The organism is Nonomuraea sp. NPDC050556, assembly GCF_044457355.1.
Lineage (GTDB): Bacteria > Actinomycetota > Actinomycetes > Streptosporangiales > Streptosporangiaceae > Nonomuraea.
Genome location: NZ_JBITGU010000001.1, coordinates 3,110,163 through 3,165,872, shown reverse-complemented (window position 1 = coordinate 3,165,872; position 55,710 = coordinate 3,110,163). Strand labels below are relative to the sequence as shown.

Here is a 55,710-nt window from a genome sequence, read left to right as displayed (position 1 = left end):
GTACGGCCAGCAGCGCGGTCAGCTCGGCGACGCACTCTCCCGCGCGGTCGAGGGCGAGCAGCGCCTCCACCCGCCGTCCGACGGCGACCAGCCGCAGCTCCTCCAGCCGGAGGGCTTCGCCGCTGATGGCGTCGAGCTCGCTCACCCCGGCGAACGCCGGGCCGCGCCACAACCCCAGGGCGGCCTCGGCCAGGGAGAGCGCCTCCTCAGGATCCCTGGCGTCCCTGGCCCGCTCGTTGAGCGACTCGAAGCGGGCGGCGTCGAGCTCGTGCGCGCCGACGGTCAGCAGGTAGCGGTCGCCCGCCTTGGTCAGCCTGTCGGGGCCGAGCAGCTGCCTGAGCTGGTGCACATGCCAGCGGACGGTGCCCGGCGAGGGCACGTCGACGCCCCAGACCGCGTCGGTCAGCCGGTCGTGGGAGACCGGCCGGTTCGCACCGGCGGCCAGGACCGCCAGGAGCGTCCGCTGTTTCCCCTGGACCACCGCGATGCCGTCAACCGTCAAACTGCCCAGAACCCCGATCTCCATGGGGGTGAGCGTGCCAGCTCCGCATATAGGTCGCCTAAGTCACCTTTTATGGCTTTTTGTCGAGTGCGGTAGACTGTGAGCACCGAGGACACTTCGTGCGTTGGCATTCAGGTTGGCGTCGCCCACGGCGATCGATGATTCGCCGCTCCTCTCCGGAGCGCGGGCAGGCCGGAACCTCATGACCGTCCTCGACACCACCACCGTGCACCTGTCAGGTGCGATCGACGCCCTCACCCTCCGCGAGAAGCTGCTGGGCGCGCTGCGCCACAGCACGAGCCGGCTCGTCCTCGACCTGTCAGAAGTGACGTTCTGCGACGCCTCGGGGCTGGCCGTCCTGGTGGACATCCAGCGCCGCGCCAGAGCCCAGGGCGTCACCCTCGCCCTGTGGGCGCCCAGCGCCTGCGTGTCCCGGTTGTTGCGGATCACCGGCCTGGACCGCGGCCTGCCCGTTCTCGTCTGAACGGTTCGACGGATCCTCGAAGCGTTTGGGGATCGGGCGGCGGCGTCCCTAGTGTCGCCGCCATGATTCAGCCGATCGATCCCGCGACCCTTCCCGAGGCGACGGGCACCTACACGCACGGCACCGTGGTGACCGGCGCGAGCCGTACCGTTTTCGTCAGCGGGCAGGTCCCGTGGGCCAGGGAGGGTACGGTGCCCGGGGAGTTCGACGCCCAGTGCCGCCTGACGTGGCGCAACGTCCTCGCGGTGCTGGCCGGGGCGGACATGGGCGTGCGGAACCTGGCCAAGGTCACGACCTACCTCTCCGACCGCAGATACCGGGAGGCCAACGGCCGCATCCGCCAGGAGATCCTCGGCGACCACCGGCCCGCTCTCACCATCGTCATCGCCGACATCTACGCCGAAGAGTGGCTGCTGGAAATCGAGGCCGTCGCCGTCGCGTGAGCGGCTACCCGATGTGCGTGTCCAGGAGGTGGCGGCCCAGCGGGGTCAGCTCGTGCCTGGCCGTACGCGCCAGCCGGGTCGTGACGACCAGCCCGGCACGCCGCAGGTTCGCCACGTGCGTCGAGGCGGTCGCCGGGGTGACGCCCAGGGCCGCGGCGAGGTCGGTGGTGCCGCAGCCGGGGCGGTCGGCGAGCGCGCGCAACGCCGCCGCCCGGCGCTCGCCGACCGCCCCGGCCAGCCGCCCGTCCGGCCAGGCACCGCCGTCCCGCCAGAAGGCCGCGGCGGTGCGCGCCGGATAGAACAGCATGGGCTGCTGCCGGTCGTTGAGCTGCCGGTGCACGCCGTCGGTCAGGAACATGCTCGGCACCAGGACCAGCCCGCGGCCGCCGAGGGGGAAGTCGGGCGCTCCCGGCCCGTCGAACTCCAGCAGCGGATATTCCCAGCGCACATGCTGCGGGCACAGGGTGGCGAGCATGGCGTCCATGCCGTGGCGCGCCGCGATCCCCGCGCGGAAGGCCACGTCCGCCGCGAGCTGGGCGTGCAGCCGCGGCCAGTCGGCTGCCAGCACCGCCTGGTGGAACGCCGTGAAAGCGTGCCTCAGCGCCTGACGGCTGCGCTCGGGATGGTGCAGCAGCGTCTCGACGACCGCCGGTACGGTCGCCAGCACCCCGGCGAACGCGGCCGTGTCCCGCTGCACCGGCGCGGCGGGATCGTCGAGCGCCGCGTGGAGCTCGTCCTCGAACGACATCGGGGCCGTGGAAGGCTGCGGCGTCAGGAAGTCCGGCAGATGCCAGGTGTGCGCCGAGCACAACGTCACCACCGGCCGGGCCGCTGCGGGCAGCGCCGCCCGCCTGGCGTGACGCCACGCGGCCAGGCCGGCCGGCGGCTTCAGCAGGCCGAGACCGCGCGCCGCCTTCAGCGTCTCCTGGAAGGGCAGGACGGCGAACCGGACCCGGCCGAGATCCGGGCCGGAGAACACCAGGCGTGGCATACATCAGAGGGTATCTGGAATATCATCGCCATATGGCGATTAATGGGTGCGTAGGGGACGACATCCCGACCACGGCGGCGTTGTTCCACTCGCTGGCCGACGAGACCCGGCTGAAGATCGTGCAACGCCTGGCCCGCGGCGAGGCGCGGGTGGTGGATCTGACCGAGCAGCTCGGGCTGGCCCAGTCCACCGTCTCCAAGCACCTGGCCTGCCTGCGCGGCTGCGGCCTGGTCGACTACCGGGCGGAGGGCCGCCAGTCGTTCTACGCGCTGACCAGGCCGGAGCTGATGGACCTCCTGGCGTCGGCCGAGCAGCTCCTGGCCGCGACCGGCCGGTCCGCGAGCCTCCGGGCATGACCACGCGTGCCGTACTCCGCCGCCGGATCCGGCTGCTGGTGGCCGCGACCATCACCTACAACGTGATCGAAGCGGTGGTGGCCATCACGGCGGGCACCCTCGCCTCCTCGGCCGCGCTGATCGGCTTCGGCCTGGACTCCGTCGTCGAGGTCGCCTCGGCCACGGCGGTCGCCTGGCAGTTCTCCTCCGCCGACCACGAGAAGCGGGAGAGGGCGGCGCTGCGGGTCATCGCGATCTCGTTCTACGCGCTGGCCGCCTACGTCACCTTCGACGCCGTCCGCGCGCTGCTCGGCGTCGGCGAGGCCGAGCACTCCACGCCCGGCCTGATCCTGGCCGCCGTGTCGCTGGTGGTCATGCCGTTCCTGTCGGGCGCGCAGCGGCGGGCGGGGCGCGAGCTCGGCTCCGCCTCAGCGGTGGCCGACTCCAAGCAGACGCTGCTGTGCACGTGCCTGTCCGCGGTGCTGCTGGTGGGGCTGGCGCTCAACAGCCTGTTCGGCTGGTCGTGGGCCGACCCGCTCGCCGCGCTGGTGATCGCGGCCGTGGCGGTCAAGGAGGGCCGCGAGGCCTGGCGCGGCGACACCTGCTGCGCCGTTCCCGGCGCCGACGAGCCTGGATGTACGGACGACTGCTGCGCCCCCTGATCACCTCCGGGCGGGCCGTAATCGGCCCGTAAGGGTTGCACGCCTCGTCGGCGGTCAAGGCGAATGTCACGATCTGAGGGCTGCAGCGGCACGTGACCTCCCGCCTCCTCCCGGACGGATGGACAGCCATGCGGAGCTACGCCACCGAGTTCATCGGAACCTTCTTCCTGGTCCTCACGATCGGTTGCACGGTCCTCGCCGGGGCCGCGCTCGCCCCGGTGGCCATCGGCGCGGTGCTGATGGTCATGGTGTACGCCGGAGGGCACGTGTCCGGCGCGCACTACAACCCGGCGGTGACGCTGGCCGTACTGCTGCGCGGACGGATCGCCCCGCGCGACGCCGTCGCCTACTGGATCGCCCAGCTGCTCGCCGGCATCCTGGCCGCGCTCACCGCGCAGTACGTGGTGAACCCCACCACCGTGGCCGAGCTCTCCCCGGCCGGCCGTACCATCGGCGCCGCCCTGGTGGCCGAGGCCCTGTTCACCTTCGCGCTGGCCTACGTCGTGCTCAGCGTGGCCACCAGCAAGGACCACCCGGTCAACAGCTTCTACGGCCTGGCCATCGGGTTCACCGTCGCGGCCGGCGCGTTCGCGGTGGGAGGCGTCTCGGGGGCCGCCTTCAACCCGGCGGTGGCCGTCGGCGCGGCGACCATGGGCCTGTTCGCGTGGTCCAAGCTGTGGATCTGGATCGTGGCCGACCTGGCCGGCGGCGCGGTGGCGGCCGGTGCGTTCCTGGCGCTCAACCCCGGCGACCGCGCGCCGCTCGAAACCTCGGCAGTCTGACCGCCCAGGGCCATGGGCGGCATCGCACGCGAGATCGTCGAGCGCGCCGGGATCGACGTGGGCGCCCTGCTCACCCGCGCCCACCTTCAGCCCACCCTGGATCTGTTCACCGCCGACCTCGCGGGCGAGGACCCTCTGCCCACGCTCATCGCCCGCGAACGGAAGGCCGTGGCCACCTTACCGACCCGTACGACTTCACGGTGGGCAAGGACCACCGCACGTGCGACCTGGCCCTCGCCCTGCTCAACGAGGAGACCGAGCACGAGGCGTGGCTGTGCGAGCTCCTCGGGACGGCCCCACCGGCCCGTTTCCGCCGCGGCTTCCGCGGCCGCTCCCCGTACCTGACCCGCCTCACCTGACCCGATGCGCGAACAACAGGGGTCACGTTCCCTTGCGGAGCAGCCGGGTGACCTTCAGCCCGACCTCCCGGCTGAACGGGGCGCCGGGTTCGAGGAGGCCCAGCTCCGTCGCCAGCGCCTTGGCGTTCAGGTCGGCGGCGGCTTCGACCAGGTCGGCGTACCCGGCCACGGCGGTGCGGGTGCGGTGCCAGCCGGTCAGCGCGGCAGCGAGCCCCGCCACAGCGGACGGCCACCAGACCACGCCCAGGGCGACGTACAGCAGGCCCCAGCCGACCAGGCCGCCGGCGCGCTCGAAGGTCTCGCGCGCGGTGACGATCTCCGTACGGGTCGCGTCGGGGACGACCAGCCACAGGCGCGGCCAGGCCGAGCTCAGGTCGATGCCGTGGGTGTGCCAGATCCGGACGTCGACGCCGCGGGCCCGGTCGGCGATCCAGGTCGGGCGGGCGGGGTAGGCGAGCGCGATGCCGTTGCGCACCGCGGCGAGCTCGTCCTGGCGCTCTGGCTCGTCCCTGGTCTTCGCGAGGTGGTCCGCGAGCGCGTCGTCGGCCGCCGTCCAGCGCGCCCGCCGCCGCTCGACGAGGCGCCGGGCGATTGGCCCGCGCCACTGCCGCAGCCAGAGCCGCTGGACCATAGAACCGCACCCGCGGGCGGCCAGAGCCGCCGCTGACGCGCCCAGCATCGCCATGGTGATCGCCACGATCACGGAAGTGGCCCCACCCTTGCCGAGCTCGGCGGTGGCGGCGCCCGCCCTGGAGAGCAGGAGCCGCGCGTCGAGGGCGCGCCCGTGCGGAAGCGCGCAGGCGACCAGGACGGTTCCGGCGAACAGCAGGCCGGGCAGGACCAGCGCCGTCAGCCACTTCTCCGCGATCTTGCCGCCCAGTCCGGAGAGAAACGACTCCACCGGCTAGTCCCTGACAAGAACGGCGTCGGTGATCGCGCACAGCGGGGGATCGCCCTTGCCCGGGACGTTCAGCCACGTGCGCGAGCACAGTCCTGCCGGGCACACGTAGAGGTCAGGGTCGCTGTGCCCGCCGTCCAGCCCGAACACTCCGGCGATGGTCCTGCTGCGTGGCGGCTCCGCCACGCGGAGCCGGTCGGCCAGGGCGGCCCGATCCGCCTCGACGTCCGCGCCTTCCCTGGCGGCCGCCACCAGAGCCTCAAGTGCTGCCACGTCCGGCTCCGACACCGCTCCGGCCCGTAATTGTGCGAATTGCTGGCACAGCCGCCGAATGCTGGACCTTGGTTCAGACACGCTCGTACAGTAAGTCAAATCGGCTGGGGGTGATAGGTGGATCCAAGCTCGGCACGACAGCGCCTCGTCGCCATGATCGAGGCCGGCGAAGCCCCGGATGTGGTGCTCGCCGCGGCGGACGAGATCTTCAAGGAGATCGACTGGGACGTCGGCCTGTTCTCCGACCTCGGGTCCTACGCCAGTGACGAGGGTGCCCTCGACGAGGCGGTCCACTACTTCGAGGCCGCCCTCGACCTCGAGCCCGTGCACCCCCTTCACCACTACGACCTCGGGGTCGTGCTCATGCGCCAGGGACAGTTCGACCGCGCCCGGCGCTCGCTGGAGCAGGCGGTACTGCTCCAGCCCTTCTACACCGCCGCGCTCGTCAACCTCACCTGGGCCTACCTCGCCACCGGGGAGCCGGTGGCCGCCTACTTCGCCTCCTCCCGCGTCCTGGCCTTCTACGCTGACCAGCCGAAGCCGGAGAACGTGGAATACCTGCTCGGCCTCGTCGGCACCTGGCTACGGTCGGAGGAACTGGAGCTGCCACGGCTGCTCATGGCCGCGATGGAGTCCGTGAACGAGGGCGACCTCGCCGACGCGCACGAGCGCATGACGACGTTCGCCGCCGGCCTGGACCCGGGGACCGCGAGCCGGGCGATCTGCGCGGAGTTCGCGGCCACTATCGCCTTCCACCTCGACCGTCACACCGAATACCTCACCGGAGTGCGGCAGCGCCGTGAGACGGTGCCGTGCGCGCAGGCCTTCATCCCTCCCCTGGCCGTGTCCATCATGGAGGCGGGTATGCACAAGGACTCGGACAGGGTCTGCAACGCCCTGGTCCGCGAGATCGACCCTGCCCACGTTCCCGCCGGTCCCGTCATGATCCAGCAGGTCCACAGCGCGACCGGTGTGGGGGCGCCGGTCTACACGCTCTGGGGGACCGACGGCTTCTACGAGGTCACCCCGATCGGCAACGAGATCACCGTCCGAGCTCCGTCCGGTGAGGAGCACCACTTCATCGACTATGACGGCTCCTGCAGCGCGCTCTACACGCCATGACCGGCTTCGACGTGGCGCTGCGCGCAGGGCGGGTGGAAGAGGCGCTGCGCCTCGCCGAGGCCTCGGTCTCCCGCGGCGGGCCCGAGGTCGCCGGAGCGTTCCGCGACCTGGCCCGCGCCAGGATCCGGGCGGGCCGCCTGGCTGACGCGGTGGCTGCCGCCGAGAAGGGCCTCGACCACGACAACGACCGGTACGAGGCGGAGCTCAGGATGGTCCTGGCCGACGCCTACGAACGGCTCGGTGAGTTCGCCCGAGCCGAGGCGCTCTGCGTGGAGGTCTCGGCGTCCATCGTCGAGCTGGGCGGCCTGGACCGGTTCACCACCCTGGTGCACCGCAACGTGGCCACCGCGCGGCTGAACGAACGGCGCGGCCAGTTGCTGCGCGCCGAGTACCTGCTCAAGGCGACGCTGAGCGCCGGACGCCAGGCCACCGATCCCGCCAGCCCCGCGACACCGGCGCGGGCGGCCGCGACGGCCTTCTTCGGGGAGATCGAGCACCTGGTGCACCTGCACCTCGGACGGGTGTCGCGCAAGCTCTCCGACCAGGAACGGGCCCACGCAGAACTGACCACGGCGCTCAACGGCGCGCGGGCCGCCGGTGACGCCGAGGCCATGATGAGCACGCACGTGGAGTTCGCCCTGCTGGCCGGTAGCGCGCCCGAGGCGCTGAACCACCTGCTCGAAGCGCTCTGGTGGCACGAGTCCCCGCAGGCCACCATCCGTGACGATGAGCTCAGGGCCGCGGTGCGCTCCTCGAGGGAGGAGCTCTACCAGCACGCGATCGACCACGCCTACGCCTTCCGGGCGGTCGGGATGGTGTGGCGGTTGAGCGAGCACGCCAGAGCCAGGGTGTTCCTCACCAGGATGGGGGGTGAGCGCGCCGCCGTGGTGGACTCGGGCGGGAAACGCGCCAAGGCCTCACGCGAGGTCGCCTCCGCCGCCCGCAAATACGCCTCCCGCCCCACGCGGCGGCGGCGCGACCACGTGGTCGAGGCGCTGGAGGTCAAGGAGCGGATCGTGCTCGGTGACTCGCCCGGCCTGTTCGACGCCCGGCCCTGGGGAGCGAACACCGGGGTGCTGAAGTTCTTCGTGAGCGGGTCTCGGCTGTACTCGTTCCTGAGCACGGAAGGTGAGGCCCACCTGTTCGACCTCCCGATCCCGCCCAGCGTCCTGGAGAGGAAGGTGGCCCAGCTCCGCGTGCTCCTGGAGGCGCGCGACGACGGTGTCGTCCGGCTGGCGGAGCAGTTGCACCAATGGCTCATCGAGCCGGCGGCCGAGGTCATCGACCGGCTGGAGCGGCTCGTGGTCATCCCGTACGGCGTCCTCGCCTACCTGCCGTTCGCGATGCTCGGCGGTGAGCGTCCGCTGGTGGAGCGGGTCGAACTGTCCTACGCGCCGAGCGCGGCGATCCTGGAGCGACTGCTCGCAAGGGAGCCCGCTCGCCTGCGCAACACGATGATCATGGCGAACCCGCACCCGGACGACGACCGGCTGGCCCTGCCGTACAGCGAGGACGAGACCCGGCGGATCGCCGCGCTGACCGGCGCGGACACGGCGACGGGCCCCGCCGCGACCACCGAGGCCCTCAGCGCCGCTCTCACCAGCCACGACATCGTCCATCTCGCCTGCCACGCGTGGTTCGACCCGCACGAGCCGCGCAACTCCGCTCTGCTCCTCGCCGACCCCGGTGACCCGCGCCGTCCCGGCCGCGTCACGGTCGCCGAGCTCAACGCGCACCGCGCGCGGGCCGGGCTGGTCATCCTCAGCGGATGCCAGACGGGGCTGGCCGACCTCGCGCCAGGCGGCGAGCTGGACGGCCTGGTCCGGGCGTTCCTCACCGCTGGGGTGCCCAGCGTGGTGGCCTCGCTGTGGAGGGTGGATGACCGGGCGACGGCCGAGCTCATGTCGAGCCTGTACGGCGGGCTTTCCGACGGCCTGGATGTCGGGGCGGCGCTCCGCCGGGCCCAGCTCGCGGTGCGGGGCGACGCGGCGCATCCCTACTACTGGGCGGCCTTCTGCCAGTACGGGAGCTGGCTGAGCAGTGTCGTCAGCGGAGGCCGGCGATGAGGAGGGAGACCAGGCGGCGGGCGTCGTAGCGGGGGTCGTTGTCCGCCCCGATGCACAGGTTGCCGATCCCGCGCATCAGCTCGTAGGCGTCCTGCCCCGCCGGGATCTCGCCTGCGGTGGTCGCGGCGTCGAGGAGCTGCGCGCACACCGGGACGAGGCGGTCCAGGAAATAGGCGTGCAGGGTGTCGAACTGGGCGTTGTCCGACCTCAGGGCGGCGGCCAGCCCGTGCTTGGTGACCAGGAAGTCGACGAACTGGTCGGCCCACCGGCCGAGTGCGGCGTGCGGGCTCGGCTCGGACGCCAGCAGGGCGGGTCCCGCCGCGGCGCAGCCCTCGACCTGGTGGCGGTAGACGGCGATGACGAGATCCGCCCGGGTCGGGAAATGTCGGTAGATGGTGCCTGTGCCGACCCCGGCCTTGGCCGCGATGTCACGCACGGGCGCCTCCACCCCCGAGGTCACGAAGATCGCCGCGGCCGCGTCGAGCAGCGTCTCCTCGTTGCGCCGGGCGTCGGCCCGCTTGGGCCTGTTGTCGTTCACCGCGTCGTCCCCCCACCCTTTTGCTAAACGGAACCGTGTCCCGTATCGTCAAGCGGCACAAGGTTCCGTTTATCCATGATGCCAGATCAGAGGGATCCCCATGCTCATTTCCGCCAAGCCGATCATCCTGCCCGCCCCGGGGCGCGGCGAGGACCTCCAGGTCCGCGTGTCCGCCCCCGCGACCGGCACGGACCTGCCCGTCGTCGTCTTCTCGCATGGCTTCGGCTCGTCGATGGACGGCTACGCCCCGCTGGCCGACTACTGGGCCGCCCGCGGCTTCGTGGTCGTCCAGCCCACGCACCTCGACTCCAGGACGCTCGGCATCCCGGCCGACGACCCCCGTACACCACGGATCTGGCGCATCCGCGTCGACGACCTCAAGCGCGTCCTCGACAGCTTGGACCACCTGGACTTGCCGTGGCTCGAAGGCCGCCTGGACCGCGACCGCATCGCCGTCGCCGGGCACTCCTGGGGCGCCCAGACGGCCAGCGTCCTGCTCGGGGCGCGGGTCCTCCCCGACGACGTTCCCGAGGAGGACCTGCGGGTCAAGGCGGGCGTGCTGCTCGCGATCCCCGGCCTGGGCGACGACCTGACGCCCTTCGCGGCCGAGCACCTGCCCTTCATGCGGCCGTCCTTCGCCGCCATGACCACCCCGGCGCTCGTCGTCGCCGGTGACCGGGACCAGTCCGCGCTGTCCACCCGGGGCCCGGACTGGTTCACCGACGCCTACCATCACAGCCCGGGGAGCAAGAGCCTGCTCACGGTGTTCGGCGGGGAGCACTCGCTCGGCGGCATCCCCGGCTACGAGGTCGCGGAGACGACGGACGAGAGCCCCGACCGCGTCGCCCTGATCCAGCGCGTCACCCTGGCGTACCTGCGTGGCTGGGGCGAGGTTGATCCCTCCCCGCAGGGCACGTTGCAGAGCAAGTAATACGGTGACGCAATGACGGTTCTCGACGCGCGGGCGCTCAACCGCGCCACCCTGGCCAGACAGCTCCTCCTCGACCGCGCCGACCTGCCGGTCCTCGACGCCGTCGCGCACCTGTGCGGCCTGCAGGCCCAGGAGCCGCAGGAGCCGTTCGTCGGGCTGTGGTCCCGGCTGCGCGCGTTCGACCCGGCGGCGCTGGACGAGCTGCTGACCGGGCGGCGCGTCGTGCGTACTCACCTCATGCGCCGCACCGTCCACCTGATGTCCGCCGACGACGTCCTGGCCTGGCGCGCCCGCCACGACGCGATGCTGCGCCAGCGGGTGGTCGGCACCTACCGCCGCGAGCTCGACGGGATCGACCTCGACGAGGTAGCGGCGGCGGGCAGGGAGGTGATGGCCGACGGCGTGCCCCGCTCGATGACCGAGCTCGCGCGCACGCTCACCGACCGCTGGCCGGGGCCGGGACCGAGGCCGCTGGGGGAGCTGCTGGTCGCCGCGCTCATCCCGATGGTGCAGCTGCCGCCGCGCGGGTTGTGGCGCGTCAAGGGAGGGGTGCGCAACGTCCCGCTCGCGGCGTGGCTGGGGCGCGAGATCGACCCGCCGTCCGGGAACGGCGCCGACCCGGTGGGCCAGGCGCTGGTCCGGCGCTACTTGGCCGCGTACGGCCCGGCCGCGACGGCCGACCTGCGCGCCTGGTCCGGTCTGGCGGGCCTGCCCGCGGCGGTCGCCGCGGTGCGCGACGAGCTGGTCAGCTTCCGCGACGAGCGCGGCAGGGAGCTGCTCGACCTCCCCGACGCCCCGCGCCCCGACCCGGAGACCCCCGCCCCGGTGCGGTTCCTGCCCGCCTTCGACAACGCGATCCTCGGCTACCACGACCGCGGCCGGATCATCGACGACACCCACCGGCTCCTGTCCGTCGCGGGGACCCGCGTGGCCCTGGTCGACGGCCGCGTCTCCGCGACCTGGACCGTCGAGGCGGGTACGGTGACCGTCACCCCGCTGCGCGCCTTCTCCCAGGCCGAGCGCGCCGCCGTGGAAGAGGAGAGGCAACGTCTGGCGGAATTCCTGTCCATGTAATGTGGCGAGCATGGGGATCATCTCGCGGGCCTTCCAGGGCAGGCGGCGCGACCGGGACGAGCGGCTCCCGCCGGGCCAATACCTGACCGAGGACTTCCCCGTGCTCTCCGCCGGGCCCACGCCGCGGGTGGAGCAGGACCGGTGGGAGTTCGCGGTCGACACCGAGACCGGGCAGACGCACCGCTGGTCGTGGGCGGAGCTGATGGCTCTGCCGCACGAGAGTCCGACCGTCGACATCCACTGCGTCACCACCTGGTCCAAGCTGGACACCACCTGGCAGGGCGTCTCGCTCGACGTGCTGCTGGCCGACGTGGAGACCGCGGCGGAGTACGCGCTGGTCTACTCCTACGGCGGCTACACCACGAACCTGCCGCTGGAGGACCTCCTCGACGGCAAGGCGTGGATCGCCTACCGCTACGACGGCGAGGACCTGGAGCCGAGGCACGGCGGCCCGGCCCGGCTGATCGTCCCGCACCTGTACTTCTGGAAGTCGGCCAAGTGGGTGCGCGGCATCCGGCTGCTCGACCAGGACTGGCCGGGTTTCTGGGAGACCGCCGGATACCACAACTACGGCGACCCGTGGCGCGAGCAGCGCTACGAGGGCGACTAGTGGTGGCCAGGCTGGCGTGGCGTCCTGCGCGGCTGGTCAAGACGCGCCAGGAGACGCCGACCGCCCGCACGCTCGTGTTCGACGTGCCCGACTGGCCGGGGCACCTGGCGGGCCAGCACGTCGACGTGCGGCTGACCGCCGAGGACGGCTATGCCGCCCAGCGCAGCTACTCCCTGGCGAGCGCCGAGGGCGTGGAGCTGACGGTGCAGATCGTGCCGGACGGGGAGGTCTCGCCGTACCTCGCCGAGGTCCTGGAGGTCGGCGACGAGGTCGAGCTGCGCGGCCCGGTGGGCGGCTGGTTCGTCTGGCGTCCGGCCAATCCCGCCCCGGTGGTGCTGGTGGCAGGCGGGTCGGGGATCGTGCCGCTCATGGCGATGGTCAGGGCCCGCCGTACGGCAGGCCTGGACACGCCCTTCCACCTGGTGTACTCCCTGCGCGACCCGGGGCAGCTCTACTACGCCGACGAGCTGGAGCGGGCCGGGGTGGCTCTCACCCTCGTGTACACCCGCACCGGCCCCGCCCGGCGCATCACCGCCGCCGACCTGCCCGGCGGGCCCGCCGACTGCTACGTGTGCGGCCCGACCGGCTTCGTCGAGGCCGCGGCCGACCTGCTGACCGGGCTCGGCCACGACCCGGCGCGCATCAGGACAGAACGCTTCGGACCCACGGGAGACTGACATGCTGGACGGCAACGCGCTGGCCGGGCCCTTGGGCGAGATCTTCGCCGTCGACGTCACCGCCGCCGTCGGCCGCTGCGCCGGCTGCGGGCTGGCGGGCCCCTTGGCCGCGCTCAAGGTGTACGGCCCGGCGCCCGGTTTCGTGGGCCGCTGCCCCGGCTGCGACGAGGTGGTGCTGCGGCTGGTGCGCGGCCCCGAGGAGGTCTGGCTCGACCTGCGCGGTTCGATCTCCCTCCGCATCCCTTTGGCCGAATGAGCTCCGACGTCTCCCTGGCTCGGACCACGCCCGACCGCGATCTCGACCTGAGCACGCTCGCCACCATCACCCTGGGGTTCGTCGCCCGCGGCCGCCGGTGGTCGACGCCGACGACCTCATCGATACGAGTGGGGAGGACGCTCAGGAGAGCGCCCGCTGGCAGTCAAGGCGGCCGCTGTCGCGGCCGCCTTGGCGCCGATGTTGCGGTGAGGTCACCAGTTGGCGGGCAGGCCCGGCATTCCCGGCGGTAGGGGGCGGTCGGTGGGGCGGATGATGTAGGCGATGCCGCCGCTGCTGGAGCTGCGCAGCCACACCTTCTCGAAGTCCGCGCGCGGGTAGACCCGGCGGACGTCGTTGTTGGTGGGCGCGTTCGCCGGATCGTTGACGATGACGTCGCCGGTCGCGGTGAAGCCGACCACCACGAAGATGTGGCCGTCGGTCCCGTAACCGGCCCCCGGCAGCTCACCCTTCTTGAAGGACTGCGAGGTGATCACCGGAATGCCCGCCTTGATGAACCGCTCCAGCTCCGTGGCCGAGCGCAGCCGGGTGATGAACCCGTCCAGCCCGTACCGGCCCGCGTAGGCGGTGTTGAACGGCCAGTTGCCCGCGCCGTCGTAGGCGTAGTCGAAGACGTACCTGGCGGTGTAGTCGACCTCGGGATTGGGATCGGACGGATCCACCCAGGCCAGGTCGGCGGCGCTCGGCCACTTGTTCCAGTAGCCCAGCACCATGGTCGTCGACGTGGGGCTGCACCAGGCCTCCCCGCCGCCGTCCCACTCCGGGTAGTGGCCCTGGTGGATGCCCTGCGACCGCCGCGGGACGGCCAGCTCGACGCCCCACGCCTCGCCGCCCGCGCTGACCGGCACGGTCTTGCGCTCGGGTACGGCTGACGCCATCGCGCCCAGCGTGCGCACGGTGGGTCCTGCCACGCCCGGCTTGCGCAGGAGCGTCACGCGGAGCTGGTAGGAGTCGACGGGCTTGCCCGCAGCGGCCACGAAGGTGTCGACGGCCACGCTCCCGTCCACGTCGCCCTGGGCGGGGACGGAGGTCCGCTGGATGTCGCCGTCCCCGTAGGCCCAGCGGCCCATGACGTACCACTTGGTCAGCGGTCCCGTGCCGCGCAGCTCGACCTCGATCCACGTGCCGGGTGGCGTGTCGGCGGTCCAGGAGGCGATCAGCTCGGTGGCGGCCAGCCCGGCGGGGGTGTCGGCGCTGGTCCAGCGGGCGTACTCCCAGGTGGCTCCGCCGTACTCGCGCGTGCCTGCCGGGGTCGAGAAGGACAGGGTCGCGCCCGCCGTGACGCCCTCGGCGGTGCCTCCGGCGAAGTCGGCGCGGTGGTAGCCGACCTGCGTGGGCGCGGACGGTGGCGGCTTGACCTCGGCTTCTGCCGGGATCGGCGGCACGAGTAACAGAGCGGCGGACAGTAACAGCACAAATCTGTGCATTGGCCTCACCTCGGGCTGAAACCTAGAGTGCCAGAGGCGGCGGCGCATCGGACGGGTTACGTATCCCTCATGCCGAACCCATAGGGTTTGTTCATGACTGGTACGGCTCGCCCCATCACCCTTGTCGGAACCCCGGTGCTGCACACCCCGTGCCGCCCCGTCGAGCACTTCGACGACGACCTGGCCCTGCTGGTCGAGGACATGTTCGCGAGCATGTACGCGGCCAGAGGCGTGGGCCTGGCGGCCAACCAGATCGGCGTGGACCTGCGCGTCTTCGTCTACGACTGCCCGGACGCCGACGACGTCATGCGGAAGGGCGTGATCGTCAACCCGCGCCTGGAGCTGCCCGCCGTGGGGGAGCGCAAGCTCGACACCGGCGACGAGGGCTGCCTGTCGGTGCCCGGCCCGCGCGCCGTCGTCGGCCGCCCCGACCTGGCCACCTGCCACGGCTTCGACGTGACGGGCGCGCCGGTCACCGTGCACGGGACGGGGACCCTGGCCCGCTGCCTCCAGCACGAGACCGACCACCTGGACGGCATGCTCTACATCGACCGCCTGTCGGCGGCGGCGCGCAAGGCCGTCCTGGCGGAGTACCACGACCGCCAGAACGAGCCCGCGCAGTCCTGACCTAGGTGCCGCTGCGCCTGGACCGGAGCGCCAGCCCCACCCCGGCCAGCAGCAGCACCCCGCCGGTCACCCACACCCAGACCGGGATGCCCCGGCTCTCGGACGACGAGGCTGAGGTGGCCGACGCGGCCGGGGCGGAGGAACCGGGCGAGGCCGCGCCCATGACGGTGAACGGGATCTCGCCCTCGATCGGGTGGCCGTCGGAGGACACCACCCGCCAGGCGATCACGTAGGCGCCCGGCGGCAGCTTCTCGCCGACCTCGGTGATCACCTTGGGGCCGTCGGCGCGCGGCTCACCGAGCGCGATCTTCCTGCCCGCCGTGTCGTGCAACACGACGAAGGGGAACCGGACGCGGGCGGAGTACTCGAGGGTGATCTCCTTCACGGCGTCCACCCTGGCGTCCTTGGCGGGTGAGCTGCTCTTGAGACTGTCGTGGGCGAGGGCGGGCGAGGCGGACATCAGCAGGATGCCGCCGCAGACGGCCGCCAGCAGGAAACGTCGGACATGGTGCATCGTGGACTCCCAGCTGAGTAAGAACCGAAAAGAAACTTCGGTCTCACGGGAGGTCCGCGCAGACGCAGGCGCGCCTGCCGATCCCAGGGGGAGCAGGAGTCGGGCGTCCTGGCAGGTACGGCGTGCCGTACCCGCACCACGAGCTCGTCACCCAGGAGCCAGGCCAGGACGGTGAGCGGCGCGGCCCCCCACAGCCGCAGCAGCAGCCAGAGCGCGCTCTCGCCCCGATGCAGCCACCAGCCGGTCAGTAGGGCCGCGGTCAGGTGCACCAGCACCATGCCCACCTTGAGATGCCCGTGTGCCGAGTAGACGGCCGAGGCGGGAGCGGCCCACGCGAACAGCGCGTGCAGGCAGGCCTGGGCGGCGGTCGTCAGCGCCAGGATCGTCCCCCGGCCGAGCTCGCGCCCGTTGAGCCCGTAGGCCATCCCCAGCGCCCCGGCGCCCGCCGCGAAGATCACCCCAGCGGGTACGGCGGAGCCACCGGCGAACAGGTGCCCACCCGCGGTGACCAGCACGCACGCCACCGCGAACACGGCGGCCCGCAGGAGACGCAGAGCGGGGGACACAACCGTCATCATGCCACGTTTGCCCGATCTCCCCCGCCCGTGCTATTAATTCACCAACTGGTTGGTGAATTAATTGTGGGAGCCATGGAAACCAAAAGAAGAGGACGCCCGCCCATGGGGCCGGAACGCCGGGAGGCCCTCGTCCAGGCCGCCTACGACCGGATCACCCGGCACGGCTTCGACGGCCTGCGCCTGCGAGACGTGGCGACGGACGTGGGCATCGACCACTCCACGATCCACCACCACTTCCCGGCCAAGCAGGACCTGATCACCGCGGTGGTGGACCACGCCACCGGCCAGTTCAGGTCCACCACCCCCGCCGAGGGCGAGGCGGCCGACCGCCTCAGGGCCCACCTCGGCGCGCTGGCGGAGATGATCGAGCAGCGCCCGGAGCTGCACTCGGTGCTGCGCGAGCTCGACGTCCGCGCCACCCGCGACCCCGCCCTGCGCGCGGTCATCGACGAGCGGGAGCGGGGCTGGCGGGCCGCGCTCACCGAGGTGTTCCGTCAGGAGGACGCCTGGGCCGCCGGGCTGACCCCGGCGGCGGGAGCGGACCTGGTGATCGCCACCGTCAAGGGCGCGAGCCTGCGACCGGAGACCGCGCGGGCGGTCCTGCGGCAACTCGAGGAGCTGATCATCAGATGATCGACGTCATCGTGGCCGGAGGCGGCATCGGCGGGCTCTGCCTGGCCCAGGGGCTGCGCCGTTCCGGGGTGAACGTCGTGGTCTACGAGCGGGACGGCTCTCCCGACGCGCGGCTCCAGGGATACCGGCTCAACATCGAGCCGGTGGGGAGCGCGGCCCTCCACGCGTGCCTGCCCGCCGAGCTGTGGGAGAGGCTGATGGTCACCGGCGGCGATCCGGGGCCGGGGATGGGGGTGCTCACCGAGCAGCTCGGCGAGCTGATGATCGAACGCGGCGCTGAGGCGGCCGACCCCGCACACGGCACCCACGCGCTCGACAGGACCACGCTCCGCGACGTCCTGCTGACCGGGCTGGACGTGCGGTTCGGCAAGGAGTTCGTCCGCTACTCGCACACGGACGACGGGAAGGTGGTCGCGCACTTCGCCGACGGGGACACCGCGGTCGGCGACGTGCTGGTGGGGGCGGACGGAGTCAGGTCCCGCGTGCGCGGCCAGTTGCTGCCGCAGGTGAGGACCTCGGCCGCGCCCGGCGTGGGCATCGGCGGCAGGTTGCCGCTCACCGAGGAGACCGGGCGGTGGCTGGATCCGCGGCTCGCCGCACGCAAGAACCTCGTCCTGCCGAAACGCGACTTCCTGTTCACCGCCGTCTACCGCCCCAGGAACAGGAAGGACCAGGGGTACGTCCTGTGGGCGTTCGTCGCCAACCGCCGCCACTACGCGGGGGAGCCGCACGCGTTCGTGGAGCGGCGCATGGCGGGCTGGCACCCGGTCCTGCGCAGGCTCGTGCGCGAGTCCGAGGTGGTCGAGCGGTTCGACTTCACCACGACGGCGAAGGTGAAGCCGTGGCCCAGCACCAACGTCACGCTGCTGGGCGACGCGATCCACGCGATGCCTCCCGTGGGCGGCATGGGGGGAAACGCCGCCCTGCACGACGCCCGCCTCCTGTGCCGCGCCCTGGCCGACATCGACCAGGGCAGGGCCGAGCTCGTGCCGGCGATCGCCGCCTACGAGGCCGAGATGCTCAAGACGGGCTTCGCCGCCGTGGGGGAGTCGATGCGTTACCTCTGGCTGGCCGTACTGCCGAGCCGGATCGTCCGCACGGTCGCCAGGGGCTTCTTCCGCCTCTGCGGCCTGGTGCCGCCCCTGCGCAGGGCGGTCTTCCAGGACGAGTGATCAGAGGGTGTAGCCCTTGGCGACCGAGATCCCCGTGTCGGCGAGGAACAGCCAGTCCGGCGGGGCGACGAAGCCGGGGAGGGCGGACAGCGCGAGGGGATCCCGGTCCACGTCGGTGACCCGCACCAGGAGCTTGGGCTCCTTGACGGTCAGCGTCACCTCCACCCCGGCCGTTCCCGGTGCGTGGAAGACGAAGCCAGCGGGGCCTGGCGTCAGGGAGCGGCCCTCGACGGTCAGGGAGAGAAGGCCGTCCGCTCGCAGGCCGACCAGGTTCGCGCCGCGTTCCGAGCGGATGCGGACGCGCAGGGTCCGCACGCCCTGCGCGGTCGTGTCCGCGAGCACCCGCAGCGAGGGCGCGGCCAGCGCGGCGGGCTTCGCAGCGCCGTTCGCGCCGCCGTACTGGCTTGCCCACGGGTCTGGGGACTTCGAGGTCAGCCAGACGGCCTGGCCGGTGTCCGCGTCGAGGCTGTAGGACAGGGTGGTCCGACGCGGGTGCGCCCGGTCGACCGGCTCGGTCAGCACGCCCGCCGCCACCAGCGCGATCGAGACGGCAAGCGCGGTCAGCGGGACCAGCGGGGTGCGCCTGCGCGGCCAGACCTCCTCGATCAGCGGCAGCAGCAGCCCGCAGAACAGGATCGTCAGCGGCACGGGTGCGTATCCCGCGTACTTCAGGCCCGTCGGCAGCGTGTTCCACGCGCTGGGCAGCAGGATCAGCGCGGCGGGCACGAGCCCGGCGGTCAGAACGGGGATGCGCCAGCGCGGCGCGCAACGGAGGGCCGCCAGCCCGCCCAGTGACGCCCCCAACGCGGGCCAGGACGCCAGGTGCGACGCGCCGGGCGAGACGATCCCGAGGGCGAACCCGATCAGCGCCACCCAGATCACCATGCCCAGCGCCAGCTCCGCCGCGCCGACCTTCCGCCGCAGCAGGCCGTACCAGGAGAGCACGATCGTCACGGCCAGCATGAGGACGGCCAGCCACAACAGCTCCGGCTGGTACGGCGTCGACGTGGCGGTTCCGCTGAACGCGGGACGCAGCGCCTTGATCAGGTCCCAGAAGTAGACGCCCGCGCCCACGCCGAGCCCGATCGGAACCAGCGCGAGCCCGGTGCCCGCCAGGGTGGCAGCGCCGCGACGGCGGGACAGGAAGACCAGGGCCAGCGCCGCCAGTAGGCCGAGCGCGCCCAGCGCGGTGGCCGCCCAGGCCGGGTAGCGGACCAGCAGGCCGGGCGGGACGTTGAAGTAGACCAGGTCGCCGCCGCCGGACAGCCGCGCCAGGTCGGCGGCGCCGAACGCGCGCACGAGCTCCAGCGTGTTGTCGCCCATCTGCTGCAGCGCGGCCCGGTCGACGTGCGCCGGGTCGTCCAGGATGCTGTGGTACAGCGTGCCGCCGTTGGCGTAGGCGGAGTCGAGCACGGGCATCCCGCCGGGCTTGAAGGCGGTGAAGTCGGTGTCGTTGTTGAGCAGCTTCATCAGCTCGGCGTACACCGAGTCGGCCACGGGCATGGGCGCGGCTGAGCCGAACGTGGAGATCAGGCCGGAGTTCGGCTCCGTGCTGCGGAACATCAGCACCGGCCCCTTGGAACCCCGCGCCTCGTTGTTGAGCACGACGCTCGGCCCCTTGGCCAGCGGGTGGCTGTGGACGAACGCCTCGGAGCCCAGAAGCCCGGCCTCCTCGGCGTCGGTGATGAGGAACACGACGTCGTTGCGCAGCCGGGTGCCGCCGGTGACCAGCGCCCTGGCCGTTTCGATGGCGCTGGCCGTACCGGCTCCGTCGTCGTTGGCGCCCGGCCCCTCGGGGACCGAGTCGTAGTGGGCGGTGACGAAGACACGGCCGGTGGGGGCGGTGCCGGGGATCACGGTGACGATGTTGAAGACGCGTCCCGCGGTGACGGGGTCGCCCTTGCCGTCGATCGGGGAGACGCCGACCGCCTCGTGCACCTCCGGCTTCAGGCCGAGCTGTCTTAACTCGCCGACGAGGTACTCGCGTACCCGGGTGTGCTCGGCGGTGCCGACCGGATGGGGTTTGACGGCGAAGCGCTCGACCTGGGCGAAGGCGCGCTGCGCGCTGAACTCGCTGTGCGGGGTGCCGGTCGGGGTGGTGTCCCAGATCGCGCCGACGGCGATCAGCAGAAGCAGGCACAAGGCGGTGAGTCTCATCGCCGGAGTATTGCAGAAGAAATGCTGCAGCGAAAATTCTGCAATGTCGGCCCGAAGGTTGTAGGCTCGTCGGCGTGGGGAACAGAATCCGGCAGCTCAGTGATCCAGGTGCGCTCAAGGCGCTCGGCCATCCGCTGCGGCAGCGGATCCTGCAGCACCTCGGCATCCACGGCCCGGCCACGTCCACGACGCTCGGCCGGGCGCTCGGCGAGAACACCGGGACGCTCAGCTACCACCTGCGCCAGCTCGAGAGCAACGGGTTCATCGAGGAGATCCCCGAGCGGTCCACCGGGCGTGAGCGCTGGTGGCGGCAGATCAGCCGCGACCTGCGGTGGCCCTCGGCCGACCAGCTCGACGAGGAGTCGCAGCAGCTCCTCGACGAGATCACCGAGTTCAAGGTCGAGGAGGAGTTGCAGCTCGCGCGGCGCTTCTTCCGCGACCATCGGCGCTACGGCGAGTGGGCGAAGGCCTCCCGCGGGCTCACCCACCTGACCAAGGAGGAGCTCGGCGAGTTCTTCGAGGCGTACATGGAGCTGCTGTCCAGGTTCGGCCGCACGCCGGAGGACGCCTCGCCCGGGGCTCAGCCGGTGTTCGTGCGGTTCTTCACGATGCCCGCGTCCGAGCAGCCGCCAGCAGGCGCTGGGCCAGTGCCTGACAGCGGTCCCTGAGCTCCGGCGGGTCGAGCACCTCGAAGTCGTGGCCCAGCAGGAGCACGTGCAGGAGCACGAAGTCGAGGCTCGCGGCCCCGCTGATCACCTCGCAGTCCGCGCCGCGCTGCCGTACGACGGCCGCCGACGCGGGGATCTGCGCGCGCACCGTGTCCGCAGGGGCGCGCACGAGGAAGCGGGCCTGGTGCGGGTAGACCCGGCTCGCCACGCTCTCCTGCACGTAGGCTGCCGCGTCCGGCGCGGCGCGCGGCAGGAAGTGCCAGGTCCGCGCGGACACCGAGGTCATCCTGTCGACGCGGAAGCTCCGCCAGTCGTCGCGATCGAGGTCGAAGGCCAGGAGGTACCACCGCCGATCCGAGGCCACCAGCCGGTACGGCTCGGCCCGGCGCCGCCGTACCCCGCCTCCTGACGGGTAGTCGAAACCCGCCTCGACCTCGTCCCTGCAGGCCCTGGCGAGCGTCATGAGCACCTCGGGGTCGACCGGAGTGCGGCCACCGCCGAAGGACTCCACCGAGTCCGACAGCGCCCGCGCCTCGTGCCGCAACCGGGCGGGCAGCACCTGGTCGAGCTTGGTCAGCGCGCGCAGCGCCGCGTCACCGGCTCCCGCGACCGCGCCGCCGGCCCCGGCGAGCAGCGAGACCACGGTCGCGATGGCCTCCTCGTCGTCGAGCAGCAGCGGCGGCAGGTCCTGACCTGGGCCGAGCTGGTAGCCGCCGCCGACCCCCTGGCTGGCGTGCACCCGGTAGCCGAGCGCGCGCAGCCGTTCGACGTCGCGCCGCACCGTGCGCGGCGTGACGCCGAGCCGGTCGGCGAGCTCGGGCCCGGTCCACACCTGGCGCTGCTGCAACAGCCCGAGGAGGGTGAGCACGCGCTCCGTCGTACCCCGCTCGTCGTCCACGTCCGCAGAATAGCGGACCGATCCTGTCCGCTAGAGGTGGCAGGGTGGCCGCATGGACGAACTCGACTGGAACCAGACGCTGCGCGAGCAGTGGGAGGCCCACTGGAACATGCAGGTCAGGGCCAGGCTCGACGGCCTGACCGACGAGGAGTACTTCTGGTCGCCGGTGCGGGACGCCTGGAACGTACGGCCCGCTCCGGGTGGCTTCACGATCGACTACGTCTATCCCCCACCGGTGCCCGCGCCGTTCACCACGATCGCCTGGCGGCTCGGCCACGTCATCGTCGGGGTGCTGGCCGCGCGCAACGCGGCGCACTTCGGGGCGCCCGCCGCCTCCTACGACACCTGGCCGTACGCCGGAGGCGCGGCAGCGGCCCTTGACCAGCTCGACACGCAGCTCGACGTCTGGCTGGCCGGGGTGCGCGGCGCCGATCTCGGAGCCCTTGTCGGGGAGAAGGAGCCCTACCCGGAGGCGTCCATGGCCGACCTGATCCTGCACATCAACCGCGAGCTGATCCACCACCTGTCCGAGGTCTGCCTGCTGCGCGACCTCTACACGCACACGAGAACGGGAGCCGTCCGATGAGCCGTGAGATCCAGATCACCTTCGACGCCCGCGACCCGCAGGCCCTGTCGATCTTCTGGCGCGAGGTCCTGGGTTACGTCCACCCCGGCCCGCCCGGGGTCGACCTGCCCGAGGGCGCCGACCCGCTGGCGGCGTGGGCGGAATTCCTGGAGCGGGCCGGCGTCCCGGTGGAGGAGCGCAACACCCGCTCGGCCCTCGAAGACCCGGCAGGGGAGGGGCCGCGGCTGTTCTTCCAGCAGGTGCCTGAGGACAAGGCCGGGAAGAACCGCGTCCACCTCGACGTCCGCGCTGCCCCCGGGCTGCAGGGGGAGGAGCGGATGGCGGCGCTGGAGGCCGAGTGCGACCGGCTCGTCGGGCTGGGCGGCAAGCGAGTGCAGCGGTTCGAGCCTGAGGCTCCGCTGAGCTACGGCTTCATCGTGATGACCGACCCTGAGGGCAACGAGTTCTGCCTGGACTAGCCGTCGGAGGTCGGGTACCCGGTGCCGGGCAGCGGGGCCGTGTCGCTGTCCCGGCTGCGGGTGTGGGGCTCCGAGCCCTCGGGGGCGTCGCCGCGCGTCTCCATGAACTCCTTGAACCGGCGCATGTCGCCCTCGACGCGCAGGCGGACGAGCTGGAGCCAGTCGCCGGCGGTCTCGACGAAGCCCTCGGGGTCGTACTCCATCTGGAGCGTCACGCGGGTGGTGGCGGCGTTGACGGGGTGGAAGGTGACGGCTCCCGCGTGGTGCGGGCGGTCGAGGGTGCGCCAGGCGACGCGCCGGTCGGGGGTCTGCTCGGTGATCTCGGTGGTGAACTCGCGCTTGACACCGGCGATCTCCGCCAGCCAGGTCGCGCGTGTGGCGGTCTGCTGCTCGACCGACTCCACCCCTTCCATGAACTCGGGGAACGTCTCGAACCGCGTCCACTGGTGATAGGTGGCGCTGATCGGGACCTGGACGTCTACGGAGTACTCGATGGTGCTCATGACCACGACCCCTGCCCCTGGCCTGCGACGGCTAACCGTGGTCAGTGGCGGTCCTGGCGGGGGAGGAGGACTTCGCGGAGGATCAGGTGGAGCGCCGCGGCGACCGGGATCGCCAGCAGCGCGCCGACGACGCCCAGCAACGCGCCCCCGATGAGCGCCGCCACGATGGTCGCGGCGGCGGGCACGTTGACGGTGGACTTCATCACCCTCGGCGCGATCAGGTAGTTCTCGATCTGCTGGTACACCACGAAGAAGATCAGCGTGGCGATCGCGACCGGCATCGACACGAACAGCGAGACCATGATGGCCACCGCCGCCCCGATGCCCGCGCCGATCATCGGGATCAGGTCCGTGATGGCCACGATGATGGCCAGCGGCAGCGCGTACGGCACGCCCGCGATCGCCAGGAAGATGAACGTCGTCACCCCGGCGATGAGCGAGATGAACAGGTTCCCCGCCACATACCCGCCCACCTGGTTGAAGATCTCGTCGCCGAGCAGCTGCACCCGCTCGCGGCGCGATCGGGGGATGAGCCGGTAGGTGGTACGGGTGACCGTACGCAGGGAGGCCAGGAAATACAGGGTGAGGATGAGCACGGTCAGCGCGGTGAACACCGCGCTGACCACGATGCCGGCCGCGCCGAGCAGCCCGCCGAACACCTGCTTGCCGAGGTCCCCGCTGGTCAGATACGTCTGCAGGTGTTCGAGCAGCCCGAAGCGCCGGTCCAGGTCGCGCACCTGCGGGTTGTTCTGCAGCTGCTGGATGTAGCCGGGCAGCTGCTCGACGAACTGCCCGGCCTGCTCCGACACCGCCGGGACGATGGCCAGGCCGAACCCGGCGAACAGCAGGATCACCCCGGCGAACACCGTCGAGATGGCCGCCCAGCGGGGTAACCCATGCCCCTGCAGCCAGCGCACGGCCGGGTCCAGGCCGATGGCCAGGAACAGCGACACGATGATCAGGACCAGCATCGAGGCGGTCGCCGTGAGCGCCTGGACGAGCAGCCAGGCGGTCAGCACCCCGAGCGCGGCGGTGAAGCCGAAGATGAACGGGCTGCTGCCGAACGGGCGTCCCGGCTTCCCGAACGGCAGCGCCGGTGTGGGCTCCTCCGCGGGGGCTTGGGCGGGGATGTGATCGGTGGTCATGAGGGCTCCCTGAACATGAGAAGCCCTCACTGCCCCAACCGGGCGGTATCTACCTATCGGGTGAGTTTTGCCCCCGCCCAGTCGGCGTGGTCGCTGTTGATGCCGTCGCCCGCGTCGGTCACCTTCAGCACGAGCGTCGTCACCCCGGCCACGCTGACGTCGACGTGCTGCGCGGCGCTCGACGGCGTCATCACCGCCGGGCTCCCGTACAGCTTGACGCCGTCGCCCCAGACCTCGAAGCGGATGGTCGCGTTCGCCCCGACCTCGTCGTCGACGCCCACGTCCGACTGGAACCGCTGGTAGGTGCCGCCGAGCGTGTAGGTGATGCTGCTCGTCGCGTGCGTGCCGACGCCCTTGGCGTACGCGGTGCCGTTCAGGGTGAGGGTGTGCCCGTCCACGCTGGCGTCCTCGTGGACGGTGCCGTACCCGATCGTCGGGGTGCCGGTCCAGTTCAGGTCGCTGAGGAACACCGCGCCGCCGCCTCCGGAGGTGGTGACGGTCACCGCGTTGCTGGCGGCCGACACGTTGCCCGCCGCGTCCCGCGCCTTCACCGTGAAGGTGTACGGCGTGCCGGCCGCCAGCCCGGTCGCCGTGAAGCTCGTGCCCGTCGCGGAACCGGCCAGGACCGTCCCCCGGTAGACGTCGTAGCCGGTCACCCCGACGTTGTCGGTCGACGCCGTCCAGCTCAGCGTCGCACTGTTCGACGTCGAACCGTTCGACGTGAGGTTGGCAGGGGCCGTCGGTGCCTGGGTGTCGCCGACGAGCTTGGCGTTGGCCCAGTCGGCGTGGTCGCTGTTGATGCCGTCGCCCGCGTCGGTCACCTTCAGCACCAGCGAGGTCACCCCGGCGATGCCGACGTCGACGGACTGCGTCGCGCTCGACGGCGTCATCGCCGCCGGGCTCTCGTACAGCTTGACGCCGTCGCCCCAGACCTGGAACCTGACCGTCGCGTTCGCGGTGACCTCGTCGTCGACGCCGACGTCCGACTGGAACCGGTCGTAGGCGCCGTTCAGTGTGTAGGTGACGGTGCTGTTGGCGTGCGTGCCGATGCCCTTGGCGTACGTGGTCCCGGCGAGTTTGATGGGGTTCGCTCCCACGCTCCGGTCCTTGCGCACGGTGCCGAAGTCGGTCGTGGCTCCGGCCCAGGTGAGGTCGCTCAGCGCGGCCGTCTGCCCGGTTCCGCTGATGGCGGTGGTGACGGTGACCGGGTTACTGGCGGGTGAGACGTTCTCGGCGGCGTCGCTCGCCTTCACGGTGAAGGTGTACGTCGACGACGCGTCGAGTCCGGTCGCCGTGAAGCTCGTGCCCGTCGTCGAACCGGCCAGCGTGGCGCCGCGGTAGACGCTGTAGCCGGTCACGCCGACGTTGTCGGTCGACGCCGTCCAGCTCAGCGTCGCACTGTTCGACGTCGAACCGTTCGAGGTGAGGTTGGCCGGTGCCGTCGGCGCCTGGGTGTCGCCGCCCGTGGCGCCCGCGGTGGCGGTCACGGTGGCGCCGGTCGCCACCGGCACGGTCACGTACGACACGGTCCTGCCGTACAAGGACCTGGTCTGCGGCGTCTGCGGGGTGCCGTTCACGCTGATCGAGGCGAGGGTCCCGTAGAACTGCGCCTCCCAGGTGAGGGCGCCGCCGGAGTTGTTGGTCAGCGTGGAACCCGTCGTGCCGGTGTGCTTGAGCTTCAGGTCGTTGCCGCCGACCTTAAGGTGGTCGATCTCCACCCAGGGCACTTCTGACGTCAGCCGGGGGACGGTGGCCACCTTGTGGTTCGGGGCGTCCGGTTGCACGCCCATCATCCCGTCGACGGTGCTGCTGACGGCCATGAACGAGATTTCCGGGTAGTCGTTCCTATCGGTCATGAGCTTCTTCAGCCACGCCCAGCCCTCAGTGGGGCGGTTGTACTGGTAGTACATCTCCGGCAGGTAAGAGGTCGCCTCGACGTTCAGGTTGTCGTCGTTGGCGGCGATGAAGTCGAGGTAGGCGCCGGTTCTGGGGCCGTGGTCGCCGAGTCCCGTCAGCATCATCAGGAAGCTGGCCTCGTGGCCCCAGCTGCTGTAGCCGGTGCCCGCGGCGTCCTTTCCGCGGATGTAGCGGTTGTTGGCAGCGTCCCACCAGCTCGCCTCGAAGTGGTCGCGCACCCGCTGGGCGCGACCGGCCCATTTCGCGCTGCCGGCGTTGTCGCCCTTCGCCTTGAGAATCTCGGCGTACGCCACCATCGACTGGTACTGGTAACCGAGCGCGTCTGCCGCCGCGACGAGATTCTCGTTGGGGAACTCGAAGAACGTCGCCGTGTACTCCCCGTTCTGCTTCTTCGCCACCGGCTGCTCGGCCGACGGATTCGCGTCGTTCCACGTGACCTCGTGACCGGTCAGGAAGGAACCCATGGTCGAGTCGTAGTAAGCGGAAAGGGCCGGATCGTTGAGCCAGGTGGAATCGCCCGTCCACAGATACTGCTTGTACGCCTTGGCCATCACGTTGAACGGCGACGGCAGTTCACGGAAACCGGTGCCGTCGACGTAATACATGGCCCCGGCGGAACTGTGCGCCCACAGCGGCCAGCCGTTCTGGCCGGGGTCGTCGGCGTCCGCGGCGAACGTCCTCATCATGCTGAGCGTCTCGGCGTCCAGGCCGAGGACGTGCGCGCCATCCGACTGGTGGGCGATGTCCCGGTTGTAGAAGGCCTCGCGCTGGACGTAGGAACCCCAGTAGCCGGGGACCGTCGTCGTGTGCGTGGCGTCCTTGAGACGCCACCATTCCGTCTCGTGCCCCATCATCGGGTTCCCGGGATAGAACGCCATGCCGAGCGCGCGATTCCTGCCCCACGCGAAACCGTCGTTCAGCGTCGCGTTCGGCGAATCGAGGGTGAGCGTGCTCGCCGGTGGGCCGACGTATTCCTGGATCGTCAACCGGTCGACGCGCGGCACGTCGCCTGAGGAAACGGCGGTCAGCTTGACGGTGTCACCCGCATTGAGCGTGACCCTGCTGGAGGTGTGCGTGTCGATGTTCACCGGATCGGTGAAGTCGCCGCCGTTCCGCCGGGAAATCGCCCACGAATCCACGGTGGTGGAGTTCACCGCGATCGAATAGGTCACTCCGCCCGCGGTCTTTCCGTTGTAGCGGGTGATGATGTCGTAGGTTCCCGACGCCCCGGTGAAGGACTTGGCGGCGGTGCTCGTCTGCCCGGAAACGCCCTGGGCATAGGTGACGGTCTCGACCGCCGCGCCGTTGAAGGTGTGGGTGACGGTCGTGGTCGTGAAGTTGGTCAGCGCCATGTTCTCGGCTTCGACGACGTACGGCCCGGCCGCCTGCGCGGGCACGCCGGGAAGGGCGAGCGCGGCGAGGGCCGACGTTAAGAGGACAATCAGCGCACGACTCGATCGACGCATGAGCGATCGATTCCTTTCAGCCTCTGGGGGGTACCCGGCCGGGGTACCTCCGGCCGTGCGCAACGTTGGAAGACGTTGGACTGTGTTGCCTATTGAGTACTTCTGCTGGATCACTGTCAAGACCCATTGTGTGATCGAGCGAAAACTTTCATTGAACTCTTGCAATTCAACGGGTAACGTCCCAGGGGTGCCATCATGATCCAGTGAGAACAGAGACCCCGTGGGGCCCGTGGGAACCCGCTTCACTGACCGAAGTCGTCGCGCTGTTACAGGGACTGGAGGCGTCCTGGTGGGTCAGCGGCGGATACGCGATCGAGCTGGCCGTCGGCCGCTCCTTCCGGGAGCACGGCGACGTCGACATCTCGGTCCTGCGCCGTGACCAGCTCGCGATGCGCCGCCACCTCGCGGGATGGGACGTGCAGCTGGTCGACTCCGGCGAGTTCCGGCTGTGGGAGATCGACGAGGTGCTGCCGGAACACGTGCACGACATCTGGATCCGCGAGACCCCCGACGGCCCGTGGCGATTCCAGCTCATGGTGGACGAGGCCGACGGCGCCGAGTGGATCTACCGCCGCGACGCCCGCATCCGCCGCCCGCTCGCGTCCCTGGGCATCGCCGAGGACGGCTTCGTGCGCCTGTCGCCGGAGGTCCAGCTCCTCTTCAAGTCCAAGGCCCGCCGCCCCAAGGACGAGCAGGACTTCGCCGAGGTGCTACCCGTCCTGACCGGGCAGCAACGCCTGTGGCTCGACCAGATGCTCGCGATCGAGTTCGGCACGCACCCCTGGCGCGACCGCCTGCGCGGCTGACAGGTCAGCCGGGCCTTCGTGCCGCTCGGCAGCTCGACCACGGCGGGCACGGTGGGGCGGCGACCGGCGAGCCGTTCGGCATCCCGTTCGCCCTGGTGCCGCTGCTGCTGCTGACCCGGCGCGCCGACATCATGGGCTCGTTCGTGAACAACCGCCTGACGAACGCCGCGGCGGGCGGCATCGCCACGATGATCATCGCCCTGAACGTGTACCTGCTCTACGTCACCTTCCTCACCTGAACCCTCGTCAGGGCTTGCCCAACCTCACGGCCCGCGGCTCGGGGCGGGCCGTCCCCCGTCAAGAGTGCACCGTAGGGAAACTTTCGTTTATTGGTTGCCCTTGTCTTGCCTGAAACATGTCATTAGTCTCGCGGCATTGTTGAAGCGCTTCGACGACCTCGTCCCCGCCTCCGTGCGCGGCGGGCGAGCCCCACCCCGACGATCCGTGAAAGCACCTGGGAGCACGATGTTCTTCGGCGGCGACTACAACCCCGAGCAGTGGGACGAGACGGTCTGGAAGGAAGACGACGCGCTCATGCGCCTCGCCAGGGTCAACCTGGCGACCGTCGGCGTCTTCTCCTGGTCGCTGCTGGAACCCGAGGAGGGCCGCTACGACTTCGCCTGGCTCGACGCCCACCTCGACCGGCTCCACGCCAACGGCGTCGCGGCGGACCTGGCCACCCCCACCGCCTCCCCGCCCCCGTGGTTCACCCTGGCCCACCCCGACGCCATGCCCGTCAAGGAGGACGGCGTCCGTCACATCCACGGCAGCCGCGACACCTACTGCCTGGCCGCCCCCGCCTACCGGAGCGCCGCGCGGGACATCGCCACGGCCCTGGCGGAGCGGTACGGCAGGCACCCGGCCGTCGCCATGTGGCACGTGCACAACGAGTACGCCACGCTCTGCTGGTGCGACCACACCGCTGAGGCGTTCCGCGAATGGCTCCAGGAGCGCCACGGGTCGCTGGAGGTGCTCAACGAGGCGTGGGGCACGGCGTTCTGGAGCCAGCGCTACGGCCGCTGGGAGCAGGTGCTGCCGCCGCGCGCCACCAACTGGCACCGCAACCCGGGCCAGCACCTGGACTTCAGGCGGTTCTGGTCCGACCTGGTCCTGACCGCCTTCCGCGAGCAGCGCGACGCGATCCGCGCGCACAGCGACCGCCCGGTGACGACCAACATGATGCTCCCCGGCTACCAGAACCTGGACCTGTGGGCGCTGGGCCGCGAGGTGGACGTGGTGGCCATCGACCACTACCCGGACGCCCCCGGCCTCGACGCGGCGGCCGACACCGCGTTCGCCGCCGACCGGGCCCGCTCCTTCGCGGGCGGGCGGCCCTGGCTGCTGATGGAGCAGGGCGCCAGCACCGTCTACGACGGCGACAGGATCCTGGGCAAGGAGCCCGGCGAGATCCTGCGCCACACGATCGGCCACATCGCCCGCGGCTCCGAGGGCGCGCTGTTCTTCCAGTGGCGGCAGTCGCGCGCCGGGTCCGAGACGTGGCACTCGGCGATGCTGCCGCACGCGGGGGCGGACAGCCGGATCTTCCGCGAGGTCCGGGCAGTCGGTGAGGCGGTGGAGCGGCTCGGCGAGGTGGCTGGGTCGACGGTCACCGCGCAGGTGGCCGTGTTGCACGACTCGGACGCCTGGTGGGCGCTGGAGGTCGACGGGCTGCCCTCGAAGGAGCTCGACTACCTCGGTTCGCTCCGCCGTACCCACCGCGCGCTGTGGGACGCCGGGATCACGGCCGACTTCGCCCATCCGTCGCACGACCTCAGCCCCTACCGGCTCGTGGTGGCTCCCGCGCTGTTCCTGCTCTCCGACGCCGGGGCGGAGAACCTGCGCGGGTACGTCGCGGGCGGCGGAACGCTGCTCGTCCAGCACTTCACCGGCGTCGTCGACGACCGCCTCCACGCCAGGCTCGGCGGCTACCCCGCCCTGCCGCTGCGCGAGGCGCTGGGCATCCGCGTCGAGGAACCCAGGCCGCTGCGGTACGGCGAGCGGATCGTCCTGTCGGACGGTGTCCAGGCCACGGTGTGGAGCGAGTCGCTCCAGCTCAGGGGCGCAGAGGCCGTCGCCACCTACACCCACGGCATGCTCGCGGGGAAACCCGCGCTCACCCGGCACCGCTTCGGCGCGGGCGAGGGCTGGTACCTGTCGACGCGGCTCGACGACCCCGGCTACGCCGCCCTGATCACCCGGCTGGCCGGGGGCACGTCCAGGGTGGCCGGTGTCGAGACCGTCACCCGTGGCGCCTGGAGGTTCGTCCTCAACCACACGACCGCCGCCGTCCGCCTGCCCGAGCCCGCCTTCGACCTGCTGACCGGAGACCTGGCCGAGGAACTGCCCGCCGGTGGCTGCGCCGTACTGAGGAAGGAACCATGATCACCTGGGGTCAGTGTTCCCTCGTCCACTACTCCGCCTCCCATGAAAGGACCGCAAGGGGTGCCTAACCCTGTAATTTCCGGATTCCATCCTGATCCCAGCGTCTGCCGCGTCGGCGACGACTACTACCTCGCCTGCTCCAGCTTCGAGTACTTCCCCGGCGTCCCCCTCTTCCACAGCCGCGACCTCGTGCGATGGACGCAGATCGGCAACGCCCTGGAACGCCCCAGCCAGCTGCCCATGACCACGGACACCCACTCCTCCGGCGGGGTCTACGCGCCCACCATCCGCCACCACGACGGACGTTTCTGGCTCATCGTCACCGTCGTGGCCGCAGGGGAAAACGTCCTGTTCACCGCCACCGACCCGGCCGGTCCCTGGTCAGACCCGATCCCCTTACCCGGCGTCCACGGCATCGACCCCGACCTGGCCTGGGACGACGACGGCACCTGCTGGTGCACGACCGCCGGAGGCGCGCAGGTGCGCCTCGACCCGCTCTCCGGCCGGACGTACGGCGAGCCGCACCAGGTCTGGTCGGGGACGGAGGGCGCGCTGGCGCCGGAAGCGCCCCACCTCTACAGGATCGGCGACCACTGGTACCTGATGATCGCCGAGGGCGGCACCGAGCGGGGCCACGCCGTCTCGATCGCCCGCGGACCCGCGCCGGACGGCCCGTTCGAGCCGTGCCCGGCCAACCCGATCCTGACCCACCGCGGCACCCACCACCCGGTCCAGAACACCGGCCACGCCGACCTCGTCCAGGCCTCCGACGGGAGCTGGTGGATGGTCTTTCTCGGGGTACGGCCGGGCGGAGGCACACCCGGCTGGCACGTCCTGGGCCGCGAGACCTTCCTGGCCCCGGTCACCTGGGCGGACGGCTGGCCGGTCGTCGGCGAGATCGTCGACGGCACCCCGCCCGGCTCCTTCGGCGACGACTTCGACCTGGCCGGGCTGCGGCACAGCTGGATCTCGCTGCGCAGCCGCGCGGCGGACCTGTGCACCACCGAGGAACGGCCTGGCTGGCTGACGCTCCGCGCCCGCGGCGCCTCCCTGGACGAGCGCGACGCTACCTTCGCCGGCCACCGCGCGCAGAACCCGAGGTGGCGCGCCAGGACCCTGATCGACCCGGCGCAGGGGCGCGGCGGCCTGGCGGTCCGCCTCGACGAGCGGCACCACTACGAGATCGAGGCGGCGGAGGGCCGGGTCCAGGTCATCGCCAGGATCGGCCCGGTGCGGACCGTGGTGGCGGAACACGCGCCGCCCGAGGGCCCGCTGGTGCTGACCGTCGAGAACAGCGAACGCCAGGATCCCGGCGACCCGTGCGACGGGCCGGACAGGCTCTTCTTCGGCGTCGAAGGTGTCGGCGTGCTGGCCGGGCTCGACGGGCGCTACCTGTCCACCGAGGTGGCAGGCGGTTTCACCGGCCGGGTGATCGGTATGTACGCCGCGGCGGGCAGCGTGCACTTCGACTGGTTCACCTACGAGGTCCTCAAGGAAGGAACGCCATAAAACCGTCCAGCAGCCTAGGGAAAGTTTCTCTTCCACTTGCTCTATAGTTTCCTCGTGACCGAGGAGCAGGGCGCGCACGACGAGGGGCCGGGCTCCGTCACCATCGCCTACATTGCCGAGTCGGCGGGCGTCTCGGTCCCCACCGTGTCCAAGGTGCTCAACGGCCGCTCCGGGGTCTCGGCCGCGACCCGCGCCAAGATCGAGAAGCTGATCGACCAGTACGGCTACCGCAAGCCGGGAAACAACAGGAACAGCGTCGTCGAGCTGGTGTTCCGCGAGCTCGAGAACATGTGGGGCATCGAGATCATCCGCGGCGTCGAGCGGGCGGCGCGCAAGAACCGGGTCGGGGTCATGGTGTCGGCGTTCGCCCTCCACGACTCCACCGCCACGACCATCGACGACACGGTCGGCCGCCGCCCCAGCTGCGTCCTGTCCGTCGCCCAGCTCTCCGCCTCGGAACGCGAGAAGCTGAAGGCCAAGGGCATCCCGTTCGTCGTCTTCGACCCGATCGACGACCTGCCGGACGACGTCCCCTTCGTGGGCGCCACGAACTGGCGTGGCGGCCAGGCGGCGACCCGGCACCTGCTCGACCTGGGACACCGCCGCATCGCCATGATCAGCGGCCCGGACCACCCCTTCTGCCGCGCCCGGGTCGCCGGCTACCTGTCCGCGCTGGCCGAGGCCGACGTCCCGGCCGAGCCTGATCTCCTGGTCCGCGCCCCCCTCACCCGCGAGGGCGGCTGCGCGGCGGCGCGCGACCTCCTGTCCGGGGCCGACCGGCCGACGGCGATCTTCACCGCGAACGACCTGCAGGCGCTCGGCGTCTACCAGGCCGCTCGCGAGCTCGGGCTGTCCATCCCCGGCGACCTGAGCGTGGTCGGCTACGACGACCTTCCGGTCGTCGCCTGGGTCGACCCGCCGCTGACCACGGTTCACCAGCCGCTGAGCGAGATGGCGGACGCCGCCACCGAGCTGGCCCTGGCCATGGGTCGCGGCGAGCCGGTTCCCCAGGTCGGCCTGGAGATCGCCACCACGCTCACGGTCCGTGAGAGTACGGCCCCGCCCAAGGGCTGACCGTCAGACGCGGGTCCATCGTTGGTTGACGGCGCCGTTGCACGTCCAGATCTGCAGGTTGACGCCGTTGGCCGTGGCGTTGCCCGGCACGTCCAGGCACTTGTTCGCGCCCAGGGCGGTGATGCTGCCGTCGGCGTTGAAGCGCCACTTCTGGTTGTTCTGCCCGTTGCAGTCCCAGATGATCACGCTGGTGCCGTCGGCGGTGCCGTTGTTGTTCGCGTCCAGGCACTTGTTCCCGTAGACGCGCAGCTCACCGGCAGCCGTGGAGGTCCACTGCTGGTTGCTCTGCTGGTGGCAGTCCCAGATCGCCACCCGCGTCCCGTTGGTCTGGGACGCCCCGGTGACGTCGAGGCATCGTCCCGACCCCACGCCCTGGATCCGGGACGCGGGGTTGGGCGTTCCGCCGCTGACCCGGAACACCACGGTGCCGTGGGACGGCACGCTCGCCGAGATGGCCCCGGTGGTCGAGGTGACGGCGTTCGTCCAGGCCTCACGCAGGCTGAACGAGGTGCCGGACAGGCCGATCGCCGAGGCGGTGGTGCTGATCGTCGTCGTGCTGCCGCCCTGGTTGAACAGCGCGACGGCGACGTCGCCGCCGCTCAGCCGCTTGGCCAGGATGCGGCGGGTGCCGTCATTGCCGATCTGGGTGGCCTGGAGGCCGAGCGGGTCCTGGTTGACGGCGATCAGGTTCTGGTTCTTCATGATCGTTGCGGTCGCGGAGTCCATGTTCCGCATGTCGTTGCCCGCGATCAGCGGTGCGGCCATGATCGCCCAGAGGGCGAAGTGGCTGCGCATCTCGGTGTCCGTCATGCCGCCGCGGCCGACCACCATCATGTCGGGGTCGTTGAACTGCCCCGGCTTGGCGTAGCCCGACAGGGGCGCGTTGACGTTGACGATGTTCTGGATGCCCATCGGGTAGCCGTTGGTCTGGCCGGAGTTCCAGACGTTGGTGATGTCCTCGGTCGTGCGCCAGATGTTGGCGACGTCACCCCAGTTCCGCTGGGGGCCGGTCTTCTCGTGGATGCTGTTGGAGTTGATGCTGTAGAGGATCGGCCGCCCGGTGGCCGCCAGGGCGTCGCGCATCTTCGCGAAGGCGCGCACCTGGTCGTCGATGGTCCCGGTGGGTGAGCACCAGTCGTACTTGAGATAGTCGACGCCCCAGGCGGCGAACTGCCGCGCGTCCTGGGCCTCGTGGTTGAGACTGCCGGTCGCGCCGGGATAGGAGTTGAAGTACTGGGCGCACGTGCGGTCCAGGGGCGCCTGGTAGAGGCCGAACTTCAGGCCCCGCGCGTGCAGGTAGTCGCCGAGGGCCTTCATGCCGCTCGGGAATCGCGACGGGTTGGCCTGGAGGTTTCCCGCGGAGTCCCGCGCCGGGTTGAACCAGCAGTCGTCGACGACGACGTACTGGTACCCGAGGGCGGCCATGCCGGAGCTGACCATCGCGTCGGCGGTCTGGCGGATCAGCGCCTCGCTGATGTTGCAGCCGAAGGTGTTCCAGGTGTTCCATCCCATCGGCGGGGTGCGGCCCACGCCGTTCTCCAGCGCCTGGGCCTGGGTGGCGGGGAGCAGGGCCACGGTCAGGGCCGCTAGTGCCACCAGTCTTGCGAGCATCTTGTCGCTCCTCGGAGAAGGGGGCCGGGCTCGGCGAAGCACCGAGCCCGGCCCGAGGTCATGGCGCTAGCGCTGGAGGGTCAGCAGGCCCGGCCGGTAGGGCAGAAGGCCGTAGTCGCCGCCGGAGTTGGTCGCGCGGCCCTGGTAGAGCAGTTGCAGGTTGCAGGGGTCGACGGTGAAGCTCTGATCGGCGCTGGTGCGGAGCAGCTCGCCGTGGCTGATGTCGTTGGTCCACGTCGCGCCGCTGTTGGCCTTGCCCGCGAACGGGTTGCTCTCGCTCGCCGCCTGCGGCGTCCACGAACCCCCCAGGCTGGTGGCGGTGAAGGAGCGGAAGTAGCGTCCCTGCGAGCCGATCGCCTCGACGAGCATGAGGTAGCGGTTCTGGTCCTTGAGCTTGTAGACCTGGACCGCCTCGAACAGGTTGTTCGTGCTGTCGCTCATGATGGTCGTGTACGACGAGCCGAAGTTGCCGGGGAAGTTCCCGATCGGCATGCTGGCCCGGTAGATCTTGCCGTTGTCCCCGGCGAAGAACAGGTACATGTTCGTACCGTCACCGATGACCGTCTGGTCGATCGGGCCGGTTCCCGAGCCCGAGATGCTGCCCGTGAAGAGCGCCTGCGGTGCTGACCAGCCGTTGGGGTTGGTGGGGTCGTTCGAGGTGCGGTAGGAGAAGGCGGTCGCGCCCCACTGGTAGGTGAGCACCCAGATGCTCTTCGGCGCGAAGTAGAAGAGCGTGGGCGCGACGGTGCCGGAGGACATCCCGGTCTGCGTGGCCGTGGCCATCTCCGACCAGTTGGTGAACGGGCTGAAGTTCATCGACCCCCAGTTCGACCCGAAGTCGTGCGTGGTGGCGTAGACGAGGTGCTTGCCGTTGTAGGGCGCGACGGTGAAGTCCTTGAGCGAGACCCATCCCGACTTCGGCTGCGCCAGTGCGCCCGTCGACGACCAGCGGTACGTCGACGGAAGCTCGCACGGACCGGGCGGGTCGCCGCCGCCGACCTTGACGAGCTGCCACTGCTGGTTGGCGCCGCCCCAGTCGTCGTACTGGACGATGGTGGCGTTGTCGGCGGTGGAGGCGCCCTGTACTTCGAGGGCTTTGTTGCTGTGGCGGGAGATGAACCGGACGTGGCCGTCGGGGCTGTCGGTGAGTTTCCATTGCTGGTTGTTGCCGTTGAGGTCGGCCCACTGGACGATGGGGCCGCCGTTGGCGGTGGAGAAGTTGTAGACGTCGAGGACCTTGCCGGACAGGCGGGACTTGATGCGGTAGTAGCCGCCGCCGGAGTCGACGAACTGCCACTGCTGGTTGCTCTGGTCGTGTCTGGTCCACTGGGTGATGCGGGCGCCGTCGTTGATGGCCTTGTTGTAGACGTCCAGGGCCTTGCCGCTGTTGCGGTTGACCAGGACGTACCAGGCATTGGTGTCGACGGTGGCCGCGTTCGCCACCTGGGGGGCCACGAACAGGCCCACCAGGAGCGTGGCCAGGGCCGCCAGGACGGCCCAGGGTTGTTGGGTTCTCACTTGTGCTCCGATCTCATCAGGGGGTGGTCAGGTCGAAGCGGCGCACGGTCACCGCGCCGCCGAGAGCCTGGGTGGCGTAGTTGAAGATCCCGAAGCGGTAGCCCATGAAGAACTGCCAGGCGTTGTTCAACGTGAAGGCCGGGCCGAGACCGGCGAAGGTCGTCCCGTCGGTGCTGTAGGAGAAGCGGGCCTGCCTGCCGGAACCCGGACGGATGTCGGCGTTGACCCTGAGCCAGATCCGGCCGCCGGCGACGGCCGAGCCCGCCTGTTCCGAGCCGGTCCCGGTGGTCTGCCACGAGCCGTTCATGGTCAGCCCGTTCGTCATCACGACGCGGTAGGAGCCGCCGTCGCGCCTGACGCCGATCCAGGCCGACTGGTCACGCAGCATCGCCAGCCCGGCGCGGTCGCCGTCGGCCATCTGGGAGTAGTCGAGCTCGATCGTCGCGGTCGACGACGGGCCCTGGACGCGGTGGGTCAGGGTGTTGCGGGCGTTGTAGAGGTCGCCGGTGACCGTCGCGGTCTGCAGGCGCAGGCCGTTGCCGGTGGAGAAGCGGCTGGTGTCGGGGTTGTGGTTCCACTCCCACCGGTGGCCGAGGCCGCCCGAGGTGAAGGTGTCCTGACCGATCATCGAGGCCACCGTACGGCTGGTCTGGATGTTCGGCCGCGGGTAGTTCACCCCCCAGCCGCCGTTGACCGTCTGGACGGCGGGCCAGTCGTTGGTCCAGGTGATCGGGGCGAGCGCCGGGACCCTGCCACCGGGGTAGGCGTCGACGAAGGACATGTAGTACCAGTCGCCGGCCTGGGTCTGGACGAGCCCGCCCTGGTGCGGAACGCCGCCGCCGGGGATCGGGCCGGGCAGGTCCAGCAGGACCTGGCGCATCTCGTACGGGCCCCACGGGGAGGTGGACCTGAGCACGTACTGGCCGTTGGCCGGGCGGGTGAGCCAGATGTAGTAGTAGCCGCCCCGCTTGTAGAAGCGGCTGCCCTCCAGCGTGCCGACGTTCGACGGGGTCTGGAAGACCTGCTGGGCGCGGACCTGGCTGAGTCCGTCGGCCGAGAGCTGGGCGACGCTGATGGTGCTGTTGCCGTAGGCGACGTACATGGTGTCGTTGGTGTCGACCAGCAGGCCGGCGTCGTAGTAGCAGTTGTTGATCTGCGAGCGCTTCGTCCACGTCCCGTCCACGGCGGACGCGGTGTAGACGTAGGTGCGGTTGAACTCCACGCAGCCGAGCCAGTAGTACGTGCTGGTGCTCGGCCGGTAGTTCAGGGCCGAGGCCCAGATGCCCTTCACGTACGCCCTGCCGCCGGTCAGGTCGTAGGCGCCGGAGCCGAAGTCGAGCCTGGGGACCGAGTGTCCCGCGTACTCCCAGTCGACGAGGTTGTAGGAGCGCAGGATCGGCGCGCCAGGCGAGTAGTGCATGGTCGAGGCGGAGTAGTAGTAGGCGTCGCCGACCCGGATGATGTCGCCGTCGGCGAAGTCCTGCCAGACGATCGGGTTGGTGTAGCTGCTGCCGCCGCCGACCTTGACGAGTTGCCACTGCTGGTTGGTACCGCCCAGGTCGTCGTACTGGACGATGGTGGCGTTGTCGGCGGTGGAGGCGCCCTGTACTTCGAGGGCTTTGTTGCTGTGGCGGGAGATGAACCGGACGTGGCCGTCGGGGCTGTCGGTGAGTTTCCATTGCTGGTTGTTGCCGTTGAGGTCGGCCCACTGGACGATGGGGCCGCCGTTGGCGGTGGAGAAGTTGTAGACGTCGAGGACCTTGCCGGACAGGCGGGACTTGATGCGGTAGTAGCCGCCGCCGGAGTCGACGAACTGCCACTGCTGGTTGCTCTGGTCGTGTCTGGTCCACTGGGTGATGCGGGCGCCGTCGTTGGTGGCCTTGTTGTAGACGTCCAGGGCCTTGCCGCTGTTGCGGTTGACCAGGACGTACCAGGCATTGGTGTCGACGGTGGCCGCTTCCGCAGGCCCGGCGCTGAGGAAGGCGGCCACGAGGAGTAAGAGCGAGAGGAGGGCGGGAGCGCGTACCGACATGAGGGAGGCTCCTTGAAGCGGATTGTTAGCGTTAACATTCTCTGGGAACGGTGATCGCCACAGCGATCACCGTCCCGTGAGCCGCGTTCCTAGCTTCGGTTCCAGGTCCACTTCTGGTTGTTACCGCCCCAGCAGGAGTAGATCTGGAGCTGGGTGCCGTTGCCCGTGCCGTTGCCTGCGGCGTCGAGGCACAGGCCCGACTGGACCCCGACGATGGAGCCGTCCGCGTTCAGGCGCCACTTCTGGTTGTCGCCGCCCCAGCAGGAGTAGATCTGCACCTTGACGCCGTTGCCGGTGCCCGCGGCGTCCAGGCACTTGTTGCCGTAGACGCGGATCTCCTGTGCGGCCGTGTAGGCCCACTGCTGGTTGGAGTTGGAGTGGCAGTCCCACAGCTGGAGCTGCGTGCCGTCGGTCGTCGTGGCGTTCGGCACGTCCACGCACCGCCCTGACGCCACGCCCCGGATCGGTCCCGTGCCGGGGTTCTGCGTGGGCGTGGGGGTCGGCGTCGGGGAGGGGTTCGGGTTCGCGTTGTTGAGCGCGTTCAGGACGGCGTCGTAGGCGGGCTTCTTGTTGCCGTTGGTGTCGAAGAGCAGGGGGCTGGCGCCCGCGCCGAGCCAGGAGTCGCTGTCGCGCACGCCCCAGGTGGTGATGCCGGCGCACCGCGCCACGGCCAGGCAGTCGTTGACCACGTTGGCGTAGGTGCTCGCCGAGCCGCCCTGGATGTCCAGCTCGGTGATCTGCACGTCGACGCCGAGGTCGGCGAAGCTCTGGATGGTGGTGCGGTAGTTGGCGGCGTAGGGGCTGTTGCCGTTGAAGTGCGACTGCAGGCCGACGCAGTCGATGGGCACGCCGCGCTGCTTGAAGTCGCGGACCATGGAGTAGACGCCCTGGGTCTTGGCCCAGGTCCAGTTGTCGATGTTGTAGTCGTTGTAGCAGAGCTTGGCGGCCGGGTCGGCGGCGCGCGCGGTGCGGAAGGCGACCTCGATCCAGTCGTTGCCGGTGCGCTGGAGGTTGGAGTCGCGACGGCCGCCGCCGCTGTCGGAGTAGGCCTCGTTGACCACGTCCCACGCGTAGATCCTGCCCTTGTAGTGGGCCATGACGCCGTTGATGTGGTCGATCATCGCCTGGCGCAGGCTCGCGCCGGACAGGGACTGCATCCAGCCCGGCTGCTGGGAGTGCCAGGCGAGCGTGTGCCCCCGCACCCGCTTGCCGTTCTGCACCGCCCAGTTGAAGACCCGGTCGCCGTTGGTGAAGGTGAACTGGCCCCGGTTCGGCTCGGTGGCGTCCATCTTCATCTCGTTCTCGGCCGTCACCATGCTGAACTCGCGGTTCGCGATGGTGGTGTACTGCGAGTCGCCGAGCTTGCCCGCGGGTACGGCGGTGCCGAAGTAGCGGCCGCTCTGCTGGGCGGCGGCGCCCAGCGTGCTCGCCGCGGCGTTGGCGGGAGCCGTGACCAGGAGCGCCGTACCCAGGGCGGCCACGGCGCCGGCCGCGATGATCCCGCGGAGGGCGGATGAAGGTAAAGCCTTCAGACTCATGCCTGACTCCAGACTGAACTGGCGGGGGGTGTCTGGAGGTCAGTGTGGAAACGTAGCCGAAACATGTCAACACCTAGACGAAACTTTCGGACAAGGCCAGGTGTCATGAGGCAGGCATGAAAGGAGCTCTGGCCTGGGATCACCCGAGAAAGAGCCACCGTGAAACTTTCACGATATCGGCGCAAGTTGCGGCCCGGAACTAGCTCCGGGGCGGAGCCGTACTCTCCCGCACGACGAGCTCCGTGGCGAGCTCGACCCGCCGGCTCTCCGGCGTGTCGCCGTGGCCCATCCCCAGCACGGTCCTCGTCGCCAGCGCCGCCATCTCCTCCAGCGGCTGGCGCACGGTGGTGAGCGGCGGCCAGGCCGAGCGCGACAGCGGCAGGTCGTCGAAGCCGACCACGGAGAGATCCTGGGGGATGCGCAGCCCGCGCTGGCGCGCCGCCTCCAGGACCCCGAACGCCTGGAGGTCGCTGCCCGCGAAGATGGCGGTCGGCGGGTCGGGCAGGTCGAGCATGGCGTGCCCGTTGTCGTGGCCCGAGTCGACCAGGAACGTGCCGCGCCTGATGAGGTCGGGATCGACGGTGAGGCCCGCCGCCTCCAGCGCGGCGCGATAGCCGTCGATCCTGGCCTGGCTGCACAGCATGTCGGGCGGCCCGCTGATCATGCCGATCCGCGTGTGGCCGAGCTCCAGCAGGTGGCGGGTGGCGGCCAGCCCGCCGTGCCAGTTGGTCGCGCCGACGGAGACCGCGACGGGCGGCGGGTCACCCTCCGGGTCCACGACGACGAACGGGAGCGAGCGCGCCGTGAGCTGCGCCTGCACGTGGGGGGAGAGCTTGGAGGCGACGATCACGACGCCGTCCGTCCTGCGCGCGGCCAGCCGTTCCAGCCAGTCGCGGCCTGGACCGGCGTGCGTGTGCACCACGGAGATGACGACGCTGGCGCTGGCCTCGCGCGCGGCGATCTCCGCCCCGCGGATGATCTCCATCGCCCACGGGCTCTCGAGCTCGGTGAAGACGAGGTCCACCAGGCCGGTGGGCATGCTCTCCTGGCTGACGCGCCGCTGGTAGCCGTGCTTGTGGAGCAGGGCCTCGACCTTGTGCCTGGTCTCCGGGGCGACCTCGGGGCGTCCGTTGATGACTTTGGACACCGTGGGTACGGAGACCCCCGCCTCGTCGGCGATCGTGGCGATCGTGACGCGCTTGCGTGACATGAGGGGGAGTCTAGCCGAAAGTTTCGGCAGACCTTCAGGACATTGACGTGTGATTCCGGCGTAATCTACGCTGCCGCAAAAGAAACATTCGGGGCGACGTTGAAACTTTCAGCAGCGAAAGGGGCGCCACCGTGAGCCGTCGAGGAACGATCGCATTACTGGCCTCCGCCTTGATCCTGACCGGCTGCGGCGGAGGCGCTCAGGAGACCGGCCCAACCGCGCAGACCGGGCAGGCCGCGCAGAAGGTCACCGTCGACTGGTGGCACATCGCGACCCAGGAACCGGGCAAGAGCTGGATGGCCAAGGCGGCCAAGGACTACGAGGCCGCGCACCCGAACGTGACGATCAAGGTCACGGTCATGGAGAACGAGGCGTTCAAGTCGAAGATGTCCACGGTCGCCGCCTCCGGCGGCGGGCCGGACGTCTTCACCACCTGGGGCGGCGGGGTGCTCGCCCAGCAGGTGGACGCCGGGCTCGTCAAGGACATCACCGACGACCTGGCCGACATCAAGGACAACTTCCCCGCGGCCGTCCTGCCGCCCTACGTCGTCGACGGCAAGATCTACGCCATGCCCACCGACATCGGCATGGTGGGCTTCTGGTACAACAAGGACCTCTTCGCCAAGGCGGGCATCAGTGAGCCGCCCGCCACCTGGGCCGCCTACATCGAGGACGTCAAGAAGCTCAAGGCCGCCGGGATCACGCCCATCGCGCTGGCGGGCAAGGAGAAGTGGCCGGGCCACTTCTACTGGGCCTACCTCGCCATGCGCACGGCGGGAGTGCCCGGCCTGCAGCAGGCCGCCAAGGACAAGGACTTCACCGGGCCCGACTTCGTCGCCGCAGGAGCGCACCTGAAGGAGCTGGCCGACCTGCAGCCGTTCCAGCAGGGCTTCCAGAACGCCGCCTACGACAAGCCGGGCGGCCAGGCCGCCACCATGGGCAACGGCAAGGCCGCCATGGAGCTCATGGGCCAGTGGGCCCCCAACACGGAGAAGACCTCGGGTAAGGGCATCGGCGACAAGCTGGGCTTCTTCCCCTTCCCCGCGGTCGACGGCGGCAAGGGCGCGATCACCGACGCCTTCGGCGGTGGAGGCGGCTTCGCCGTCGGCGCGGACGCCCCGGCCGAGGCCGTGGACTTCCTGAAGTCCCTCATGACCACGGAACGGCACGGCGACGCGGTGAAGAAGGACATCTGGCAGCCGGTGTTCAAGGGCGAGGAGTCCGTGGTCGTCGACGCCAACAAGAAGGTCGTGGCCGAGACGCTCGCCAGGGCCACCGGCTTCCAGCTCTACCTCGACCAGGCCTTCCCGCCCGCGATCGGCCAGGAGGTCAACGACAGCGTCGCCCAGCTCATCGAGGGCAAGAAGACGCCGGAAGAGGTCGTCAAGTCCATCACAGAGACGGCCAAGTCCGAGTGACGGTCACCCAGGAACGCCGGTCGCCCGCGCGCACGCGGGCGGCCGCCCGGCCGCCCAGGAGCCGGCACCGCCTGGCGATCACCCTGTTCCTGCTGCCCGCGCTCGTGCTCTTCTTCGCCCTGGTGCTGGCGCCGATCCTGCTGGCCGTCTACACGAGCTTCTTCAAGTGGAACGGCATGCGGCTGCCCACCAACTTCACCGGCGCGGACAACTACGCCCGGCTGATCACCAGCGACGTGTTCCTCGGCGACATGCGCAACCTGATCATGATCGTGGTGCTGACGCTCGTCGTCCAGCTCCCGCTGGCGCTCGGCATCGCGCTCCTGCTCAACCAGCGCATCGCCGGCCGGGCGATCTACCGCTTGGTGTTCTTCGCGCCGTATGTGCTGTCGGAGGCCATCACCGCGGTGCTGTTCGCCATGATCCTCGCGCCGGACGACACCGGTCTGGCCAACGCGATCGTCGGCGTCTTCGGGCTGTCGTCGGAGTGGTTCGCCGACGAGTCCACGGTGCTGCCCGCGCTCTTCCTGGTGATGACGTGGAAGTACTTCGGCTTCCACACGCTGCTCTACCTGGCGGGGCGCCAGAGCATCCCCAAGGAGCTCATCGAGGCGGCGCAGATCGACGGCGCGAACCCGTGGCAGACCTTCCGCGGGGTGACGCTGCCGCTGCTGGGGCCGACGATCAGGATCAGCGCGTTCCTGGCCGTCATCGGCACCATCCAGCTGTTCGACCTGGTCTGGATCATCACCGGCGGCGGGCCGAGCCACTCCTCGGAGACGCTGGCCGTCACCATGATGCAGTTCGGCTTCAAGCGCTTCCAGATCGGTTACGCCAGCGCCATCAGCGTCGTGATGTTCCTCATCAGCATGGTCTTCGCCCTGCTGTACCAGCGCTACGTGATGCGCCGCGACCTGGAAGGGGCCACCTTAAGGTGAAAGCCAAGCACCTGCCGCTGCACGCGGTCAGCCTGATCCTCGGCGCGTTCGTGGCGGTCCCGATCGTGTACGCCCTGATCGGCGGGTTCAAGGACACCGCGCAGCTGTCCACCAACCCCTTCGGCCTGCCCTCGCCGTGGCATCCGGAGAACTACACCGCGGTCTTCACCTCCGCCGCCTTCTGGCGCCAGCTGGGCAACAGCGTGGTCATCGCGCTCGCGACGACGCTGATCGTCGTGGCGGTGTCGGCGCTGGCCGCGTTCGTGCTGGCCCGCTTCGCCTTCCGGGGGCGTGAGGCGGTCTTCACGATGTTCACCGTGGGGCTGATGTTCCCGTTCACGGTGGCGATCCTGCCGCTGTTCGTGCTGCTGCGTACCTTCGGCCTGCTGGACAACCCGGTCGGGGTGATCCTCGTGCAGGCCGCGTTCGGGATCCCCGTGACGATCATCATCCTGCGCGGCTTCTTCAAAGGCATACCCCTGGAGATCGAGGAGGCGGCCACGCTCGACGGGTGCACGCCCTTCGGGTTCTTCTGGCGCATCCTGCTGCCCATGGCGCGCCCGGCGCTGGCCACCGTGAGCGTGCTCGCGATCGTCGGCAGCTGGAACAACTTCATGCTGCCGCTGGTGGTCTTCACCGACCCGCAGTGGTGGACCATCCCGCTCGGGGTGCAGCAGTTCCAGGGCGAGTACGCCGCGGACACCGCACGCATCCTGGCCTACATCGTGCTGGCCATGGTGCCCGCCCTCGCCTTCTACGCCGTCGCGGAACGCCACCTGATCAGCGGTCTCACCGCTGGCGCCATGAAAGGTTGACCATGCTGCATGTGTCTGGAAGCCACCTGGTAACCGCCGAAGGTGCCGCGGTACGGCTGCGCGGGGTCGGGCTCGGTGGCTGGATGAACATGGAGAACTTCATCACCGGCTTTCCCGCCAACGAGTCCGGGATGCGCACGTCGGTCGGCGAGGTCCTGGGGGAGGAGCGTGCCGAGCTGTTCTTCGACCGGCTGCTCACCTCCTTCTTCGGCCCGGCCGACGCCGAGCTGCTGGCGCGCATGGGGATGAACTGCGTGCGCATCCCCGTCAACTACCACCACTTCGAGTCCGACGCCCGCCCGATGGAGGTGATCGAGTACGGCTTCCGCCACCTCGACCGCGTGATCGACCTCCTCGGCGCGCACGGCATCTACAGCGTCATCGACCTGCACGCGCTGCCCGGCGCGCAGAACCAGCACTGGCACTCCGACAACCCCACCCACGTGGCCGCCTTCTGGCAGCACAGGCACTTCCAGGACCGGGTCGTGCACCTGTGGGAGGCGATCGCCGACCGCTACAAGGACCACCCGTGGGTCGCCGGGTACAACCCGGTCAACGAACCGGGCGACCCGAGCGGCAGGGTGGTCGGCCCGTTCTACGACCGCCTGGTCAAGGCCGTGCGCGCCGCCGACCCCGGCCACGTGCTCTTCCTGGACGGCAACACCTACTCCACCGACTTCACCGTCTTCCGCGAGGTGTACGAGAACACGGTCTTCGTCTGCCACGACTACGCGCTGGCCGGGTTCGCGCACGGCGGGCCGTACCCGGGTCTGACCAGGGGGGAGTGGTGCGACCGCGAGCAGCTGGAGCAGGCGTTCGACCGGCGCACGCGCTTCCAGCGCGAGACGGGCACGCCGCTGTGGGTGGGGGAGTTCGGCCCCGTCTACACCGGCGACCCCGCGAGGGACGAGCAGCGCTACCAGATCCTGCGCGACCAGCTGGAGATCTACGACGCCTACGGGGCCGGCTGGTCGCTGTGGACCTACAAGGACGTCGGCCTCCAGGGACTGACCAGCGCCAGCGGCCCCTACATGGAGCGGTTCGGCCCGTTCATCGCCAAGAAGCTCCGCCTGGGCGCCGACCGGTGGGGCTCCACGATGGAGGAGTCGGCCGAGGACCTGCGCGCCCTGCACGACCTGGTCGCGACCGAGTTCCCCACCTGGAACCCCTACCCGTGGGGCGCCAGGTACCAGACCGACGACCTCATCAGGCACATCCTGCTGGCGCAGGCGCTGCTGCCGGAGTACGCCCAGCTGTTCGCCGGGCTGGGCGACGAGGAGCTGCTCGCCCTGGCAGACTCCTTCGCCCTGGAGTCGTGCGTGCGGCGGGAACCGCTGATCGAGCTGCTGCGCGACAACCTGGTGTAAATAGACTTCTCTGTGTGACTGATAGGAAATCCGATGGCCCGCTGGACCTGGCGCAGCTGCGGACCTTCCTGGCGGTGTACCGCGCGGGGTCCTTGACGGCCGCCGCGCGGCTCGTCGGGCTCTCCCAGCCGACGGTGACGACCCAGCTGCGCGCGCTGGAAGACCACATGGGCCGCCAGCTGTTCGAACGGCTGCCGCGCGGCGTCACGCCCACCCCCGCCGCGGACGACCTGGCCGCCAGGCTCGCCGCGCCGATGGACGCCCTGGACGCGATCGCCGGCGGCGGTGCCCTGGAGGAGGCGGTCCCAGAGCCGCCCGTCCTGCTGGCAGGACCGGCGGAGTTCCTGGCCGCGGTGGTCGCCCACAGCCTCGCCCCCCTGTACGACAAGGGGGTACGGCTGCGCATCTCCACCGGCCTGTCCGACGATCTCCTCGCGGGCCTGCGCGCCGGCCGCTACGACCTCGTGGTCTCCACCACCCGGCCGCGCGGCCGGGCACTGGTCTCCGAGCCGCTCGCCGACGAGGACTTCGTGCTCGTCGCAGCGCCCGCGTGGATCGACCGCATCGACCACGCCACCAGCGACGGCCTCGCCGGCGTCCCTCTCATCGCCTACGCCGACGACCTGCCCATCCTCCGCCGCTACTGGCGGCACGTCTTCGACACCCGGCTGGTCGCCGAGCCGGCGCTGGTCATCCCCGACCTCCGCGCGATCAAGTCAGCCACCGTCGCGGGCCTGGGCATCACGGTCCTTCCCCGCTACCTCTGCACCAACGAGCTCGCCGACGGTTCGCTCCGCCTCGTCCTCGACCCCGAGGACGCTCCCATCAACACCGCCTTCCTGGCCCAGCGCAGCGGCGCCCACCCCCTGCCGCACGTCGCCCTGGTCCGCGACCATCTCCTCCGGGTCTCCCGCTCCTGCTGAACCATTGGAATTTCTATCGACTCCATAGAAGAGCCTATTTTGTGGCGGAGGCTTCGGGACCTAACGTGAAGGTATCGACGATCTGAGCACAGAGTGTCGATCCCGTGAGGAGGCCCGATGTCCGATCGGCTCTCGGTGGTCGTGGACTCCACGTACGAGTGCCTGCTGCTGTACGGCGTGCGCCGGACGACCATGGACGACATCGCCCAGCGCACGGGCCTGTCCCGGTCGAGCCTCTACACCTACGTACGCAACAAGGACGAGGCCTTCCGCCTGCTCGCCGAGCGCCTGTACGGCAGGGCGGTCGACGCGGCGGAGGCCGCGGCCGCACGCGCCGACACCACCGCCGAGCAGCGGGCGCTGGGGATCCTCGCCGCCAGGTTCGACCTCGTCCTGGCGCTGAAGGACTCCCCGCACGTCGCCGAACTCATGGACACCAGGGCGAAGCTGTGCGGCGACATCTGCGCAGCGGCGACCGCCCGCTTCCGTGACCTGCTCACCGAGACCTTCGAGCGGGCGGGCACCGAGCGGCCGCGGGACGCCGCCGACATCTGCCTGGCCCTCATGCGGGGCTTCGCGAGCTCGCCGGACCAGGCCCACCTGATGCGACCGGCCGCCGAAGCCTTAGTCGCCGGTCTCCTGTAGCCAACCTTCTTCCGCACGTCTGGAGTAAAACCATGCCCGAAACCAGCCGCGAGATCCGCCTCGCGTCCCGCCCCACCGGTGAACCGACCTCGGCGAACTTCTCCGTCGTGGACGTCCCGGTCGGCGAGCCAGGCCCCGGCCAGATCCTGGTACGCAACGCCTGGCTCTCGGTCGACCCGTACATGCGCGGCCGCATGAACGACGCCAAGTCCTACGTGCCGCCGTTCGAACTCGGCCAGCCGCTGCAGGGCGGCGCGGTGGGCGAGGTCGTCGCCTCCAACGCCGCCCACGTCCCGCTCGGCGCGACCGTGCTGCACCCCCTGGGGTGGCGGGAGTACGCCGTCGTCGACGCCGCCTCCGCCCGGGTCGTCGACACCGCGATCGCCCCAGCCCAGGCCTACCTCGGCGCGCTCGGCATGGTGGGACTGACCGCCTACGCGGGTCTCAAGCGCGTCGCCCCGGTCAAGGAGGGCGACGTGGTGTTCGTCTCCGGCGCGGCAGGGGCGGTCGGCATCATCGCCGCGCGCGTCGCCAAGCACCTCGGCGCCGCCAAGGTGATCGGGTCGGCGGGTGGGCCGCTCAAGGCCAAGCGGCTGGAGGCGGAGTTCGGCTACGACGCCGCCATCGACTACAAGGCAGGCGACCTGGACGGCCAGCTCGCCCTGGCCGCGCCGGACGGCGTCGACGTCTACTTCGACAACGTCGGCGGCGACCACCTGCGCGCGGCGATCGACGCCATGAACCGCGACGGGCGCGTCGCCGTGTGCGGCGCCATCTCCGCCTACAACGCCACCACCCCGCCTCCTGGCCCGGACAACCTGCACCAGCTGATCGGCAAGCGGCTCACACTGCGCGGCTTCATCGTCGGCGACCACCAGGACCTGGCCGCCGAATACGCGCAGCTGGCGGCCGGATGGCTGCGCGACGGCTCCCTCCAGTACGAGGAGACGGTCGTCGACGGCATCGACAACACCGTCGACGCCTTCCTCGGCATGCTCCGCGGCGCCAACACCGGCAAGATGCTCATCCGCCTCACCGCGCGTGACTGAGAGCCCCTGACAGAATGACCCCCGTGGGGGGCGTGCCCAGAACCCCGGATGGGGGTCATTCTGTCAGGGGTTCAAGGGCCGGGTTCTCGCCACCGGACTGCGCACCCGCGACCCCGGTCGCGGGTCAGCCGGTGAGGCTCCACCGCTGGTTGGCGCCGCCGTTGCAGGACCACAGGTTGAGTTTGGTCCCGTTGGCGGTGGCGTTGTTCGGCACGTCCAGGCACAACCCCGACTGCACCCCCGTGATGGTGCCGTTCGCGTTGACGTTCCACTGCTGGTTGGTCTGGCCGTTGCAGTCCCAGATGACCACCTGGGTGCCGTTGGCCGTGCCCCTGTTGTAGGCGTCGAGGCACTTGTTGCCGTACACCTGCAGTTGCTTGCCCGCCGTGACGGTGAACCGCTGGTTGGTGCCGTTGCCGCAGTCCCAGATCTGCGCCAGGGCGCCGTTGGCGGTCGAGACGTTGCTGATGTCGACGCAGCGGCCAGACCCGGCCCCCACGATCCGCACGTTCTGCTGGCCGTTCCCGCTCTGCGGCCCTGCCGACGCCATCACGGCCTGGGCCCCGGACGGCCAGTTGCCGTTGGTGACGGTCACGTTGTTGTTGACCACGTTGCCGCGGTCGCCGTTGGTGACGTTGGTGCTGTTGTTGGTCGACCAGTTGCCGGTGACGGTGAAGTTCCCCATGTTCTCGCCGCCCCAGTAGTTGGCGGTGGCCCAGGTGCCGGTGGCGGAGAAGACGTTGTCGCGTGCCGTGTAGTACTTGGAGCCCTCGTCGAAGTAGAGCCCGAACCAGCCGTTGGTCCGCAGGCAGTGGTTGCCGCTGATCACCGCGTTCGGGTTCCACGACAGCGTGTAGATGCACCCGCCGTCGGTCATCTGCTGCATGACGTCGTGGACGTAGTTGCCGACGAGCTGGTTGCCCGACGCGGTGGTGGCCGTCGTGTAGCGCGGCTGGTAGTTGTACAGGCCGCGGTTGGCGTACTGGGTGCTGCCGCCCGGTTCGTTGGCGCCCCAGCCGTACCCGATCGACACGCCGGTGTAGGGCAGGTTGTAGATCTCGTTGTGCGAGACGAGGGCGGTGGTGACGTAGGTGGTCACGACGGAGACCACGCCCCTGTAGTCCAGGCCGAGGTCGTGGATGCGGTTGTCGCTGACGGTGATGTTCCTGTTGACCATGCGCTGGTCGCTCGGGTGGTGCGCGTCGGCGCGCACGCCGCCGACCACGATGCCGCCCGCCGAGTTGCGGGCGATCTCCGACCGGGTGACCGTGATGTTGGCGGCGCCCAGGCCGACGCCGCTGGCGTGGGCGTTGGCGTCGTTGCCGATACCGATGGCCGTCTGCCCCAGGTTGACGAACTGGGAGTCGGTGAAGGTGACGTTGTTGGCGGCGGAGACCTGGACGGCGGCGGGCATCTGGTACCAGTTCGGCCGGGTGGCCTCGAACTGCTGGCAGCCCTCGTGGCAGGAGGTGAAGGCGGGCCAGCTCCAGTCACCGGCGATGTACGCGCCGGTCTGCTGGTCCACGTAGCCCTGGTTGGCGCTCGGGCGCCAGCTCGTGCCGGAGAAGGTGATCCCGCTGAAGGTGAGGTGGTGCGCGGGCGCGTCGTAGGTGCCCCCGATGTTCACCAGGGACTGCAGCACCGGCAGCTCGACGCTGACGTTGCTCATGTTCTGCCCGGCGAGCGGGATGTAGGACAGCACGCCGGTCCCTGGGTTGATGTACCACTCGCCCGGCGCGTCGAGGAACTCGTAGGCGTTCTCCAGGAACAGCGGGCCCGCCCGGTGCGGGCTGGAAAAGGTGTCGTAGCCGAAGTTGTTGTTGTTCCAGGCGGGCTGCCGCATCGTGATGAGGTACCCGCTGATGCTCTGCACCGGCGCGTACCGGTCGGTGAACGAGCCGACGCTCTCCATCTCGACCCGGTTCTGGTTGGCGAGGGTGTTCAGGTAGCCGAGAGCGCTGCTGGTGAACCTCATGCCCGTGCTACTGGCGGTGAAGTCGGACCGGTTCACGGCGGTGCGCGCCCGCGTGGCGAGTGCGCCGTTGACGTAGAGCTGCCGGGTGTCGATCCCGGTGCCGGCGTTGGCCCGCCAGATGTTCTTCGCGGAGTCGGCCAGCGACCAGCCGGTGACCGCCCTGGCCCCGCTGATCACGGGATGCGCGGACGGGGCCGCCTGCCAGATCACCTGGTATCCGTTGTTCCCCGAGTCTGCGGCGGTCAGCCTCAGCGGTGCCGGGAGCCGGTAGACGCCGTCGGCCAGCTCCACGACGATGTCCCCCGACATCGAGGCGGCGCGCGCCCGCACGGCGGCCTGCGCCTCCGGCAGCGCGCACGGCTGGGCGGCGGAGCAGTCGGTGCCGGTTCCCGAGGGGGAGGCGTAGAGGGTCGTGGTCGCCGCGGAGGCGGGTGAGGGCGCCACCAGGGCGACCGCGGCGGCCAGCCCTAATGCGGCGTACAGGAACGTGCGCACGGGATCTCCTCAGGAGGCGCTGCAGGTCAGGGTGGGTGTGGCCGTGGCGCCGGCGGCGGTGAAGCCGAACGTGGTGGTGCCGCCGGCCGGGATCGAGCCGTTGTAGGTCTCGTTGCGTACGGTCACGCCGGCTCCGGTGCCGCTTCGGACGCCGTTCCACAGGTTGCCGATGGTCTGCCCGCCGGGCCAGGTCCAGGCGACCGTCCAGCCGTTGACGGCTGCGGCGCCCGCGCGGACGGTGACGGTGGACTGGAAGCCGTCAGGCCAGGTGTTCACGGTCTGCATCGTCGCGGCGCAGCCACCGGGCCCAGACGTCGGCGTCGGGCTGGGGGAGGGGGCGCTCGCGAACTGGGAGAAGAACTTCCAGACCTCTCTCTTGGTCCAGGTCGTGACGCCGCTCTCCGCATAGGTCCCGTCCACCGGGCCCGGCATGTGCCCGTTGTCGAACGCGGCCCAGACCACCGGATATCCGGCCCGGCATCCCGCGTAGGCGGTGACGACGTGGGTCCTGCTGCCCGACCCAGGCTCGGGAGGGTTCTGCGCGGTGCAGCCGTTGTTCCTGACGAACCTGTCGCGCAGCGTACGGCCCAGCGAGATGTTGAGCACGTTGTCGGTGATGCCGTGCAGCCCCATGTATGCGATGGGCTGCGTGCCGCCGCCGCACCCGCTGAGCTCGGCGCCGGAGAAGACCGCGACGGCGCGGAAGACGCCGGCCCGCGAGCACGCGAGCGAGAAGCTCATGCCGCCGCCGTAACTGAAACCGGTGGCGAAGAGCTGCGAGGTGTCCACGCAGAGGTCCGCCTCGATGAGCCGGATCATGTCGTCGACGAAGGTGACGTCCTCGCCGCCCGAGTTGGCCCAGCCGTTGCCGAACCCCTGGGGCGCGACGAAGATCGCGCCGTTGTTCGACTGCTGCCTGAGCCCGTAGAAGGACCACGGATACCCGCTGGTCCCGCCGGAGTCGACGTCACCCGCGGTGCCGCCGCGCCAGTGGAACCCGAAGATCAGCCGGTAGGGGGTGGCGTTGTTGTAGTTGTCCGGCAGCCGCAGGATGAAGGAGCGGCTCTTTCCGCTGGTCTGGATCGTCTGCGTGCCTGGCCGCAGCGTCGGGGCCTTGCCGCACCCCGCGGTCGCGGCGAGCGTGCCGGCGCTCGCGGTGCTCAGCGCGGCGAACCCGATGCCCAGGACCAGAAGGGCAGCCACCACGACCGCTCCGAGAAGTTTCGACATCACGTCACTCCCTGAATGAGGCGTCGTCGATGGAGAAGCCGTCGGTGCCCGCTGCCGTCTCGACGTAGAAGGTGGCGCCGGTCAGCGTCCCGGTCCACGAGGCCGTGGCCGTGCCGGTGAGCTGGGTCCAGCCGCTGGAGCCGACCGCCGTGGCAGGCGTCAGCTGGAGGTAGTTCGTCGTGCCGCCCGCCGTGAGCGCCAGGGTGGCCTTCGCGCTGGGCGTACCGCTCTGCGAGCGCACCCAGACGCTCGTCGTGTAGCTCTTGCCGTTGGTGAGCTTGGCGGTCACGTCCTGGGTGATGCCGTTCCACGATGCCGTGCGCCCGGTGATGGCCAGGGCCCGCGCGCCGCCGTGCGCGCCGGTGGTGTCCTGCGACAGGGTTCCGCCGGACGCGCCCCAACTCGCCGTGCCGCCTTCCATATCGGCGTTGGCCAGCAGGTTCCCGCCGGTGCCTGTACCGGCGAACTGCCACCAGTTGACGTTGAACAGGTTGCCGCTGCCTCCGGCGTACCTGAAGTAAAGGTCGTGGGTTCCCGTCGCGCCGCTGACCGGGCAGGTGACCGTCGTCCAGGTCTGCCACCCGCCGGTGCCGGGAACCGTGCACGTCCCCGCCAGTGCGCCGTTGACACCGTCCAGATGGAGCTCGATGCGGCCGCCGCTGGTCGCCGAGGCCACCCGGGCGCTGAAGGACGTCGCGCCGGAACCGAAGGCGGCGCCCTTGACCTTGACGTAGTCGCCGTTCTCGATCCACCCGACGTTCATGCCGCCCTCGCTGGACGGCTGCGTCTCGACGCCCGACTCCCAGGCGATCGTCTCGGCCTCCTGCCGGACATAGGGGTTCAACGTGCCCACCTGCGGGGCACCCGCCGTGGTCATGGTGATCGTCGGGATGGTGCCGTCGGCGTTGTAGCTGAACTTCTCCACCGCGACGGAACGGGTGTATCCGCCACCGCCCGGCAGGGCGCCGTTGTGGTAGAAGAAGTACGAGCCGCCGTTGAAGTCGATGAGGCCGGGGTGGTTGGTGAAGCTGCTGCCCTGCGTGGGCATGACCGTCCCGCGGTAGGTCCAGGGGCCGGTCGGACCGGGGGCCGTCGAGTAGCCGATGAACTCGGAGCAGCACCTGGCCGCGAACACGTTGTAGTACAGCCCGTTGCGCTTGAAGACCCAGGGGCCCTCCTCGTACAGGGTGGGACGGCTCGCGTTCCCCGTGCGGGTGCCGAACCCCGCCGTGGTGAGGGGGATCTGGGCGGGGCTGCCCGAGTAGGAGATCATGTCGGCGTTGAGCCTGACGTACCAGAGGTTGGGGTTGCCCCAGTACAGGTAGGCCTGGCCGTTGTCGTCGATGAAGACCGTGGGGTCGATCTCGCCGTTCCTGACCAGCGGGTGTCCGATGGCGTCGGTGAAGGGCCCGGTGGGGCTGGTGGAGACGCCCACGCCGATGGCCATCTGGCCGCTCGCCCGGTCCTTGACCGGCACGTACCAGTAGAACCTGCCGTTCCTGTAGACGGTCTGGCCCGCCCACGCGTCCGCGCTCGCCCAGCTGAACGTGGCGATGCTCATCGGGGAGCCGTGGTCGGTCCAGTTCACCAGGTCGGCCGACGACCAGACCCGCCACTCCTTCATGGTGAAGTACGTGGAGGCGTCCTCGTCGTGTCCGGTGTAGAGGTAGACCCGGCCGTTGTACTCCAGGGGAGCGGGGTCAGCGGTGTAGATGGTCTGGACGATCGGATTGTCCGCCCTGGCCGGGCCGGGAAGCATCGTCACGGCGCAGAGGAACGCCACCGCGAGCACGAGGACTCTCATGTACGGCTCCAGCGCTGGTTGGCACCGCCGTGGCAGGTCCAGATCTGCAGCTTGGTGCCGTTGGCGGTGGAGTTGCTCGGCAGGTCCAGGCACTTGTTCGCGCCGACGGCTGTGATGCTGCCGTCGGCGTTGAAGCGCCATTGCTGGTTGCTCTGGCCGCTGCAGTCCCAGATGATGACGCTGGTCCCGTCGGCGGTGGCGCGGGCGTTGACGTCCAGGCACTTGGTGCCGTACACGCGCAGCTCGCCGCTCGCGGTGGGAGTCCACTGCTGGTTGGCCTGGCCGTTGCAGTCCCAGATCTGCGCCTGCGCGCCGTTCGCCTGCGAGACTCCGGCGACGTCAAGGCATCGTCCGGACGAGAGGCTCCTGATCGAGCCACCGGGGTTCTGCGCGCCCGCGTCGAGGCCGAGGAATGCCAGGGCGTACGGGAACATGCCGGTCAGCGGCAGGGAGTGGCCGGAGCCGGCGAAGCTGAGTCCCTCGACGGCCGCGCTGTAGCGGGTCCGCGTGACGTTCTGCGCTGGGCTGTCGGTGGAGGTGGGATTCTGGCCCACTCCGTTGAGGTTGGTCCACTGCTTGATCTCCTCGCCGAAGTTGGGGTAGGCGAGGGTGGTGTCCGTGGTGCCGTGCCACAGCTGCATGCGCGGATAGCGGCCGGTGTAGCCGGGGTACATGGCCCGAGCCTGGTCGCCCCACTGCTGGGCGGACTTGATGAGCTGGCCGCCGGAACACTGGCTGTTCCACAACGATCCGTTGGTTGTGGCGAAGCACCCGGCGGGGACTCCGGAGAACGCGGCGGCCGCGCCGAACACGTCGGGATACTGGGCGGCCAGGACGTTGGTCATCATGGCGCCGGAGGAGAAGCCGCTGACCACGATGCGCGCCGGGTCGACGTTGTAGCGCTGCCGGGTGTAGGCGACCATCGACATGATGCCGGTGGAGTCGCCACCGCCGTTGCGCGTGAGCGCGGCCGGGGTGGACACGTCGAAGCACTGGCCGCTGCGGGTCGCCTCGGGGACCACGATGATGTACCCGTAGCGGTCGGCGGCGGTGACGTAGTCGTGCCCGACTCCGTTGAAGACCCCGGCGGCCGAGCCGGTGCAGTAGTGGACCATGACGAGCAGGGCCGGGCGGGCCGCGACGGTGTCCGGCACGTAGAGGTACATGTTGAGGTTGGTCGGGTTGTTGCCGAAGCCGGTCACGCGGGTCAGCGAGGCGGCCTCGGCGGGGGCGACCGCCCCCAGCAGGACCGCGGCGGCGGCGAGTAAGGCGCCCACTATGCGTTTCACATCAGCTCCTCGTCCAACGCTGGTTGGCGGCGCCGCTGCATGACCAGATCTGCAGCTTGACGCCGTTGGCCGTCGAGTAGTTCGGCACGTCCAGGCACTTGTTCGCGCCGACCGCTGTGATGCTGCCGTCGGCGTCGAAGCGCCATTGCTGGTTGCTCTGGCCGTTGCAGTCCCAGATGACGACGCCGGCGCCGTCTGCGGTGCCCTTCTGGTAAACGTCCAGGCACTTGGTGCCGTAGACGCGCAGCTCGCCGCTCGCGGTCGGTGCCCACTGCTGGTTGGCCTGGCCGTTGCAGTCCCAGATCTGCGCCT

Annotated in this window: 54 protein-coding genes (2 of these 54 running past the window's edge); 31 read left to right on the top strand and 23 right to left on the bottom strand. The window is 70.3% G+C overall.

The genetic code is table 11. The annotated features are described in order from the left end of the window. A protein-coding gene (locus ACIBG8_RS15170) for a BTAD domain-containing putative transcriptional regulator (protein ID WP_397343307.1) crosses the window boundary here: on the bottom strand, positions 1–526 show its start. It extends 2,162 nt beyond the left edge of the window; the window shows 526 of its 2,688 coding nt (coding positions 1–526); the start codon lies at positions 524–526; its stop codon lies beyond the left edge, outside the window. Between the two features lie 100 nt (positions 527–626). Here ACIBG8_RS15170 and ACIBG8_RS15165 point away from each other — a divergent pair, with 100 nt between their 5' ends. Together ACIBG8_RS15165 and ACIBG8_RS15160 are read left to right on the top strand one after the other, a co-directional pair. After that, positions 627–986: an STAS domain-containing protein gene (locus ACIBG8_RS15165; RefSeq protein WP_397343306.1), complete on the top strand. Its 360-nt coding sequence runs from the start codon at positions 627–629 to the stop codon at positions 984–986. 62 nt (positions 987–1,048) lie between these two features. After that, on the top strand, positions 1,049–1,429 hold the full coding sequence (locus ACIBG8_RS15160; RefSeq protein WP_397343305.1) for a RidA family protein: 381 nt from the start codon (positions 1,049–1,051) through the stop codon (positions 1,427–1,429). Between the two features lie 4 nt (positions 1,430–1,433). Here ACIBG8_RS15160 and ACIBG8_RS15155 read toward each other — a convergent pair whose 3' ends face one another. Continuing rightward, positions 1,434–2,420: a DUF5937 family protein gene (locus ACIBG8_RS15155; RefSeq protein ID WP_397343304.1), complete on the bottom strand. Its 987-nt coding sequence runs from the start codon at positions 2,418–2,420 to the stop codon at positions 1,434–1,436. A 32-nt stretch (positions 2,421–2,452) separates the two neighbouring features. Between ACIBG8_RS15155 and ACIBG8_RS15150 the strand changes: the two genes are divergently transcribed. From ACIBG8_RS15150 to ACIBG8_RS15135, 4 genes are all read left to right on the top strand, one after another. Then, positions 2,453–2,776: an ArsR/SmtB family transcription factor gene (locus tag ACIBG8_RS15150; protein WP_397343303.1), complete on the top strand. Its 324-nt coding sequence runs from the start codon at positions 2,453–2,455 to the stop codon at positions 2,774–2,776. Next, positions 2,773–3,417, top strand: a complete 645-nt coding sequence (locus ACIBG8_RS15145) for a cation transporter (protein ID WP_397343302.1) — start codon at positions 2,773–2,775, stop codon at positions 3,415–3,417. Before ACIBG8_RS15150 ends, ACIBG8_RS15145 begins: the two co-directional genes overlap by 4 nt. A gap of 128 nt (positions 3,418–3,545) precedes the next feature. After that, positions 3,546–4,199: an MIP/aquaporin family protein gene (locus ACIBG8_RS15140; protein WP_397343301.1), complete on the top strand. Its 654-nt coding sequence runs from the start codon at positions 3,546–3,548 to the stop codon at positions 4,197–4,199. Between the two features lie 200 nt (positions 4,200–4,399). Beyond that, on the top strand, positions 4,400–4,558 hold the full coding sequence (locus ACIBG8_RS15135; protein ID WP_397343300.1) for a hypothetical protein: 159 nt from the start codon (positions 4,400–4,402) through the stop codon (positions 4,556–4,558). A 22-nt stretch (positions 4,559–4,580) separates the two neighbouring features. Here ACIBG8_RS15135 and ACIBG8_RS15130 read toward each other — a convergent pair whose 3' ends face one another. After that, positions 4,581–5,459: a hypothetical protein gene (locus ACIBG8_RS15130; protein ID WP_397343299.1), complete on the bottom strand. Its 879-nt coding sequence runs from the start codon at positions 5,457–5,459 to the stop codon at positions 4,581–4,583. Positions 5,460–5,462: 3 nt separating this feature from the next. After that, positions 5,463–5,729 (bottom strand): hypothetical protein, encoded by a 267-nt coding sequence (locus ACIBG8_RS15125; RefSeq protein WP_397343298.1) that lies wholly within the window; start codon positions 5,727–5,729, stop codon positions 5,463–5,465. A gap of 153 nt (positions 5,730–5,882) precedes the next feature. Between ACIBG8_RS15125 and ACIBG8_RS15120 the strand changes: the two genes are divergently transcribed. Together ACIBG8_RS15120 and ACIBG8_RS15115 are read left to right on the top strand one after the other, a co-directional pair. Further along, positions 5,883–6,851: a tetratricopeptide repeat protein gene (locus tag ACIBG8_RS15120; RefSeq protein ID WP_397343297.1), complete on the top strand. Its 969-nt coding sequence runs from the start codon at positions 5,883–5,885 to the stop codon at positions 6,849–6,851. Continuing rightward, the gene (locus ACIBG8_RS15115; protein ID WP_397343296.1) at positions 6,848–8,917 is read left to right on the top strand and encodes a CHAT domain-containing protein; all 2,070 of its coding nucleotides are present in this window, start codon (positions 6,848–6,850) and stop codon (positions 8,915–8,917) included. The genes ACIBG8_RS15120 and ACIBG8_RS15115 overlap by 4 nt, the downstream gene beginning before the upstream one ends. Here the strand turns inward: ACIBG8_RS15115 and ACIBG8_RS15110 are convergent. Further along, the gene (locus ACIBG8_RS15110) at positions 8,898–9,455 is read right to left on the bottom strand and encodes a TetR/AcrR family transcriptional regulator (protein WP_397343295.1); all 558 of its coding nucleotides are present in this window, start codon (positions 9,453–9,455) and stop codon (positions 8,898–8,900) included. The genes ACIBG8_RS15115 and ACIBG8_RS15110 overlap by 20 nt on opposite strands. A 100-nt stretch (positions 9,456–9,555) precedes the next feature. Between ACIBG8_RS15110 and ACIBG8_RS15105 the strand changes: the two genes are divergently transcribed. The 5 genes from ACIBG8_RS15105 to ACIBG8_RS15085 are packed head-to-tail and all read left to right on the top strand — an operon-like array spanning position 9,556 to position 13,003. Then, complete coding sequence (locus tag ACIBG8_RS15105) at positions 9,556–10,386, top strand: alpha/beta hydrolase family protein (protein ID WP_397343294.1); 831 nt, start codon at positions 9,556–9,558, stop codon at positions 10,384–10,386. A 12-nt stretch (positions 10,387–10,398) separates the two neighbouring features. Continuing rightward, positions 10,399–11,460: a winged helix DNA-binding domain-containing protein gene (locus tag ACIBG8_RS15100; protein ID WP_397343293.1), complete on the top strand. Its 1,062-nt coding sequence runs from the start codon at positions 10,399–10,401 to the stop codon at positions 11,458–11,460. Between the two features lie 10 nt (positions 11,461–11,470). Continuing rightward, positions 11,471–12,070 carry a sulfite oxidase-like oxidoreductase gene (locus ACIBG8_RS15095; RefSeq protein ID WP_397343292.1) on the top strand — a complete coding sequence of 200 codons (600 nt, stop codon included), beginning with the start codon at positions 11,471–11,473 and terminating at the stop codon, positions 12,068–12,070. A 2-nt stretch (positions 12,071–12,072) separates the two neighbouring features. Continuing rightward, on the top strand, positions 12,073–12,747 hold the full coding sequence (locus tag ACIBG8_RS15090) for a ferredoxin reductase (protein WP_397343291.1): 675 nt from the start codon (positions 12,073–12,075) through the stop codon (positions 12,745–12,747). Between the two features lies 1 nt (position 12,748). Further along, positions 12,749–13,003 carry a DUF6510 family protein gene (locus ACIBG8_RS15085; protein ID WP_397343290.1) on the top strand — a complete coding sequence of 85 codons (255 nt, stop codon included), beginning with the start codon at positions 12,749–12,751 and terminating at the stop codon, positions 13,001–13,003. 212 nt (positions 13,004–13,215) lie between these two features. Here the strand turns inward: ACIBG8_RS15085 and ACIBG8_RS15080 are convergent, their stop codons facing one another. After that, positions 13,216–14,448, bottom strand: coding sequence for a C39 family peptidase (locus ACIBG8_RS15080; protein ID WP_397343289.1), 1,233 nt, complete (start codon positions 14,446–14,448; stop codon positions 13,216–13,218). A gap of 93 nt (positions 14,449–14,541) precedes the next feature. On the opposite strand from ACIBG8_RS15080, the gene def reads away from it, so the two are divergent. Beyond that, positions 14,542–15,075, top strand: coding sequence for a peptide deformylase (gene def, locus ACIBG8_RS15075; RefSeq protein WP_397343288.1), 534 nt, complete (start codon positions 14,542–14,544; stop codon positions 15,073–15,075). 1 nt (position 15,076) lies between these two features. On the opposite strand, the gene ACIBG8_RS15070 is transcribed toward def, so the two are convergent. Both ACIBG8_RS15070 and ACIBG8_RS15065 read right to left on the bottom strand, forming a co-directional pair. Continuing rightward, on the bottom strand, positions 15,077–15,589 hold the full coding sequence (locus ACIBG8_RS15070; protein ID WP_397343287.1) for a copper resistance protein CopC: 513 nt from the start codon (positions 15,587–15,589) through the stop codon (positions 15,077–15,079). Next, positions 15,535–16,167: an MFS transporter gene (locus ACIBG8_RS15065; protein ID WP_397343286.1), complete on the bottom strand. Its 633-nt coding sequence runs from the start codon at positions 16,165–16,167 to the stop codon at positions 15,535–15,537. The genes ACIBG8_RS15070 and ACIBG8_RS15065 overlap by 55 nt, the downstream gene beginning before the upstream one ends. 102 nt (positions 16,168–16,269) lie before the next feature. On the opposite strand from ACIBG8_RS15065, the gene ACIBG8_RS15060 reads away from it, so the two are divergent. Continuing rightward, on the top strand, positions 16,270–16,800 hold the full coding sequence (locus ACIBG8_RS15060) for a TetR/AcrR family transcriptional regulator (protein WP_397343285.1): 531 nt from the start codon (positions 16,270–16,272) through the stop codon (positions 16,798–16,800). Continuing rightward, a complete protein-coding gene (locus tag ACIBG8_RS15055) occupies positions 16,797–17,972 on the top strand; it encodes an FAD-dependent oxidoreductase (protein WP_397343284.1) in 1,176 nt (391 codons plus the stop codon). The genes ACIBG8_RS15060 and ACIBG8_RS15055 overlap by 4 nt, the downstream gene beginning before the upstream one ends. Here the strand turns inward: ACIBG8_RS15055 and ACIBG8_RS15050 are convergent, their stop codons facing one another. Then, complete coding sequence (locus tag ACIBG8_RS15050; RefSeq protein WP_397343283.1) at positions 17,973–20,129, bottom strand: M20/M25/M40 family metallo-hydrolase; 2,157 nt, start codon at positions 20,127–20,129, stop codon at positions 17,973–17,975. Between the two features lie 74 nt (positions 20,130–20,203). On the opposite strand from ACIBG8_RS15050, the gene ACIBG8_RS15045 reads away from it, so the two are divergent. Further along, positions 20,204–20,797 carry a helix-turn-helix domain-containing protein gene (locus ACIBG8_RS15045; protein WP_397343282.1) on the top strand — a complete coding sequence of 198 codons (594 nt, stop codon included), beginning with the start codon at positions 20,204–20,206 and terminating at the stop codon, positions 20,795–20,797. On the opposite strand, the gene ACIBG8_RS15040 is transcribed toward ACIBG8_RS15045, so the two are convergent. Then, positions 20,733–21,695, bottom strand: coding sequence for a helix-turn-helix transcriptional regulator (locus ACIBG8_RS15040; protein WP_397343281.1), 963 nt, complete (start codon positions 21,693–21,695; stop codon positions 20,733–20,735). The two genes, ACIBG8_RS15045 and ACIBG8_RS15040, sit on opposite strands and share 65 nt — an antisense overlap. Positions 21,696–21,747: 52 nt before the next feature. On the opposite strand from ACIBG8_RS15040, the gene ACIBG8_RS15035 reads away from it, so the two are divergent. Together ACIBG8_RS15035 and ACIBG8_RS15030 are read left to right on the top strand one after the other, a co-directional pair. Beyond that, entirely contained in the window at positions 21,748–22,281 is a 534-nt protein-coding gene (locus ACIBG8_RS15035) for a DinB family protein (RefSeq protein WP_397343280.1), read from the top strand. Beyond that, entirely contained in the window at positions 22,278–22,739 is a 462-nt protein-coding gene (locus tag ACIBG8_RS15030) for a VOC family protein (RefSeq protein ID WP_397343279.1), read from the top strand. The genes ACIBG8_RS15035 and ACIBG8_RS15030 overlap by 4 nt, the downstream gene beginning before the upstream one ends. On the opposite strand, the gene ACIBG8_RS15025 is transcribed toward ACIBG8_RS15030, so the two are convergent. The 3 genes from ACIBG8_RS15025 to ACIBG8_RS15015 are packed head-to-tail and all read right to left on the bottom strand — an operon-like array spanning position 22,736 to position 27,770. Further along, positions 22,736–23,242 (bottom strand): SRPBCC family protein, encoded by a 507-nt coding sequence (locus ACIBG8_RS15025; RefSeq protein ID WP_397343278.1) that lies wholly within the window; start codon positions 23,240–23,242, stop codon positions 22,736–22,738. The two genes, ACIBG8_RS15030 and ACIBG8_RS15025, sit on opposite strands and share 4 nt — an antisense overlap. A 41-nt stretch (positions 23,243–23,283) precedes the next feature. Then, positions 23,284–24,387, bottom strand: coding sequence for an AI-2E family transporter (locus ACIBG8_RS15020; protein ID WP_397343277.1), 1,104 nt, complete (start codon positions 24,385–24,387; stop codon positions 23,284–23,286). 53 nt (positions 24,388–24,440) lie between these two features. Continuing rightward, the gene (locus ACIBG8_RS15015) at positions 24,441–27,770 is read right to left on the bottom strand and encodes an NPCBM/NEW2 domain-containing protein (RefSeq protein ID WP_397343276.1); all 3,330 of its coding nucleotides are present in this window, start codon (positions 27,768–27,770) and stop codon (positions 24,441–24,443) included. 203 nt (positions 27,771–27,973) lie between these two features. Here ACIBG8_RS15015 and ACIBG8_RS15010 point away from each other — a divergent pair, with 203 nt between their 5' ends. The 5 genes from ACIBG8_RS15010 to ACIBG8_RS14990 all read left to right on the top strand — a co-directional run bounded on the left by ACIBG8_RS15010 (position 27,974) and on the right by ACIBG8_RS14990 (position 33,541). After that, a complete protein-coding gene (locus ACIBG8_RS15010; RefSeq protein ID WP_397343275.1) occupies positions 27,974–28,576 on the top strand; it encodes a nucleotidyltransferase domain-containing protein in 603 nt (200 codons plus the stop codon). Positions 28,577–28,671: 95 nt separating this feature from the next. Continuing rightward, a complete protein-coding gene (locus tag ACIBG8_RS15005; RefSeq protein ID WP_397343274.1) occupies positions 28,672–28,815 on the top strand; it encodes a hypothetical protein in 144 nt (47 codons plus the stop codon). A gap of 136 nt (positions 28,816–28,951) precedes the next feature. Beyond that, complete coding sequence (locus ACIBG8_RS15000; protein WP_397343273.1) at positions 28,952–30,958, top strand: beta-galactosidase; 2,007 nt, start codon at positions 28,952–28,954, stop codon at positions 30,956–30,958. 60 nt (positions 30,959–31,018) lie between these two features. Then, positions 31,019–32,467, top strand: coding sequence for a glycoside hydrolase family 43 protein (locus tag ACIBG8_RS14995; RefSeq protein WP_397343272.1), 1,449 nt, complete (start codon positions 31,019–31,021; stop codon positions 32,465–32,467). Positions 32,468–32,521: 54 nt separating this feature from the next. Then, a complete protein-coding gene (locus ACIBG8_RS14990) occupies positions 32,522–33,541 on the top strand; it encodes a LacI family DNA-binding transcriptional regulator (RefSeq protein ID WP_397343271.1) in 1,020 nt (339 codons plus the stop codon). A 3-nt stretch (positions 33,542–33,544) separates the two neighbouring features. On the opposite strand, the gene ACIBG8_RS14985 is transcribed toward ACIBG8_RS14990, so the two are convergent. From ACIBG8_RS14985 to ACIBG8_RS14965, 5 genes are all read right to left on the bottom strand, one after another. Beyond that, positions 33,545–35,152 carry a glycoside hydrolase family 27 protein gene (locus ACIBG8_RS14985; protein ID WP_397343270.1) on the bottom strand — a complete coding sequence of 536 codons (1,608 nt, stop codon included), beginning with the start codon at positions 35,150–35,152 and terminating at the stop codon, positions 33,545–33,547. Positions 35,153–35,218: 66 nt separating this feature from the next. Then, positions 35,219–36,670: a non-reducing end alpha-L-arabinofuranosidase family hydrolase gene (locus ACIBG8_RS14980; RefSeq protein WP_397343269.1), complete on the bottom strand. Its 1,452-nt coding sequence runs from the start codon at positions 36,668–36,670 to the stop codon at positions 35,219–35,221. Between the two features lie 16 nt (positions 36,671–36,686). Then, positions 36,687–38,702: an RICIN domain-containing protein gene (locus ACIBG8_RS14975; RefSeq protein ID WP_397343268.1), complete on the bottom strand. Its 2,016-nt coding sequence runs from the start codon at positions 38,700–38,702 to the stop codon at positions 36,687–36,689. A gap of 89 nt (positions 38,703–38,791) precedes the next feature. Beyond that, positions 38,792–40,240, bottom strand: coding sequence for an endo-1,4-beta-xylanase (locus tag ACIBG8_RS14970; RefSeq protein ID WP_397343267.1), 1,449 nt, complete (start codon positions 40,238–40,240; stop codon positions 38,792–38,794). A 199-nt stretch (positions 40,241–40,439) separates the two neighbouring features. Beyond that, positions 40,440–41,450 carry a LacI family DNA-binding transcriptional regulator gene (locus ACIBG8_RS14965; RefSeq protein ID WP_397343266.1) on the bottom strand — a complete coding sequence of 337 codons (1,011 nt, stop codon included), beginning with the start codon at positions 41,448–41,450 and terminating at the stop codon, positions 40,440–40,442. Positions 41,451–41,581: 131 nt separating this feature from the next. Here ACIBG8_RS14965 and ACIBG8_RS14960 point away from each other — a divergent pair, with 131 nt between their 5' ends. The 7 genes from ACIBG8_RS14960 (at position 41,582) to ACIBG8_RS14930 (ending at position 48,605) form a co-directional block, all read left to right on the top strand. Then, a complete protein-coding gene (locus ACIBG8_RS14960; RefSeq protein WP_397343265.1) occupies positions 41,582–42,868 on the top strand; it encodes an ABC transporter substrate-binding protein in 1,287 nt (428 codons plus the stop codon). Further along, positions 42,865–43,806, top strand: coding sequence for a carbohydrate ABC transporter permease (locus ACIBG8_RS14955; protein WP_397343264.1), 942 nt, complete (start codon positions 42,865–42,867; stop codon positions 43,804–43,806). Before ACIBG8_RS14960 ends, ACIBG8_RS14955 begins: the two co-directional genes overlap by 4 nt. Continuing rightward, a complete protein-coding gene (locus ACIBG8_RS14950) occupies positions 43,803–44,621 on the top strand; it encodes a carbohydrate ABC transporter permease (protein ID WP_397343263.1) in 819 nt (272 codons plus the stop codon). The genes ACIBG8_RS14955 and ACIBG8_RS14950 overlap by 4 nt, the downstream gene beginning before the upstream one ends. 2 nt (positions 44,622–44,623) lie before the next feature. Next, a complete protein-coding gene (locus tag ACIBG8_RS14945; RefSeq protein WP_397343262.1) occupies positions 44,624–45,988 on the top strand; it encodes a glycoside hydrolase family 5 protein in 1,365 nt (454 codons plus the stop codon). A gap of 14 nt (positions 45,989–46,002) precedes the next feature. Continuing rightward, positions 46,003–46,911, top strand: coding sequence for a LysR family transcriptional regulator (locus ACIBG8_RS14940; protein ID WP_397343261.1), 909 nt, complete (start codon positions 46,003–46,005; stop codon positions 46,909–46,911). A gap of 117 nt (positions 46,912–47,028) precedes the next feature. After that, a complete protein-coding gene (locus ACIBG8_RS14935) occupies positions 47,029–47,556 on the top strand; it encodes a TetR/AcrR family transcriptional regulator (protein ID WP_397343260.1) in 528 nt (175 codons plus the stop codon). 32 nt (positions 47,557–47,588) lie between these two features. After that, positions 47,589–48,605 carry an NADP-dependent oxidoreductase gene (locus ACIBG8_RS14930; protein ID WP_397343259.1) on the top strand — a complete coding sequence of 339 codons (1,017 nt, stop codon included), beginning with the start codon at positions 47,589–47,591 and terminating at the stop codon, positions 48,603–48,605. Between the two features lie 124 nt (positions 48,606–48,729). Here the strand turns inward: ACIBG8_RS14930 and ACIBG8_RS14925 are convergent, their stop codons facing one another. The 5 genes in view from ACIBG8_RS14925 to ACIBG8_RS14905 are tightly spaced (at most 9 nt apart) and all read right to left on the bottom strand, a layout consistent with a single transcriptional unit that may run on beyond the window. Next, positions 48,730–51,075, bottom strand: a complete 2,346-nt coding sequence (locus ACIBG8_RS14925) for an RICIN domain-containing protein (protein ID WP_397343258.1) — start codon at positions 51,073–51,075, stop codon at positions 48,730–48,732. Positions 51,076–51,084: 9 nt separating this feature from the next. Then, positions 51,085–52,305 (bottom strand): cellulose binding domain-containing protein, encoded by a 1,221-nt coding sequence (locus ACIBG8_RS14920; RefSeq protein ID WP_397343257.1) that lies wholly within the window; start codon positions 52,303–52,305, stop codon positions 51,085–51,087. 4 nt (positions 52,306–52,309) lie between these two features. Beyond that, the gene (locus ACIBG8_RS14915) at positions 52,310–54,109 is read right to left on the bottom strand and encodes a family 43 glycosylhydrolase (RefSeq protein WP_397343256.1); all 1,800 of its coding nucleotides are present in this window, start codon (positions 54,107–54,109) and stop codon (positions 52,310–52,312) included. Then, a complete protein-coding gene (locus ACIBG8_RS14910) occupies positions 54,106–55,398 on the bottom strand; it encodes a PHB depolymerase family esterase (protein WP_397343255.1) in 1,293 nt (430 codons plus the stop codon). Before ACIBG8_RS14910 ends, ACIBG8_RS14915 begins: the two co-directional genes overlap by 4 nt. A 1-nt stretch (position 55,399) precedes the next feature. Next, positions 55,400–55,710, bottom strand: the 3' portion of a protein-coding gene (locus ACIBG8_RS14905) for a ricin-type beta-trefoil lectin domain protein (RefSeq protein ID WP_397343254.1). Its footprint extends 775 nt past the window's final position; the window shows 311 of its 1,086 coding nt (coding positions 776–1,086); the start codon falls outside the window, past its right edge; the stop codon is at positions 55,400–55,402.

What these genes read in the sequence shown, in the direction of transcription:
- ACIBG8_RS15030 (WP_397343279.1), top strand. Translation starts at nt 22,278, where the DNA reads ATGAGCCGTGAGATCCAGATCACCTTCGACGCCCGCGACCCGCAGGCC.
- ACIBG8_RS14920 (WP_397343257.1), bottom strand. Translation starts at nt 52,305, where the DNA reads ATGTCGAAACTTCTCGGAGCGGTCGTGGTGGCTGCCCTTCTGGTCCTG.
- ACIBG8_RS15095 (WP_397343292.1), top strand. Translation starts at nt 11,471, where the DNA reads ATGGGGATCATCTCGCGGGCCTTCCAGGGCAGGCGGCGCGACCGGGAC.
- ACIBG8_RS14970 (WP_397343267.1), bottom strand. Translation starts at nt 40,240, where the DNA reads ATGAGTCTGAAGGCTTTACCTTCATCCGCCCTCCGCGGGATCATCGCG.
- ACIBG8_RS14935 (WP_397343260.1), top strand. Translation starts at nt 47,029, where the DNA reads ATGTCCGATCGGCTCTCGGTGGTCGTGGACTCCACGTACGAGTGCCTG.
- ACIBG8_RS14975 (WP_397343268.1), bottom strand. Translation starts at nt 38,702, where the DNA reads ATGTCGGTACGCGCTCCCGCCCTCCTCTCGCTCTTACTCCTCGTGGCC.
- def (WP_397343288.1), top strand. Translation starts at nt 14,542, where the DNA reads ATGACTGGTACGGCTCGCCCCATCACCCTTGTCGGAACCCCGGTGCTG.
- ACIBG8_RS14965 (WP_397343266.1), bottom strand. Translation starts at nt 41,450, where the DNA reads ATGTCACGCAAGCGCGTCACGATCGCCACGATCGCCGACGAGGCGGGG.
- ACIBG8_RS15020 (WP_397343277.1), bottom strand. Translation starts at nt 24,387, where the DNA reads ATGACCACCGATCACATCCCCGCCCAAGCCCCCGCGGAGGAGCCCACA.
- ACIBG8_RS15060 (WP_397343285.1), top strand. Translation starts at nt 16,270, where the DNA reads ATGGGGCCGGAACGCCGGGAGGCCCTCGTCCAGGCCGCCTACGACCGG.
- ACIBG8_RS14945 (WP_397343262.1), top strand. Translation starts at nt 44,624, where the DNA reads ATGCTGCATGTGTCTGGAAGCCACCTGGTAACCGCCGAAGGTGCCGCG.
- ACIBG8_RS15160 (WP_397343305.1), top strand. Translation starts at nt 1,049, where the DNA reads ATGATTCAGCCGATCGATCCCGCGACCCTTCCCGAGGCGACGGGCACC.
- ACIBG8_RS15080 (WP_397343289.1), bottom strand. Translation starts at nt 14,448, where the DNA reads ATGCACAGATTTGTGCTGTTACTGTCCGCCGCTCTGTTACTCGTGCCG.
- ACIBG8_RS14930 (WP_397343259.1), top strand. Translation starts at nt 47,589, where the DNA reads ATGCCCGAAACCAGCCGCGAGATCCGCCTCGCGTCCCGCCCCACCGGT.
- ACIBG8_RS15065 (WP_397343286.1), bottom strand. Translation starts at nt 16,167, where the DNA reads ATGATGACGGTTGTGTCCCCCGCTCTGCGTCTCCTGCGGGCCGCCGTG.
- ACIBG8_RS15150 (WP_397343303.1), top strand. Translation starts at nt 2,453, where the DNA reads ATGGCGATTAATGGGTGCGTAGGGGACGACATCCCGACCACGGCGGCG.
- ACIBG8_RS15120 (WP_397343297.1), top strand. Translation starts at nt 5,883, where the DNA reads ATGATCGAGGCCGGCGAAGCCCCGGATGTGGTGCTCGCCGCGGCGGAC.
- ACIBG8_RS15035 (WP_397343280.1), top strand. Translation starts at nt 21,748, where the DNA reads ATGGACGAACTCGACTGGAACCAGACGCTGCGCGAGCAGTGGGAGGCC.
- ACIBG8_RS14915 (WP_397343256.1), bottom strand. Translation starts at nt 54,109, where the DNA reads ATGAGAGTCCTCGTGCTCGCGGTGGCGTTCCTCTGCGCCGTGACGATG.
- ACIBG8_RS15140 (WP_397343301.1), top strand. Translation starts at nt 3,546, where the DNA reads ATGCGGAGCTACGCCACCGAGTTCATCGGAACCTTCTTCCTGGTCCTC.
- ACIBG8_RS15015 (WP_397343276.1), bottom strand. Translation starts at nt 27,770, where the DNA reads ATGCGTCGATCGAGTCGTGCGCTGATTGTCCTCTTAACGTCGGCCCTC.
- ACIBG8_RS15055 (WP_397343284.1), top strand. Translation starts at nt 16,797, where the DNA reads ATGATCGACGTCATCGTGGCCGGAGGCGGCATCGGCGGGCTCTGCCTG.
- ACIBG8_RS15070 (WP_397343287.1), bottom strand. Translation starts at nt 15,589, where the DNA reads ATGCACCATGTCCGACGTTTCCTGCTGGCGGCCGTCTGCGGCGGCATC.
- ACIBG8_RS15115 (WP_397343296.1), top strand. Translation starts at nt 6,848, where the DNA reads ATGACCGGCTTCGACGTGGCGCTGCGCGCAGGGCGGGTGGAAGAGGCG.
- ACIBG8_RS15105 (WP_397343294.1), top strand. Translation starts at nt 9,556, where the DNA reads ATGCTCATTTCCGCCAAGCCGATCATCCTGCCCGCCCCGGGGCGCGGC.
- ACIBG8_RS15155 (WP_397343304.1), bottom strand. Translation starts at nt 2,420, where the DNA reads ATGCCACGCCTGGTGTTCTCCGGCCCGGATCTCGGCCGGGTCCGGTTC.
- ACIBG8_RS15050 (WP_397343283.1), bottom strand. Translation starts at nt 20,129, where the DNA reads ATGAGACTCACCGCCTTGTGCCTGCTTCTGCTGATCGCCGTCGGCGCG.
- ACIBG8_RS15100 (WP_397343293.1), top strand. Translation starts at nt 10,399, where the DNA reads ATGACGGTTCTCGACGCGCGGGCGCTCAACCGCGCCACCCTGGCCAGA.
- ACIBG8_RS15085 (WP_397343290.1), top strand. Translation starts at nt 12,749, where the DNA reads ATGCTGGACGGCAACGCGCTGGCCGGGCCCTTGGGCGAGATCTTCGCC.
- ACIBG8_RS15145 (WP_397343302.1), top strand. Translation starts at nt 2,773, where the DNA reads ATGACCACGCGTGCCGTACTCCGCCGCCGGATCCGGCTGCTGGTGGCC.
- ACIBG8_RS15025 (WP_397343278.1), bottom strand. Translation starts at nt 23,242, where the DNA reads ATGAGCACCATCGAGTACTCCGTAGACGTCCAGGTCCCGATCAGCGCC.
- ACIBG8_RS14985 (WP_397343270.1), bottom strand. Translation starts at nt 35,152, where the DNA reads ATGCTCGCAAGACTGGTGGCACTAGCGGCCCTGACCGTGGCCCTGCTC.